At 72.1% G+C, this 54128-nt stretch carries 58 protein-coding genes (1 of these 58 running past the window's edge); 32 read left to right on the top strand and 26 right to left on the bottom strand.

Translation table 11 applies throughout. The features are described 5' to 3' along the window. Both ACLBYG_RS19830 and ACLBYG_RS19825 read left to right on the top strand, forming a co-directional pair. On the top strand, nucleotides 1–437 hold the final stretch of the coding sequence (locus ACLBYG_RS19830) for a molybdopterin cofactor-binding domain-containing protein (RefSeq protein ID WP_447682552.1). It extends 1894 nt beyond the left edge of the window; only the last 437 of its 2331 coding nucleotides appear in the window; the start codon falls outside the window, past its left edge; the stop codon is at nucleotides 435–437. 74 nt (nucleotides 438–511) lie between these two features. After that, nucleotides 512–895 (top strand): hypothetical protein, encoded by a 384-nt coding sequence (locus ACLBYG_RS19825; RefSeq protein ID WP_020093846.1) that lies wholly within the window; start codon nucleotides 512–514, stop codon nucleotides 893–895. 239 nt (nucleotides 896–1134) lie between these two features. Here the strand turns inward: ACLBYG_RS19825 and ACLBYG_RS19820 are convergent, their stop codons facing one another. The 3 genes from ACLBYG_RS19820 to ACLBYG_RS19810 form a co-directional block, all read right to left on the bottom strand. Beyond that, entirely contained in the window at nucleotides 1135–1929 is a 795-nt protein-coding gene (locus tag ACLBYG_RS19820) for a DUF1194 domain-containing protein (RefSeq protein ID WP_447682600.1), read from the bottom strand. A gap of 313 nt (nucleotides 1930–2242) precedes the next feature. Next, entirely contained in the window at nucleotides 2243–2467 is a 225-nt protein-coding gene (locus ACLBYG_RS19815) for a hypothetical protein (RefSeq protein WP_012320868.1), read from the bottom strand. A 282-nt stretch (nucleotides 2468–2749) separates the two neighbouring features. Next, complete coding sequence (locus tag ACLBYG_RS19810; protein ID WP_447682551.1) at nucleotides 2750–3463, bottom strand: SIR2 family NAD-dependent protein deacylase; 714 nt, start codon at nucleotides 3461–3463, stop codon at nucleotides 2750–2752. A gap of 120 nt (nucleotides 3464–3583) precedes the next feature. Here ACLBYG_RS19810 and ACLBYG_RS19805 point away from each other — a divergent pair, with 120 nt between their 5' ends. The 8 genes from ACLBYG_RS19805 (at nucleotide 3584) to ACLBYG_RS19770 (ending at nucleotide 12153) form a co-directional block, all read left to right on the top strand. Next, nucleotides 3584–4144 carry an isochorismatase family protein gene (locus tag ACLBYG_RS19805; protein ID WP_447682550.1) on the top strand — a complete coding sequence of 187 codons (561 nt, stop codon included), beginning with the start codon at nucleotides 3584–3586 and terminating at the stop codon, nucleotides 4142–4144. Then, nucleotides 4141–5211: a GlxA family transcriptional regulator gene (locus tag ACLBYG_RS19800; RefSeq protein ID WP_447682549.1), complete on the top strand. Its 1071-nt coding sequence runs from the start codon at nucleotides 4141–4143 to the stop codon at nucleotides 5209–5211. The genes ACLBYG_RS19805 and ACLBYG_RS19800 overlap by 4 nt, the downstream gene beginning before the upstream one ends. 235 nt (nucleotides 5212–5446) lie before the next feature. Then, nucleotides 5447–6874 carry a dihydropyrimidinase gene (hydA, locus tag ACLBYG_RS19795; protein ID WP_447682548.1) on the top strand — a complete coding sequence of 476 codons (1428 nt, stop codon included), beginning with the start codon at nucleotides 5447–5449 and terminating at the stop codon, nucleotides 6872–6874. Nucleotides 6875–6922: 48 nt separating this feature from the next. After that, the gene (locus tag ACLBYG_RS19790) at nucleotides 6923–7918 is read left to right on the top strand and encodes an ABC transporter ATP-binding protein (RefSeq protein ID WP_447682547.1); all 996 of its coding nucleotides are present in this window, start codon (nucleotides 6923–6925) and stop codon (nucleotides 7916–7918) included. A 17-nt stretch (nucleotides 7919–7935) separates the two neighbouring features. Further along, nucleotides 7936–9198, top strand: a complete 1263-nt coding sequence (locus ACLBYG_RS19785) for an ABC transporter substrate-binding protein (RefSeq protein ID WP_447682546.1) — start codon at nucleotides 7936–7938, stop codon at nucleotides 9196–9198. A 259-nt stretch (nucleotides 9199–9457) separates the two neighbouring features. Continuing rightward, complete coding sequence (locus ACLBYG_RS19780; RefSeq protein ID WP_447682545.1) at nucleotides 9458–10390, top strand: ABC transporter permease; 933 nt, start codon at nucleotides 9458–9460, stop codon at nucleotides 10388–10390. 2 nt (nucleotides 10391–10392) lie between these two features. After that, complete coding sequence (locus ACLBYG_RS19775) at nucleotides 10393–11280, top strand: ABC transporter permease (RefSeq protein ID WP_447682544.1); 888 nt, start codon at nucleotides 10393–10395, stop codon at nucleotides 11278–11280. A 189-nt stretch (nucleotides 11281–11469) separates the two neighbouring features. After that, nucleotides 11470–12153, top strand: coding sequence for a 50S ribosomal protein L25/general stress protein Ctc (locus ACLBYG_RS19770; RefSeq protein ID WP_020093856.1), 684 nt, complete (start codon nucleotides 11470–11472; stop codon nucleotides 12151–12153). A gap of 71 nt (nucleotides 12154–12224) precedes the next feature. On the opposite strand, the gene pdxH is transcribed toward ACLBYG_RS19770, so the two are convergent. Next, nucleotides 12225–12848, bottom strand: coding sequence for a pyridoxamine 5'-phosphate oxidase (pdxH, locus tag ACLBYG_RS19765; RefSeq protein WP_020093857.1), 624 nt, complete (start codon nucleotides 12846–12848; stop codon nucleotides 12225–12227). 92 nt (nucleotides 12849–12940) lie between these two features. Between pdxH and ACLBYG_RS19760 the strand changes: the two genes are divergently transcribed. Next, entirely contained in the window at nucleotides 12941–13441 is a 501-nt protein-coding gene (locus ACLBYG_RS19760; protein WP_447682543.1) for an RT0821/Lpp0805 family surface protein, read from the top strand. A 52-nt stretch (nucleotides 13442–13493) separates the two neighbouring features. Here ACLBYG_RS19760 and ACLBYG_RS19755 read toward each other — a convergent pair whose 3' ends face one another. Next, nucleotides 13494–13793, bottom strand: coding sequence for a hypothetical protein (locus ACLBYG_RS19755; protein ID WP_020093859.1), 300 nt, complete (start codon nucleotides 13791–13793; stop codon nucleotides 13494–13496). A 343-nt stretch (nucleotides 13794–14136) separates the two neighbouring features. Here ACLBYG_RS19755 and ACLBYG_RS19750 point away from each other — a divergent pair, with 343 nt between their 5' ends. The 5 genes from ACLBYG_RS19750 (at nucleotide 14137) to ACLBYG_RS19730 (ending at nucleotide 20624) form a co-directional block, all read left to right on the top strand. Further along, complete coding sequence (locus ACLBYG_RS19750) at nucleotides 14137–15753, top strand: glucosamine inositolphosphorylceramide transferase family protein (protein WP_447682542.1); 1617 nt, start codon at nucleotides 14137–14139, stop codon at nucleotides 15751–15753. A 151-nt stretch (nucleotides 15754–15904) separates the two neighbouring features. After that, complete coding sequence (locus tag ACLBYG_RS19745) at nucleotides 15905–17878, top strand: monovalent cation:proton antiporter-2 (CPA2) family protein (protein WP_091681850.1); 1974 nt, start codon at nucleotides 15905–15907, stop codon at nucleotides 17876–17878. 17 nt (nucleotides 17879–17895) lie between these two features. Then, on the top strand, nucleotides 17896–19332 hold the full coding sequence (locus ACLBYG_RS19740; RefSeq protein WP_447682599.1) for an MATE family efflux transporter: 1437 nt from the start codon (nucleotides 17896–17898) through the stop codon (nucleotides 19330–19332). A gap of 110 nt (nucleotides 19333–19442) precedes the next feature. Next, nucleotides 19443–20234, top strand: a complete 792-nt coding sequence (locus ACLBYG_RS19735; protein WP_447682541.1) for a DUF937 domain-containing protein — start codon at nucleotides 19443–19445, stop codon at nucleotides 20232–20234. A 72-nt stretch (nucleotides 20235–20306) separates the two neighbouring features. Next, nucleotides 20307–20624 (top strand): cupin domain-containing protein, encoded by a 318-nt coding sequence (locus ACLBYG_RS19730; protein ID WP_100252789.1) that lies wholly within the window; start codon nucleotides 20307–20309, stop codon nucleotides 20622–20624. A 33-nt stretch (nucleotides 20625–20657) separates the two neighbouring features. On the opposite strand, the gene ACLBYG_RS19725 is transcribed toward ACLBYG_RS19730, so the two are convergent. Then, nucleotides 20658–21107, bottom strand: coding sequence for a hypothetical protein (locus ACLBYG_RS19725; RefSeq protein ID WP_447682540.1), 450 nt, complete (start codon nucleotides 21105–21107; stop codon nucleotides 20658–20660). Nucleotides 21108–21647: 540 nt separating this feature from the next. Here ACLBYG_RS19725 and glyA point away from each other — a divergent pair. From glyA to ACLBYG_RS19705, 4 genes are all read left to right on the top strand, one after another. Continuing rightward, nucleotides 21648–22952, top strand: coding sequence for a serine hydroxymethyltransferase (glyA, locus tag ACLBYG_RS19720; protein WP_012320887.1), 1305 nt, complete (start codon nucleotides 21648–21650; stop codon nucleotides 22950–22952). A gap of 115 nt (nucleotides 22953–23067) precedes the next feature. Then, complete coding sequence (gene nrdR, locus ACLBYG_RS19715) at nucleotides 23068–23601, top strand: transcriptional regulator NrdR (protein WP_447682539.1); 534 nt, start codon at nucleotides 23068–23070, stop codon at nucleotides 23599–23601. Continuing rightward, nucleotides 23598–24707 carry a bifunctional diaminohydroxyphosphoribosylaminopyrimidine deaminase/5-amino-6-(5-phosphoribosylamino)uracil reductase RibD gene (ribD, locus tag ACLBYG_RS19710; protein ID WP_447682538.1) on the top strand — a complete coding sequence of 370 codons (1110 nt, stop codon included), beginning with the start codon at nucleotides 23598–23600 and terminating at the stop codon, nucleotides 24705–24707. The genes nrdR and ribD overlap by 4 nt, the downstream gene beginning before the upstream one ends. A gap of 3 nt (nucleotides 24708–24710) precedes the next feature. Further along, nucleotides 24711–25334 carry a riboflavin synthase gene (locus ACLBYG_RS19705; protein ID WP_447682537.1) on the top strand — a complete coding sequence of 208 codons (624 nt, stop codon included), beginning with the start codon at nucleotides 24711–24713 and terminating at the stop codon, nucleotides 25332–25334. Between the two features lie 106 nt (nucleotides 25335–25440). On the opposite strand, the gene ACLBYG_RS19700 is transcribed toward ACLBYG_RS19705, so the two are convergent. From ACLBYG_RS19700 to ACLBYG_RS19645, 12 genes are all read right to left on the bottom strand, one after another. Then, complete coding sequence (locus tag ACLBYG_RS19700) at nucleotides 25441–25869, bottom strand: PaaI family thioesterase (RefSeq protein WP_447682536.1); 429 nt, start codon at nucleotides 25867–25869, stop codon at nucleotides 25441–25443. Nucleotides 25870–26135: 266 nt separating this feature from the next. Then, a complete protein-coding gene (locus ACLBYG_RS19695; protein ID WP_447682535.1) occupies nucleotides 26136–27707 on the bottom strand; it encodes a SpoVR family protein in 1572 nt (523 codons plus the stop codon). Between the two features lie 34 nt (nucleotides 27708–27741). After that, nucleotides 27742–29043 carry a YeaH/YhbH family protein gene (locus tag ACLBYG_RS19690; RefSeq protein ID WP_447682534.1) on the bottom strand — a complete coding sequence of 434 codons (1302 nt, stop codon included), beginning with the start codon at nucleotides 29041–29043 and terminating at the stop codon, nucleotides 27742–27744. Nucleotides 29044–29236: 193 nt separating this feature from the next. Beyond that, entirely contained in the window at nucleotides 29237–31189 is a 1953-nt protein-coding gene (locus ACLBYG_RS19685; protein WP_447682533.1) for a PrkA family serine protein kinase, read from the bottom strand. A gap of 218 nt (nucleotides 31190–31407) precedes the next feature. After that, complete coding sequence (locus ACLBYG_RS19680) at nucleotides 31408–31851, bottom strand: Ig-like domain-containing protein (protein ID WP_026605036.1); 444 nt, start codon at nucleotides 31849–31851, stop codon at nucleotides 31408–31410. 120 nt (nucleotides 31852–31971) lie between these two features. Next, entirely contained in the window at nucleotides 31972–32391 is a 420-nt protein-coding gene (locus ACLBYG_RS19675) for a hypothetical protein (protein ID WP_447682532.1), read from the bottom strand. Between the two features lie 90 nt (nucleotides 32392–32481). Further along, nucleotides 32482–32985: a MerR family transcriptional regulator gene (locus ACLBYG_RS19670; RefSeq protein ID WP_100252799.1), complete on the bottom strand. Its 504-nt coding sequence runs from the start codon at nucleotides 32983–32985 to the stop codon at nucleotides 32482–32484. Between the two features lie 114 nt (nucleotides 32986–33099). Then, complete coding sequence (locus tag ACLBYG_RS19665; protein WP_091979909.1) at nucleotides 33100–33420, bottom strand: integration host factor subunit alpha; 321 nt, start codon at nucleotides 33418–33420, stop codon at nucleotides 33100–33102. A 167-nt stretch (nucleotides 33421–33587) separates the two neighbouring features. Beyond that, nucleotides 33588–34595 carry a beta-ketoacyl-ACP synthase III gene (locus tag ACLBYG_RS19660; RefSeq protein WP_051123757.1) on the bottom strand — a complete coding sequence of 336 codons (1008 nt, stop codon included), beginning with the start codon at nucleotides 34593–34595 and terminating at the stop codon, nucleotides 33588–33590. Nucleotides 34596–34694: 99 nt separating this feature from the next. Further along, the gene (gene plsX / locus ACLBYG_RS19655; protein WP_091927318.1) at nucleotides 34695–35729 is read right to left on the bottom strand and encodes a phosphate acyltransferase PlsX; all 1035 of its coding nucleotides are present in this window, start codon (nucleotides 35727–35729) and stop codon (nucleotides 34695–34697) included. Nucleotides 35730–35873: 144 nt separating this feature from the next. Next, complete coding sequence (locus tag ACLBYG_RS19650; protein WP_020093879.1) at nucleotides 35874–36404, bottom strand: YceD family protein; 531 nt, start codon at nucleotides 36402–36404, stop codon at nucleotides 35874–35876. Then, complete coding sequence (locus ACLBYG_RS19645; protein ID WP_020093880.1) at nucleotides 36401–36970, bottom strand: ubiquinol-cytochrome C chaperone family protein; 570 nt, start codon at nucleotides 36968–36970, stop codon at nucleotides 36401–36403. Before ACLBYG_RS19645 ends, ACLBYG_RS19650 begins: the two co-directional genes overlap by 4 nt. Before the next feature lie 155 nt (nucleotides 36971–37125). On the opposite strand from ACLBYG_RS19645, the gene ACLBYG_RS19640 reads away from it, so the two are divergent. Then, nucleotides 37126–37623: an outer membrane protein assembly factor BamE gene (locus ACLBYG_RS19640; RefSeq protein WP_020093881.1), complete on the top strand. Its 498-nt coding sequence runs from the start codon at nucleotides 37126–37128 to the stop codon at nucleotides 37621–37623. On the opposite strand, the gene ACLBYG_RS19635 is transcribed toward ACLBYG_RS19640, so the two are convergent. The 4 genes from ACLBYG_RS19635 to ACLBYG_RS19620 form a co-directional block, all read right to left on the bottom strand. Next, nucleotides 37560–38270 (bottom strand): HAD hydrolase-like protein, encoded by a 711-nt coding sequence (locus ACLBYG_RS19635; protein ID WP_447682531.1) that lies wholly within the window; start codon nucleotides 38268–38270, stop codon nucleotides 37560–37562. The genes ACLBYG_RS19640 and ACLBYG_RS19635 overlap by 64 nt on opposite strands. A 22-nt stretch (nucleotides 38271–38292) precedes the next feature. Beyond that, complete coding sequence (locus tag ACLBYG_RS19630; protein ID WP_447682530.1) at nucleotides 38293–40206, bottom strand: PAS domain S-box protein; 1914 nt, start codon at nucleotides 40204–40206, stop codon at nucleotides 38293–38295. A 103-nt stretch (nucleotides 40207–40309) separates the two neighbouring features. After that, the gene (locus ACLBYG_RS19625) at nucleotides 40310–41401 is read right to left on the bottom strand and encodes an alkene reductase (protein WP_447682529.1); all 1092 of its coding nucleotides are present in this window, start codon (nucleotides 41399–41401) and stop codon (nucleotides 40310–40312) included. A gap of 194 nt (nucleotides 41402–41595) precedes the next feature. Continuing rightward, nucleotides 41596–43740 carry a sodium-translocating pyrophosphatase gene (locus ACLBYG_RS19620; RefSeq protein ID WP_091927315.1) on the bottom strand — a complete coding sequence of 715 codons (2145 nt, stop codon included), beginning with the start codon at nucleotides 43738–43740 and terminating at the stop codon, nucleotides 41596–41598. 448 nt (nucleotides 43741–44188) lie between these two features. On the opposite strand from ACLBYG_RS19620, the gene ACLBYG_RS19615 reads away from it, so the two are divergent. After that, entirely contained in the window at nucleotides 44189–44560 is a 372-nt protein-coding gene (locus ACLBYG_RS19615) for a hypothetical protein (RefSeq protein ID WP_026605043.1), read from the top strand. Here ACLBYG_RS19615 and thiL read toward each other — a convergent pair. The 4 genes from thiL to ACLBYG_RS19595 all read right to left on the bottom strand — a co-directional run bounded on the left by thiL (nucleotide 44480) and on the right by ACLBYG_RS19595 (nucleotide 47321). Beyond that, on the bottom strand, nucleotides 44480–45475 hold the full coding sequence (gene thiL, locus ACLBYG_RS19610) for a thiamine-phosphate kinase (protein WP_447682528.1): 996 nt from the start codon (nucleotides 45473–45475) through the stop codon (nucleotides 44480–44482). The genes ACLBYG_RS19615 and thiL overlap by 81 nt on opposite strands. A 3-nt stretch (nucleotides 45476–45478) precedes the next feature. Next, complete coding sequence (gene nusB / locus ACLBYG_RS19605; protein ID WP_170863012.1) at nucleotides 45479–46084, bottom strand: transcription antitermination factor NusB; 606 nt, start codon at nucleotides 46082–46084, stop codon at nucleotides 45479–45481. Between the two features lie 11 nt (nucleotides 46085–46095). Next, nucleotides 46096–46590: a 6,7-dimethyl-8-ribityllumazine synthase gene (ribH, locus tag ACLBYG_RS19600; protein ID WP_020093929.1), complete on the bottom strand. Its 495-nt coding sequence runs from the start codon at nucleotides 46588–46590 to the stop codon at nucleotides 46096–46098. A 143-nt stretch (nucleotides 46591–46733) separates the two neighbouring features. Continuing rightward, on the bottom strand, nucleotides 46734–47321 hold the full coding sequence (locus ACLBYG_RS19595) for a carboxymuconolactone decarboxylase family protein (RefSeq protein ID WP_447682527.1): 588 nt from the start codon (nucleotides 47319–47321) through the stop codon (nucleotides 46734–46736). 174 nt (nucleotides 47322–47495) lie between these two features. On the opposite strand from ACLBYG_RS19595, the gene ACLBYG_RS19590 reads away from it, so the two are divergent. From ACLBYG_RS19590 to ACLBYG_RS19545, 10 genes are all read left to right on the top strand, one after another. Continuing rightward, complete coding sequence (locus ACLBYG_RS19590; protein ID WP_041372745.1) at nucleotides 47496–48218, top strand: SDR family NAD(P)-dependent oxidoreductase; 723 nt, start codon at nucleotides 47496–47498, stop codon at nucleotides 48216–48218. A 38-nt stretch (nucleotides 48219–48256) separates the two neighbouring features. Further along, the gene (locus ACLBYG_RS19585) at nucleotides 48257–49414 is read left to right on the top strand and encodes a hypothetical protein (protein WP_447682526.1); all 1158 of its coding nucleotides are present in this window, start codon (nucleotides 48257–48259) and stop codon (nucleotides 49412–49414) included. Beyond that, the gene (locus ACLBYG_RS19580) at nucleotides 49411–49935 is read left to right on the top strand and encodes an NUDIX hydrolase (protein WP_447682525.1); all 525 of its coding nucleotides are present in this window, start codon (nucleotides 49411–49413) and stop codon (nucleotides 49933–49935) included. The genes ACLBYG_RS19585 and ACLBYG_RS19580 overlap by 4 nt, the downstream gene beginning before the upstream one ends. Further along, nucleotides 49932–50390 (top strand): TIGR02301 family protein, encoded by a 459-nt coding sequence (locus ACLBYG_RS19575; RefSeq protein ID WP_447682524.1) that lies wholly within the window; start codon nucleotides 49932–49934, stop codon nucleotides 50388–50390. The genes ACLBYG_RS19580 and ACLBYG_RS19575 overlap by 4 nt, the downstream gene beginning before the upstream one ends. 159 nt (nucleotides 50391–50549) lie before the next feature. Further along, nucleotides 50550–50804, top strand: coding sequence for a hypothetical protein (locus ACLBYG_RS19570; protein ID WP_012320917.1), 255 nt, complete (start codon nucleotides 50550–50552; stop codon nucleotides 50802–50804). 101 nt (nucleotides 50805–50905) lie between these two features. Next, entirely contained in the window at nucleotides 50906–51757 is an 852-nt protein-coding gene (gene ygfZ / locus ACLBYG_RS19565; RefSeq protein WP_447682523.1) for a CAF17-like 4Fe-4S cluster assembly/insertion protein YgfZ, read from the top strand. A gap of 130 nt (nucleotides 51758–51887) precedes the next feature. Then, a complete protein-coding gene (locus ACLBYG_RS19560; protein WP_447682522.1) occupies nucleotides 51888–52502 on the top strand; it encodes a DNA-3-methyladenine glycosylase I in 615 nt (204 codons plus the stop codon). Nucleotides 52503–52528: 26 nt separating this feature from the next. Then, nucleotides 52529–53089: a hydrolase gene (locus ACLBYG_RS19555; RefSeq protein WP_091979887.1), complete on the top strand. Its 561-nt coding sequence runs from the start codon at nucleotides 52529–52531 to the stop codon at nucleotides 53087–53089. Nucleotides 53090–53139: 50 nt separating this feature from the next. Then, on the top strand, nucleotides 53140–53652 hold the full coding sequence (locus ACLBYG_RS19550) for a tyrosine phosphatase family protein (protein WP_447682521.1): 513 nt from the start codon (nucleotides 53140–53142) through the stop codon (nucleotides 53650–53652). Nucleotides 53653–53791: 139 nt separating this feature from the next. Next, complete coding sequence (locus ACLBYG_RS19545) at nucleotides 53792–54052, top strand: exodeoxyribonuclease VII small subunit (RefSeq protein WP_447682520.1); 261 nt, start codon at nucleotides 53792–53794, stop codon at nucleotides 54050–54052. Nucleotides 54053–54128 lie beyond the last annotated feature (76 nt).

The raw sequence follows: 54128 nt of genomic DNA, 5'->3' as shown, positions 1-54128 counted from the left end.
GCATCGCCGGCCACTACAGCTTCGTCACCTACACGGCGGTGGCGGCCGAGGTGGAGGTCGACGACAAGGGCCAGGTCCAGGTGAAGGCGATCGACATCGCGGTCGATTGCGGCCCGCAGGTGAACCCGGAGCGCATCCGCTCGCAGATGGAGGGCGCTGTGGTCATGGGGATGGGGCTCGCCCTCACCTCCGAGATCACCTTCAAGCAGGGCCGGGCGGTCCAGAACAACTTCGACGGCTACGAGGTCCTCCGGATCGACGCCGCCCCGAAGGCGGTCCGCGTGCACTTGGTGCCGACCGGCCGCTGGGACGGTCCGCTCGGCGGCGTCGGCGAGCCCGGCGTGCCGCCGGTGGCGCCGGCCATCGCCAACGCGATCTTCGCGGCCACCGGCCGGCGGGTCCGGCAATTGCCGATCCGCGATCAGCTGAGCGCCTGAACCGTCACCCGTCGCGAGGCGTTGGGGCCGTGGGGAAACCCGCGGCCCCATTCTCTTGGAAAGTACTCGACCCGATGATGCGTCCCGCCCTGACGGCCTGCCTGACCCTGATCCTGACGGCGGCCCCCGCCCTCGCCTCGCCCTGCGGCGACCGGATCGAGGGCGTCTCCAAGCGGGTCCAGTCCGAGCTGACCCAGTCGATCTCCGCCTCGACCAGCGGCCAGGGTAACGCCGCCAAGCGCGGCGGCGAGGGTGTCACCGGGACGGAGGGCCAGCGGGCGAACGAGTCGCCGCAGGCGCCGCCGGAGAAGTCGGCCCAGGCCGGCCAGGGCGCAGACGCCGCCCAGCAGGCGAAGGTCGCCCTGGAAGAGGCGCGCACGGCGGATCAGAAGGGCGACGCGCAGGCGTGCGAGGCGGCGCTCACCCGCGCCGAGCAGCAGCTGAAGAAGGCACCCTGAGGGGCTGATACGCTTTCCGGTTATCCGCTTCTGCCCCACCGTCTTTCCGAGCGGCGCGAAGCAACCCAGGGTCACGCCAAGCCTTCCGAGGTCGCGCCGCCCTGGGTCGCTTCGCTCATGATGACGGAGCGCGTAATACCCCAGCCTCCGTCAGGTCCGAGCCGGTCCGTCACGGTTGGCTCAGGACCGGCCGCGAGGGCGATTCGATCCGCGTGATCGTACGTCCGGGGAGAGCCCCGTCACCGCCCCAGCGCGCTGATCTCGATCACGAATTTCCGCCGCAGCGCCCGCGAGAAGTCGCCGTAGCCGGCGGCCGCCAGCAGGAACGCCCCCGGGCCGCCGATGACGTGCGCGCGGTACCATTGCTCCAGGCCCGTGCGCGCCTGCGGCAGCGGCGTCGGGAGCAGGCCGTAGCCGGGCGCCCGGTAGGCCCCGGCCCCGACCACGTCGTTCTCGCCCGGTACCAGGATCGGCAGGCCGTTGACCGTCGCGCCGGTGTCGAGCAGCGACCGGTGCGCCTCCGCGAGGCTATCGGCGTCGGTGCAGTTGTCGATCCCGTCGCCGGAGACGTCGACCACCACGCGCTCGGCCGGGACCGGGAGCGCCGGGAGCACGGCGGCGGTCACGGTGCGAAACATCTGGCCGAGGCAGGTGAATTCGCCCGCCTGGCGCGGCGTCGCCCGCACCAGGGCCGCGGCCGCCGTCGCGTCGGCCCGGCCGGCGATCCGCCGCCAGCCGACCGCGAGGGTCGCCCGGTCCGCCCAGGTGACCATCGCGAACAGGATCCCGCCCGGATTGCCGGTGATCGCGCCGAGGACCGACGGATCCTCCAGGGCCTCGGCGATGCCCTCCATCTGCAGCCGGAAGCGCGCGTCGTCGACGGATTGCGAGACGTCTACGGAGACGATGAGCGCGGTGGCGACGCTCTCGGGCGCGGCCTGAACGGGCTCGGGTGTGGCGGGCGCGAGCCCGAGGAGCAGGAGGCCGGCGCCCCGCAGCACGCCGCGGCGGATCCGTCGCGAACCCGTCCGCATCATCGGCCTCGGCGCTCCCGGAAGGCGCGGCCCTGCGGCCGTCGCGCATCCGTTAGGCCACGTTTCGGCGTCGCGCGAAACCGGCCTTTCGGGGGGCCCGCCGCGCGGACCCACCCGTCGGACCGACGCGCCGCGGGGCAGGCCCGGATGCGCGTCGGCAGGGTGTGGTTCGGGCGCGAAGCCCGGCCCCGGTGAGGAAGGTTCGCTCCGGCGGCGGTGGCCCGCTCATCTCGGAGGTTGCCCGTCCTCCGGCCCCGTCCCTGGGCCGGCTGCGGGGTCGTCGAGGGCGGCCTCGGCCGCCCCGGAAGCTGCCTCAGGCCGCCGCGGCGGCGAGGGCGTGCGGGTTGCCGTTCAGGCCGGCGCAGAGATCGTCGATCTCGGCGAGGTCCAGCGCCTCGCCGGCCCGGCCGGCGATGGTGTCGATCAGGTGATCCTGACGGGGGTCGAACGGATGACCCTGCATCCGGTAGAACTGGTAATAGCGCAGTGCCGCCAGGACGGTGTCACGCTCGCGGTCGGTTACGGTGAAGTGCTGCATGGGTAGTTGCTTCCCCTTGTGGCTTCAACGAACGCTCGGGTAGGCCGCGACGCCGATCCCGAGCTTGACTGTTGTAACCCGTGGGCAACTGCCCGACCAGTTCTTGACAGCTCGCGCCGATGTGATTCGCGTCATTTAAGATTTTGATCCTGACCCGGTCCGGCGGATCACGGGCTGAGAAACCCCGTTCGCACAACAGGTTGGCGAGCCCGACGGCGAACGCTGCGTGGTCGGCCCCGTCTGCGGCCGGTCCCGAATCCCCGCCGTCGGCCGGTCGCCCCGCTAGAGGCCGAGCTCGTCGAGGTAGCGCGGCAGCGCGACGCTCGCCGGCCCGTAGCGGGTCGCGTCGAAGGCGTCGGCGTTGTCGGACGGCTCCAGGTTGACCTCGCAGGTCGGGATGCCGAGGGCCTGGGCCTGCCGCACGTAGCCGGCCGCCGGGTAGACCGCCCCCGACGTGCCCACGGCCACGAACAGGTCGGCCTCGGAGAGCGCCGCCTCGATCGCGTCGCGGTGCATCGGCATCTCGCCGAACCAGACCACGTCCGGCCGCATCCGGCCCGGAGTGCTGCAGGTGGGGCAGCTGTCCGCCCGGCTCAGATCGGCGCGCCACGGGGTGACCGCGCCGCAGGCGCAGCAGCGCGCCTTGAGCAGCTCGCCGTGCATGTGGGTGACCGCCCGCGAGCCGGCCCGCTCGTGCAGGTCGTCGACGTTCTGGGTGCACAGGAACAGCCGCCCGCCCCGGTCGGCGATCCGCGCCTCGGACCGCGCCAGAGCGAAGTGCGCGGCGTTCGGCTCGGCCGCGACCACGCCGCGGCGGCGATGGTCGTAGAAGTCGAGCACCGTGTCGGGATCGGCCGCGTAGGCCTCCGGTGTGGCGAGCTTCATCGGGTCGAACCGCGCCCAGATCCCGCCGCGGTCGCGGAACGTGCCGAGCCCGCTCTCGGCCGAGACGCCGGCCCCGGTGAGCACGAAGATCGTCTTGGGATGGTCGCTCACGCGCGGCTCCTGTTCGCCCGAGAATGGCCGGATATGTCCGCTCGTTGGCGGTGCGGTTTCTTTCCCGCCGGGTCCCGCCGGTGAATGCTGCGGCTCGCTTCACCGAGCGGGAGACACGAAATGTCCGATGTTGCGCTGCTGGTCATCGATGTCCAGGAATCCTTCCGGCACAGGCCCTTCTGGAACGACGCCGATGTCCCGCCCTTCACCGCGCGCCTGCAGGCGCTCATCGACGGCGCCGCCGCGCGGCGGATCCCGGTCCTGCAGGTGTTCCACGTGGCCGAGAGCGGCCCGTTCGCCATTGCCTCCGGCCACGTCCGTACCCTCGCGCCGGTCGTGATCGCGCCGACGGCCACCTTCCACAAGCGCCGGCACAGCGCCCTGGTCGATAGCGGCCTGTCGGGCTGGCTGACGCAGCACGGCATCCGCCGGCTGATCGTGTCGGGCATCCGGACCGAGCAGTGCTGCGAGACCACGGCCCGCCACGCCTCCGACAGCGGCTGGCAGGTCGACTACGTGACGGAGGCCACCCTGACCTTCGCCATGACCCACCCGGACGGCCGCCGCTTCGGCGCGGACGAGATCAAGGCCCGCACCGAGGTGGTGTTGACCGACCGGTTCGCCCGGATCGCCACCGTGGACCAGGCGCTGGCCGGCCCGGACCTGCCGGTCGCCGCGTGAGCGGGGCGGCGCGGCACATCCCGGTCCTCGTGGTCCTGCCACCGCGCGCGCTGCTGCTCGACCTCGCCGGCCCGCTGGAGGTGCTGCGGATCGCCGGCACCGTCCAGGACCGGGTCGGCTTCGCGGTGGCGTACGCGGCACCGCGGGCGCTCACCCGCTGCTCGATCGGGCTCGACCTGGGCGGTGCCGGACCGTTGCCGGAGACGGTGGCGGACGGGACGGTCGTGCTCCTGCCGGGCTCCGCCACGCAGGTGCTCGGCGACGGGCCGGCCGGAGCGCCCGACGCCAACGCGGAGGCCGAGATCGTCGCGTGGCTGCGCGGCGCGGTCCGGCCGGGCCACATCGTGGCGACCGTCTGCGAGGGCGCGCTGCTCGCGGCTCGGGCCGGGCTCCTCGACGGCTACGTCTGCACCACCCACCATGCCAGCTGCGACCGGCTGAGGGCGGCGGCCCCCGAGGCCCGAGTCCTGGACAACCGCCTGTTCGTGCAGGACCGCGACCGGTTCAGCAGCGCCGGCGTCACGGCCGGCATCGACCTGATGCTGCACCTCGTGGCGGAGTGGGCGGGCCCGGCGACGGCGGTCGCCGTCGCGCGGACGCTCGTCGTGTACATGCGGCGCGGGCCCGACGATCCCCAGCTCTCGCCCTGGCTCGAGGGGCGCAACCACCTGCACCCGGCGGTCCACCGGGCCCAGGACGCGATCGCCGCCGACCCGGCCCGGGACTGGTCGCCGGCGCTGCTCGGCCGGGTCGCGGGCGCGAGCCCGCGCAACCTCGCGCGGCTGTTCCGGCTCCACGCCGGCATGACCGTGACGGACGCGGTCAACCGGTCCCGCGTCGCGCTGGCCCGGGATCTGATCGCGCAGAGCGACCTCGGCCTGGAGCGGGTCGCCGAGCGCGCAGGCTTCGGCTCCGCCCGGCACATGCGCCGCGTCTGGCGGCAGTTCCACGCGGCGGCGCCGTCGCGCCTGCGTGCCGGACCCGCGGACGGGGCGTCCGCGCCGGTCCGCCCGAGGCACCCCGCGAGACACCCGTCCTTGCGAGCGGAGCGAAGCAATCCAGGGTAGCGCTCCGCTTTCCGGCGTCGCGCGCCCCTGGGTCACTTCGCTGCGCTCGTGATGACGGGAGAGCGACGACGGCCGAAGGCTTCGGCTGGAACCGCGTGCGTCAGGCCGTGCCGCTCGCGGCCCGCTGGACCCGAACAGCGGCCTGTGACCTCCTGCGGTGCCGACCGCGTCCGCCCGAATCGGCGCGGACCGTGCATCGGCCCGGCGCGCCCGCTGGCGCGGAGGAGTGAGCGGCATGCCTGAATTCGACCTTGCCATCCGGGGCGGCACGGTGGTCACGGCGAGCGACACGGTCCGGGCCGATATCGGCGTGCGCGGCGGGCGGATCGTCGCGGTGGCCGAGGGTATCGCCGACGCCGCCCGGGTGATCGACGCCTCCGGCCTGCTGGTCCTGCCGGGCGGCATCGACAGCCACGTCCACATCGCCCAGGATTCCGGCCCCGGCATCGTCATGGCCGACGATTTCGCCAGCGCCACCCGGGCGGCGGCGGCCGGCGGCACCACCTGCGTGATGCCCTTCGCGCTCCAGCCCCGGGGCGCCTCGCTGCGCGGCGCCGTCGACGCCTACCGGGCCAGCGCCGAGGGCCAGTGCCACGTCGACGTGGCGATCCACATGATCATCTCGGACCCGACCGAGGCGGTGCTCGGCCAGGAGCTGCCGGCTCTGGTGGCCGACGGCTACACCTCGTTCAAGGTCTTCATGACCTACGACGACCTCGTGCTGAACGACCGCCAGCTCCTCGACGTGTTCCACGTCGCGCGGCGGCAGGGCGCCCGGGTCATGGTCCACGCCGAGGGCTACGACGCGATCCGCTACCTCAGCGAGCGACTGGAGCGGGCGGGCGAGACCCGGCCCTACGGCCACGCCCTGTCGCGTCCCGAGATCGTCGAGCGGGAGGCGGCCCACCGGGCGATCAGCCACGCGGAGCTGATCGACCTGCCGATCGTCATCGTCCACGTCTCGGGCCGCGAGGCCACCGAGCAGATCGCCTGGGCGCAGGCGCGGGGCCTGAAGATCCGGGCCGAGACCTGCCCGCAATACCTCACCCTCACGGCCGAGGACATGAAGGGGCTCGGCCAGGAGGATCTCATGGCGGGGGCGAAGTACGTTTGCTCGCCGCCGACGCGGGACGTCGAGAGCCAGGAGGCGGTGTGGTCGGGCATCCGGCGCGGGATCTTCGACGTGGTCTCGTCCGACCATTGCCCGTTCCGCTACGACGACCCGCAGGGCAAGCTGAACCCGCGGGGTAAGACCTCCTTCCGCTGGATCCCGAACGGCATCCCCGGCATCGAGACGCGCCTGCCGGTGTTCTTCTCGGAGGGCGTCTCGAAGGGGCGCATCAGCCTCAATCAGTTCGTCGCGCTCACCGCCACGAACCACGCCAGGCTGTACGGGCTCTACCCGCGCAAAGGCTCGATCGCCCCGGGCTTCGACGCCGACCTGACCCTGTGGGATCCGAACCGGCGCGAGACCATCCGCCAGGCGAACCTGCACCACGGCTCCGACTACACGCCCTGGGAGGGGTTCGACGTCACCGGCTGGCCGGTGGTGACCATCGCGGGCGGCCAGGTGATCGCCGAGGATGGCCGGGTCCTGTCCGAGCCGGGCCGCGGGCGGGTGCTCGACCGGGCCGTCGATCCGGCCGAGCGGCGGGACGCCTGACGGCCGCGCTGGCCCGCCGCTTGCCTGCAGCTCCCGGGGGAGAACCGCATGGACGTCGAGCTGATCGGCCTGACCAAGCGCTACGGCGCGGCCATTGCGGTCGACCGCATCGACCTGAAGGTGCCGTCCGGCGCCTATTGCTGCCTGCTCGGCCCCTCCGGCTGCGGCAAGACCACGACGCTCCGGATGATCGGCGGGCACGAGCGCGCCAGCGCGGGCGACGTGGTGATCGGCCCGAAGGCGGTGGGCGACGCCGCCCCGGCCGAGCGCGGCACCGCCATGATGTTCCAGAGCTACGCGCTGTTCCCGCATCTCGACGCGCGCGACAACGTCGCCTTCAGCCTCAAGATGCGCGGGATCGGCAAGGCGGAGCGCCGGACCAAGGCGATGGCCATGCTCGACCTCGTGCAGATGGGCCACCTCGCCGGGCGCCTGCCGGCCCAGCTCTCGGGCGGCCAGCAGCAGCGCGTGGCCCTCGCCCGCGCCCTCGTCACCGGCCCGAAGGTGCTGCTGCTCGACGAGCCGCTCTCGGCCCTCGACCCGTTCCTGCGGGTGCGGATGCGGGTGGAGCTGAAGCGGATCCAGACCGAGCTGGGGCTCACCTTCATCCACGTCACCCACAGCCAGGAGGAGGCGATGGCGCTCTCCGACCTCGTGGTCGTGATGAATGCCGGCCGGATCGAGCAGGCCGCCGACCCGCGCACCGTGTTCGAGCGTCCGGCCACCGCCTTCGTGGCCCGGTTCATCGGCGGCCACAACGTGATCCGGCTGCCGGAGGGTCTCGTCGCCGTGCGGGCCGACCGGATGCGGCTCGGCGCCGAGGCCGGCCCCGGCGCGCTGCCGGCCCGGGTGGTAGCGGTCGAGTACCAGGGCACCAGCGTCCATGTCGGCCTCGACGCCGACGGGCTGGAGCGCGCGCCCGAGAGCCCCGCCGCCCTCACGGCGATCCTCAGCGACGCGGCGTTCGCGGCCCGCCCGCTCCGCCTCGGCGACACGATCCCGGTCGGCTGGGACGTTTCCGCCGCCCACCGCCTCGACGCCTGACAGCCCCGGAGACGACCATGGACCTGCCACAGAAGCCGAGCCGGCGCACGCTCCTGAAGGGGGCCGCCGCGCTCGCCGCGACGCCGGTGACCGGCTTCCCGGCGGTCCACGCCGCCGAGCCCGTCACCCTGCGCTACCTCGGCACCGCGGTGAATCAGTCCGCCGACATCGCCCGGAAGGTGAAGGAGGATCTCGGCCTCACCATCGAGTACATCCCCGTGGTCACCGACGAGGTGACCAAGCGCGCGGTCACCCAGCCGAACTCCTTCGACCTGATCGACACCGAGTATTTCAGCCTCAAGAAGATCCTGCCCGCCGGCAACCTGCAGGGCATGGACGCCAAGCGGATCAAGCTTGCCGACAAGATCTCTTCCGTTTTCACGAAGGGGGAAGTGGCGGGCAAGAAGATCGGCGACCAGGGCACGGCGCCCAAGAAGGTCTTCTACCTGGAGGGCATCGACTCCAAAAAATTTGCCGGCGAACAGACCCAGTGGATCTCGCTGATCCCCACCGTCTACAACGCCGACACGCTGGGCATCCGGCCGGACCTGATCAAGGTGCCCGTCACGAGCTGGAAGGAACTCCTGAACCCGGCCTTCAAGGGCAAGGCCTCGATCCTCAACATCCCGTCGATCGGCATCATGGACGCCGCCATGGTGGTGGAGGCGACCGGCGACTACACCTACGGCGACAAGGGCAACATGACGAAGCCCGAGATCGACCGCACCATCAAGGTGCTGATCGAGGCCAAGCGCGCCGGCCAGTTCCGCGCCTTCTGGCAGGACTTCAACGAATCCGTGAACCTGATGGCCTCGGGCGAGACGGTGATCCAGTCGATGTGGTCGCCCGCCGTCACCAAGGTGCGGGCGCAGGGCGTGGCCTGCACCTACCAGCCGCTGAAGGAGGGCTACCGGGCCTGGGCCTCGGGCTTCGGCATCCCCAAGACCCTGAGCGGCCGGAAGCTCGACGCGGCCTACGACTTCATCAACTGGTTCCTGTCCGGCTGGGCCGGGGCTTACCTCAACCGGCAGGGCTACTACTCGGCGGTGCTGGAGACCGCCCAGGCGAGCATGCAGCCCTACGAGTGGGCCTTCTGGATGGAGGGGAAGCCCGCCGAGAAGGACATCCTCGGCCCCGACGGCACCCTGATCGAGAAGGCCGGCGCCACCCGCGACGGCGGCTCCTTCGACGCGCGGATGGGCGCGGTCGCCTGCTGGAACGCCGTGATGGACGAGAACACCTACATGGTGCGCAAGTGGAACGAGTTCATCGCCGCGTGAGCGCGGCGGGCGCCCGCTGCAAGCGACCGAAGAGTCCCATCCTGCGCGGCCACGCGGCGGCTGGATGGAACGCGGGTCCCCTCTCCCGTGCGGGAGAGGGACAGAGTGAGGGATGCGACCTCTCCGGAAAGCCCCTGTCCCTCACCCCAACCCTCTCCCGCACGGGAGAGGGGGCGCGTCGCGCCTTGCGGGAACCGATACGTGCGCATCGCACCCCACTGAGGAGATGGGACGCATCAGCACGCGTGGGGCGGACCCGATGACCGATCTCGCCCTGCCCGCCGCGGCCGCTGCGAACACCGCAGCGCCCGCCGTCGCGGCGCGCCCGCGCGGCCGCGCCCTCGCCTACCTCCAGGCCGCGCCGCTGGCCCTCGTCTTCCTGATCTTCCTGGTGGTGCCGCTGGTGCTCACCGGGATCGTCTCGCTCTGGGAATACAACGAGTACGAGATCATCCCGGCGCTCACCCTGCAGAACTACGCCGACGTGTTCGACGGCTGCCTGTCGGCCGACCTCTGCACGACCGTGCGCACCTACCTGTCGACGGTGAAGTTCGTCGTGCTGACGCTGGCGATCACGCTGCCGCTGGGCTTCGCCATCGCGTACTTCCTGGCCTTCCACATCCGCTCCGGCACGGTGCGGATGGGCCTGTTCCTGCTCTGCACGATCCCGTTCTGGACCTCGAACGTGATCCGCATGATCTCGTGGATCCCGCTGCTCGGCCGCAACGGCCTCGTCAACGACACGCTCCGCACCCTCGGGCTGATCCGGCAGCCGATCGACGGCCTGCTCTATTCCGACTTCGCGGTGGTTCTGGCCTTCGTGCACCTCGACACGGTGTTCATGATCGTGCCGATTTTCAACAGCCTCGCGCGCATCGACCGGCGGCTGATCGAGGCGGCGCGCGACGGCGGCGCGTCGGGCGCGCAGATCCTCTGGAACGTGATCCTGCCGCTCGCCAAGCCCGGCATCGCCATCGGCACCATCTTCGTGACGACCCTGGTGATGGGCGACTTCGTCACCGTGGGCGTGATGGGCGGCCAGCAGATCGCCAGCGTCGGCAAGGTGATCCAGGTGCAGATGTCCTACCTGCAATTCCCGGCCGCCGCTGCCAACGCCGTGGTGCTGCTCGCCGCCGTGCTGCTGATGATCCTGGGGCTCACCCGGATGATCGACCTCCGGCGGGAATTGTAGCGATGGACCAGCCCCGTGGCCGCGCCTTCTACCTGCTGGCGGCGGTCTTCGCCCTCTACGTCCTGTTCCTCTACGGCCCGACTCTGACGATCCTGGCGCTGAGCTTCCAGGGGCCATCCGGTGGCCTGACCTTCCCGATGAACGGCGTCTCGACCCATTGGTTCGCCAAGCTGTGGGAAGGCGTCGGCGTGGTCGACATCTGGGCGGCGCTCCGGCGCTCCCTGGCCCTCGGCCTCGTGGTGATGGCGCTCACCGTGGGAATCGCGTTCTACGCGGGCCTCGCCTTCCGGAAGGGGTTTCGCGGGGCCGGCCTCGTCTTCGCCCTGGCGGTCTCGAGCCTGATCGTGCCCTCGATCGTGGTCTCGCTGGGCATCGGCCTGGAGTTCCGGCTCCTCGACGACGCCGTGAAGGCGCTCGCCGCCGCCACCGGCTGGGGGTTCCTGCAAGATCACGGCACGCTCATGGGCCTCTACACCTCGGCGCTGGGCGCGCATCTCACCTGGACCCTGCCCTTCGGCCTGCTGATCATGTTCGCGGTGTTCAACCGGTTCGACCCGGCCTACGAGGAGGCCGCCCGCGACCTGGGCGCCAGCGGCCCGCAGACGCTCCGGCACGTGGTGGTGCCGATCCTCGCGCCCGCGCTCGTCGGCGTCGCGCTGTTCGGCTTCACCCTGTCGTTCGACGAGCTCGCCCGCACCAGCCAGGCGATCGGCGGCCGCAACACCCTGCCGCTGGAGTTGCAGGGCCTGACCACCACGGTGACGACGCCGGAGATCTACGCCCTCGGCACGGTCACCACGGCCGTCTCGGCGCTGGTGATCGGGACCGCGCTCGGCCTAACCCTGTGGCTGCAGAAGCGCCGGGCGCGGCGGGCGCTGGCGGGCCTGTGATCGATGCCGGACGGTCGGGCCGCCCCGGGTCGGCGGCGCCGCCGCATTGCCAATCCACCCCCGCCCGTGTATGCGCACGGCGCGCCCCCGAGACACCCTTGGAGGCAGGGGCGCGCCGGGAAGGATGTGGCCGTCCGCCAGGGGCGGCCTTTTCGTTTTCCGGCTCCAGCAATCGTAAAGGATCACGCCATGAGCGCTGTGAAGACGCTTGAGGCCGTGGCACGCGACCGGGTCGGCAAGGGGGCCGCCCGGGCCGTTCGTCGCCAGGGCCAAGTTCCCGCCGTCATCTACGGGGGTGGCCAGCCGCCGCAATCCATCGCGGTCGACCTCATCCGCACCCGCACCCTGATCTACGCCGGCGGCTTCAAGACCACGCTGTTCGAGATCAACGCCGGCGGCAAGAAGGTCCGCGCGATCCCGCGCGACTTCCAGCTCGACCCGGTGACCGGCGTGCCGCTGCACGTCGACTTCCTGCGCGTCGTCTCGGGCCAGACCGTCACGGTCGAGGTGCCGGTGCACTTCGTCAACGAGGACGCGGCCCCCGGCATCAAGAAGCTCGGCGGCACCCTCAACATCGTGGCCCACACGCTGAGCCTCGACGTCGCCCCCGACCAGATCCCGGACGCGATCGAGGTCGATCTGACCGGCCGCGCGATCGGCGACGTCATCCACGTCTCCGACATCAAGATCCCGGCCGGCACCTACACCGGCGAGCAGACCGACCCGGTGGCCAACATCGTGCCGCCGACCGTGCTGGGTGCCGAGGTGGAGGCCGAGGAGGCCGCCATCGCCGAGGCGCAGTCGGCCGAGGCCGCCGAGGAGAAGGCCGAGGAGTCCGCCGAGGACGAGAAGAAGGACGGCGAGGAGGCCTGAGCCTCAGCGCCACCCGTCACGCGACGCGAGAGCCCCGGCCCTGCCGGGGCTCTCTGCGTTTCGGCTTGATGTCAGGGATAGAGCCGCGCCCGGCTCCAGCCCGCGCCCGTCCGGGTGAAGCGGACCCGGTCGTGCAGGCGGAAATCGCCGTTCTGCCAGAACTCGACGCTCACCGGCGCGATCCGGAATCCGGTCCAGTGCTCCGGCCGGGGGATCGGCCCGTCGCCGTACCGCTCGGACAGCTCCGCCACCGCGTTCATCAGCGTGGCGCGGTCGGCCAGCGGGCGGGATTGCTGGCTGGCGATCGCCCCGAGCCGGCTCTCGCGGCGGCGGCTCTGGAAATACGCGTCGGCCTCCGCGGCCGTGACCGGCGTGATCGGCCCGCGGGCCCGCACCTGCCGGCGCAGGCTCTTCCAGTGCAGCACCAGGGCCGCCTGGGGGTTCTGCGCCAGCTCCTCCCCCTTGGTGGACTGCGTGTTGGTGTAGAAGACGAAGCCTCGGGCGTCGAAGTCCTTCAGCAGGACCATTCGCACATCCGGCAGCCCGTCCGATCCGGCGGTGGCGAGCGCCATCGCGTTCGCGTCCTCGGGTTCGGAGGCCTCGGCCTCCTTCATCCAGGCCGCGAACAGCCCGACGGGGTCCTCGCTCAGCGTGAAGTCCGCGCTCTTCGGGTCATCGGTCCTTAACTGATCCACGCCAAGACTCCTGCCAGCCGCGTCCAGGGCCTGAGGGGGCACCGACATCGGCATGTTCGGTCGAGCGAATAGCCCGTCGTGAGTCAGGTGTAATGCGGGGATGCGCGTGTAAAGGGCCAAGCCGGCGGTCGCGCATCTGCGCGTCCGTGTCGGTGGTGTCGATGGCGATGGCGATGGCCCTGTGCGGCTGCAGCCAGCCCCTGCTGGTCTTCCGGGGCGATCCGCCGGCGGCGCCGCCGCGCGTCGTCGAGGAGCCGACCGTCACCGGCAGCATCGAGAAGCGGCCTGTGAGCTTCGGGGACGACCTCGCCGAGGAGGATTGGCGCCGGGCGCGGGCCGCCCTCGGCGTCGCCCTGGATCCGCAGGGCAACGGGCGGCCGGTCAAGTGGGACAACCCGGAGACCGGGCTTCACGGGTCGGTCAACCCGACCGGGCTCCCGTACGTGTCGGACGAGCTGATCTGCCGCAACTTCCTGGCATCGGTGATCGCGCCGACCCGCAGCCGCTTCGTCCGCGGCACCGGCTGCAAGCTCTCGGGCGGTCCGTGGACGCTCAAGCGCGTCCGGGCCGCGAGCGGCGTCGGACGCTCCTGAACGACGAGGCCGTCGCGCGACGGCCTCCGCGGATCGCCTCAGGCAGATCGCCTCAGTAGGGGTACCCGTAATACGGCCGCACGCGCAGGCGCGGCTGCGCGGCCGGCGGCGCCGCGTAGCGGGCCGCGGCCTCCGGATCGTAGGTCCGGATGTAGGGGTCGAGGGCCGGGTCGCGGTAATTGCCGTTGTTGACCCCGGCCGAGCGGTCGTTGCCGCTCAGCGCCGCGTAGGGCGAGAGGCCGCTCCCGCTGTCGCCGCCGCCACCGCCGCCACCGCCCCAGGCGAAGGCCGTTCCCGGAATGGCGGCGAGGAGCATCGCCGCGAGGGGCATCGTCAGCGTCTTGCGCGTCATGTCCTGTCTCCGCACCACGTCCTTGACTGGCGAACGGTCCAGCTGAAGGTGGGGTTCCCCTCGGCGAACCGCTACCGCCTCGCGACACTGTATCACGACCCGCCAACACGCGTTTATTTGATGGACGGCGTTTCGATTTTTTCGGTTCATCGTCCAGAAATCGTCCCGCACGTTAAGCTTGAACCTGTAGACAGCCACGCGGCCGTGCTTGATCGTGGCGCGGCGTAACAGCATTCGAGCCTGGCTCGACCGTATCGAGGGTCGAGGCCGGGCGCATCTTGGGTCTGGCCGCCGTGAGCGTCGATACGAGATCCGGCACGCGGGGCGCGGGGCTGACCGGCTGATGGAGCGGGTGATCGGAGGCACGGACCGGCCGTCGGCGACCGGTGGCCGGGCTCCCGCCCGGACGGAGCCGTCGCCCTCCGGGACGCGCGCCCGCACCCGGACCATCGTCGTGCGGCTCGACCGCCGGTCCCTGCGCGGCTGGCACATCCGGCTCCTCGACCAGCTCGGGCAGCGGCCCGACCATCGGATCCGCGTCGCCTGGGTCGAGCACGCGGAGGGCCTGCCGCCGAACGCGGAGCTCCTGTTCCGCCTGGAGGCCGCCATCCACGGCCTGCCGCGGCCGGGTCTGGCGACCGCGGCGGAGCCGGTGGCCCTCGCCCCCTACGAGGCGAGCCCCGACGGCGCGGAGCCCGTCGGGAGCGCCGCCGACCTCGTCCTCGACCTCTCGGACAGCCCCGCGGATCCGGGCCCGGCGCCGGCCTGGCGGCTCGATTACGACGGGATGCCGGGCGAGGCCGGCCTCCTCGCCGCCCTGTTCGCCCACGGGGCGCCGGTGGCGGCCCTGCGCGGGCCGGACGGCGCGCCGGTGGCGGTCGGCCGCCTCGGCACGGAATCGCACACGGTGATGCTCACGGCCTTCGAGGGCTACCTCGCGCGGACCATCACGCTGATCCTCGCCGCCCTGGACGGCGCCGCCTCGACGGCGCTCCCCGACGGCGCCGGAGCACCCCTGCGGCCCGCGGCCGCCTACGACCTCGGCGGCCTGGGCGCACGCCGCCGGGCCGCCGGGGGGCTGGCCCGCCAGATCGCCCGCCGGCTCTACGCCCTCTGCTTCCACGGCCCGCACTGGCGGGTGGGCTGGCGGCGGATCTTTGGCCCCGACCTGATCGACCTGCGCCGGCATCCCGAGGGCGGCTGGCAGGTCCTTCCCGACGACGGGCGCCGCTTCTACGCCGACCCCTTCGCGATCGCCCGGGACGGCGCCGTGACCCTGTTCGTGGAGGAATTCGACTACCGCCGCGGCAAGGGCGTGATCGCCGCGGTGGATTTCGGGGAGAACGGGCCCCGCGGCCGCCCGGAGCCGGTGCTCGAGCTCGAGACCCACCTCTCCTACCCGTTCGTGTTCGAGGCGGACGGGCAGGTCTGGATGATCCCGGAATCCCACGCCTCCGGGACGATCGACCTCTACCGGGCCACCGACTTCCCGCGCGGCTGGGTCCACGAGGCGGTGCTCCTCGACGGGGTCGTGGCCGGGGACGCGACCCTGCTGCAGCACGGGGGTCGCTGGTGGATGTTCGCCACGGTGCGGGCCGGCGGCGGCAGCTACTCCGACACGCTCCATCTCTGGCACGCGCCGCATTTCCGCGGGCCCTGGACGCCGCACCGGCACAACCCGGTGCTGATCGATATCGGCTCAGCCCGGGCCGCGGGCCCGATCGTGGCGCGCGACGGCGGCCTGATCCGGCCCGTCCAGGATTGCCGCCAGGGTTACGGCGCGGCGCTCGGCCTCGCCCGGATCCTCCGCCTCGACGAGGAGGCCTACGCGCAGCGGGTCGAGACGCGCCTTTGCCCGGGCGCGGCCTGGCCGGGCACGCGCCTGCACATGCTGAGCGCCGCCGGCGGCTTCGAGTTCATCGACGGATCGCACCGGGCGCGCCCCCGCCTGCTGGGCTGAGCGCGGCTCCTGGGCCGAGCCGGGGCCGAACGGCTCCGCGCGGGCCCGTCGGTGCCGAACGGCACCCGCTTACGGCTCGCATCCCGGCCCCGTGCGCGCTAAGCGGGGGCTCCAGCCGCGCCGATCCAGCAGAACCGCCGGGACGATCACCATGGCGAGCCCCGTCGAACATGCGAGCTTCCTGCCGCCGGTCCTGACCTTCCTCACGGCGGCCGTGATCGGCGTGCCGATCTTCCGGCTGATCGGGCAGAGCGCCGTGCTCGGCTACCTCGTGGCCGGCGTGCTGATCGGGCCCTCCGGCCTGTCGCTGATCGCCGAGCCCGACACGGCCGCGAGCGTCGCCGAGATTGGCGTGGTGCTCCTGCTCTTCATCGTCGGGCTGGAGCTGCACCTGTCGCAGCTCGTCTCGATGCGCCGCGACATCTTCGGCCTCGGCGCCGCGCAGCTCGTCGTCTGCGCGCTCGTGCTCGGCGGCGCCGGCCTCGTGGCTGGCCTCAGCTTCGGCGCCGCCGCGGTGATCGGCCTCGCGCTCGCCCTCTCGGCCACCGCGGTGGCCCTGCAGCTCCTGGAGGAGCGGGGCGATCTCGGCAGTGCTTACGGCGCGCGCGCCTTCGCGGTCCTGCTGTTCCAGGACCTGTCGGTGGTCGGCATCCTGGCGCTGATGCCGCTGCTGGCCTCGGCCGGGGAGGCGACCGACGTGTCCTGGCTCGGGGAGGCCGCGGTCTCCACCGGCAAGGCGCTCGCGGCGATCCTCGCGGTGGTGCTGGTCGGCCGCTACGGCCTGAACCCGTTCTTCCGGCTGCTCGCGGCGAGCGGCGCCCGGGAGGTGATGACCGCCGCGGCGCTCCTGGTGGTGCTCGGCACCGCGCTGCTCATGGAGCAGGTCGGCCTGTCGATGGCGATGGGCGCGTTCCTCGCCGGCATCCTGCTCGCCGAGTCGAACTTCCGCCACCAGCTGGAGGCCGACATCGAGCCGTTCCGCGGCATGCTGCTCGGCCTGTTCTTCATGAGCGTCGGCATGTCGATCGACGGCGCGCTCGTGCGCGAGGTCTGGCCGGCCCTGTTCGGCGCGACCCTGGCGGCGATCCTGGTCAAGGTCGCCATCGTGGCCGGCCTGTTCCGGCTGTTCGGCTCGGACACCCTCGGGGCCCTGCGGGGGGCCGCGGTCCTGGCGCCCGCGGGCGAGTTCGCCTTCGTGCTGCTGCCGCAGGCCCAGGATCTCGGCCTCACCGGCGTCACGGCGACGCGCTTCGCGGTGGCGCTCGCCGCGCTGACCATGCTGATCGGCCCCATCGCCGCCAAGGGTCTCGACAAGCTGATCGAGCGGCGCAACGCGCGCAGTACCTTCGCGCTGGAGGAACCCTCCACCGAGCTGTCCGAGAGCGGCGACGCGCGGGTGCTGGTGATCGGCTTCGGCCGGTTCGGGCAGGTGCTGACGCACGTGCTGATGGCCGAGGGCATCCCGGTCACGGTGATCGACAAGGACGTGGAGCAGTTGCGCGCCGCCTCGCGCTTCGGCTTCCGCATCTACTACGGCGACGGCACGCGCCTCGACGTGCTCCGCGCCGCCGGGATCGGGCGGGTCGAGCTGGTCTGCATCTGCGTCGACGACCGGGAGGGCGCCCTCAAGATCGTCGACATCGTCCACGAGGAATTCTCGAGCGTGCGGACCTTCGTGCGGGCCTACGACCGCCTGCACGCGGTGGAGCTGATGAACCGGGACGTCGACTACCAGATCCGCGAGACCGCAGAATCCGCCCTCGCCTTCGGGCGGGCCGCCCTGGAGGGGCTCGGCCTGTCGCCGGAGGCCGCCACGGCCCGGACCGACGACGTGCGCAAGCGCGACATCGCGCGGCTGGTCCTGCAGCAGGCGGGCGCCCTGCCGGACGGGTCCAGCTGGATGCGCGGCGCCGCGGCCGGGCTGAAGCCCGAGCCGCTGACCGCCCCGGTCCGGCCGGCCCGGGCGCTCAGCACCGAGACCCGCGACCTCGTGGGTAGCGACCGGCGCGAGGCCGCCGAGCGGCTCCTGGAGAAGCCCGCCCTGGCCCCGCAGGAGACGGAGGCCGCCGAGGAGTCCGATCCGGAGGCCGAGCTCGAGGCGGAAGGCAGTGCCCGGGATGCGTGACGGGCGGGATGTCTGACATGTCCGACGGGCCGCCCCCGGCGGAGGCGGGCCGCTTCGTCACCGGCTCGATCCTCCGCCACGTCGTGGTGATGGCGGCCACCGGCTCGGTGGGGCTGATGGCGATCTTCGTCGTCGATCTCCTGTCGCTGCTCTACGTCTCGACGCTGGGCGACCCGAACCTCACGGCGGCGGTCGGCTTCGCCGGCATCGTCCAGTTCTTCGCCACGGCGGTGAATATTGGCCTGATGATCGCGGCCGGCGCCCTGGTCGGGAAGGCCGTCGGCGCGCGCGACCGCGCGGCGGCGCGGCGCCTCGCGACCTCGGCGCTGGTCCTCGGCAGCCTCGTGGCCGCCCTCATCGCGGGGCTGATCGCGCTGCTGGCCGGCCCGCTCCTGACCCTGATCGGCGCGCAGGGCGAGGCGCTGCGGGTGGCCGTCCTGTTCCTCTACATCACCCTGCCGTCGAACCTTCTGCTCGCCGCCGGCATGCTGTTCACCGGGCTGCTGCGCGCAGTCGGCGAGGCGCGGCAGGCGATGTCGGTCACCCTGGCCGGTGCCGTGATCACCGCGCTCCTCGATCCGCTGCTGATCTTCGGGGCCGGCCTCGGCGTCACGGGCGCGGCGATCACGGTCTGCGCGGCGCGCGCGACCTTCGTGGCGGTGGGCGTCCGCGGCGTCGCCCGGCACGGCCTCCTGGGCCGGCCGCGCCTGTCCGATCTGCCGGCCGACGCGGCCGCCCTGGCGGGTATCGCGGGCCCGGCCGTGCTCACGAACCTCGCCCCCTCGGTGGCGAGCGCCTTCCTGGCGCGTCTGTTCGCCGGCTACGGAGCGGACGCGGTCGCGGCCGCGTCGGTGATCGACCGGCTGACGCCGGTGGCCTTCGGCGGCCTGTTCGCGCTGTCGGGGGCGATCGGCCCGATCCTGGCGCAGAACTGGGGCGCGGGCCTGTTCGACCGGATGCGCGGCGTGCTCGGCGCGGCGATCCGGGTGACTCTGGCCTACTGCGCCGCGGTCTGGCTCCTCCTGGCGCTGGCTCGGGGATGGCTCGCCGGCCTGTTCGGCCTGCAGGGGGTCGCGGCCGAGCTGTTCGGCTTCTTCTGCCTCGTCGGCGGCGCGATCTGGTTCTTCAACGGGCTCCTGTTCCTCGGCAACGCCGCCTTCAACAATCTCGGCTTCCCGCTGCGCTCGACGCTGCTGAACTGGGGCCGGGCGACGCTCGGGACGATCCCGCCGGCCATGCTCGGCGCGGCACTCTACGGCCCCCGCGGGGTGGTGGCCGGGATGGGGGTCGGCTCCCTGGTCTTCGGCGCGCTCGGCATCCTGCTCGCCCGCCGCACGGTCGACCGGCTGGAGGGGGTCGGCCCGCGCCGGCCGGAGCCGGACGTCGCCGCCGAGGCGCCCCACCGGGCGGCGCCGCTGCCGCCGGGCCACGCCCATCCCGAGCCGTTGAGCTGAGACGGCGGCGCGGAGGCACAAGTTCCGCGGGTGGGAACTGGTATTTCCCCGCGCAAAGGGTCACGATGCCCTGTCCCGGGCGGTCCCGGCCGGGACAGGATCGAGGCGTCATGTTCAACCCGCTCGAGATGTTCCAGGCCCAGGGCGAGGCCGGGCTTCAGGCCATGGGCCAGCCGTTCGGCCTGACGACCGAGCAGACGGCCCGTGCCTTCGAGGCGCTGATGCCGGCCCTGACGCTCGGGCTCCAGCGCAGCGTCGGCCTGGACCCGACCGGCTTCGCCCGGATGTTCGGTCTTGAGGCCGCCAAGCCGGCGCCGGCGCAGGGGTTCGAGGCCCTCGGCCAGATGTTCGGCTCGGCGCAGCTGATGCAGGCGGTGCTGCGGCAGGCCTCGGCGACGAGCGGCGTCGGCGCGCAGGTCCTGCGCCAGATGCTGCCGATGATGGCGGGCGCCGTGGTGGCGAGCATCGTCCACGTCATGCTGAACCAGCCGCAGGCCGAGCCGGCGCGACCGAGCGCGCCGCCGCCGCCCGTGCCGTTCCCCTTCGGCCCGGCCTGGGCCGAGATGGCCAGGGCGATGATGCCCGCCGTCGAGCCGCCGGCCCCGCCGCCGAAGCCTACTGCCAAGCCCGCCGCCAAGCCCACCGCCGATCCGCAGGCGAGCGCGGGCGAGGCCGGCTCCGACATGTTCCAGCAGATGCTGCGCACCGGGGCCGAGGTTCAGGGCAACAACATCCGGGCGATGCAGGAGCTGTTCGAGACCTTCTGGCCCACCTCCGGCACGCCGTCCGCGAGCGCCGTGCCTCCGGCGCCGTCGGGCAGCCCGGCCCGGCCGGATCCGGCGCCGGCCGACCCCGCGGCCGGCAAGGGCCGGCGCGGCCGCCAGCCCGGCGGGACCGGTTGACGCGGGGGCGGGGTCCGGGCGGGCGTTGACCCGACCGATCGGAGCGGCACCCTGCCGGCGAGGAGACCCGTGATGAGCGATTACCTGACCGCCTGGGACGACCGCGCCGAGAGCCTCGGCGGGAACGGTGTCGCCAAGCGCACGATCCCGGGCTCGGGCGCCAGCCTCGTGCGCGTGGTCGTCCCGGCCGGCGTCTCGGCGCCGGCGCACAGCCACGATCACGAGCAGTTCGTGCAGGTGCTCTCGGGCTCGGGGATCCTGGAGACCGAGCGGGGCCGCGAGCCGTTCTCGGCCGGCAGCGTGTTCCACTTCCCTGCCGGGGCGTGGCACGCGGCCGCGTTCGAGACCGAGACGGTCCTGATCGAGACGAACCTCGCCCCGCGAGCCTGACGGCGCCGCCGCGGCGCGGCACGCCGTCCGGCCTCAGCCGCCCGCCGAGGCGTCGAACTGCGCCTCCAGACTGACGATGCGCGCCACCATGTCGCGCGCGTAGCGGATCGCGCCCTCGGCGGTGAGCAGCTGCCCCTCTTGCGGATCGAAGACGATACCGTCCGACTGGGCCGCGCAGGCCGCGACAGCCATCCACGCCCCGACGCAAGCCGGGAGCGTGGCGAAGTAGAAGGCATAGACGCACGTCCACGGCCCGCCGAAGTCGATGTCGGTATAGGTGTCCGTCAGATCCGACAGCGGAATGATCTGGCATTCGAAGCCGGCCTCGCGGCGCCGCCAGGTCGCGGGCAGAGGCCCTTGCGTGGCCGGCGGTATGCGCGCGGCGTCGAGTTTCAGATCGAACCCGTTTTCGTGGATGGCCGCCTGCCACTCCGCCACGCCAGGCATCGCGCCCGCGCAGAGCGCGTAGGCTTCCATGCTCATGCCAACCCCTGTCCGAGCAGGATCGCGGATATTGACAGTCCCTTGACCGAGTTTCCTCGTCTCAAGTGAACCTCTATGACGGGAAAACTGTCATCCACGCCGACATCTCTGCGCAGTTCGCGCGCGCGAGCCGGCGTCTACTGCGCCTTGCCGGTCTTGATATCCCAGATCGCTCGAACCGGGGCAGCGCTGGCCCTGCCGTCGCGCGATGAAGGCCAGGCCGAGCCGAAGCTCAGTGATGGAATAATCCAGGACATCCGGCAGATCGCAGTACCGCATCGCGTCTCTGATCCTCGAAACGTTCATGATTTATTCCATGACTTTTTTCCTTTTATGAGCCGCTGGTCGCAGAGAAGGAAAGTATGCCGGCAGCACTCTCGAGGTCGCCGCGGCAGGCTGCGACAAATTATTCTTGGCGCGCGAGCAAAATGCCTGTGCTTGGCCTGAGCCCTCGGCGCGTGTAGGAATCCCACCTTCAACGCCCGCCCGTGCACGCCGACGAAAGGCCGGGCATCGCCCCTACCAGAACAGAGGCAGACCATGAGCGCCGGTACCGCCGCCGACAAGCACTTCTCCAACAGCTTCTTCGCCGCCCCGCTGACGGAAGCCGACCCCGAGATCGCCGAGGCGGTGGCCAAGGAGCTCGGCCGCCAGCAGCACGAGATCGAGCTGATCGCCTCGGAGAACATCGTCTCCCGCGCCGTGCTGGAGGCTCAGGGCTCGGTGCTCACCAACAAGTACGCGGAGGGCTATCCGGGCCGGCGCTACTACGGCGGCTGCCAGTTCGTGGACATCGCCGAGGATCTCGCCATCGAGCGCGCCAAGCGCCTGTTCGACTGCGGCTTCGCCAACGTGCAGCCGAATTCTGGCTCCCAGGCCAACCAGGGTGTGTTCCTGGCGCTCATGCAGCCCGGCGATACCTTCCTGGGCCTCGACCTCGCCGCCGGCGGCCACCTGACGCACGGCGCGCCGCCGAACGTCTCGGGCAAGTGGTTCAAGCCGGTCTCCTACACGGTGCGCCGCGAGGACCAGCGGATCGACATGGAGCAGGTCGCCCAGCTCGCCCAGGAGCACAAGCCGAAGGTGATCATCGCCGGCGGCTCGGGCTACCCGCGCCACTGGGACTTCGCCAAGTTCCGCGAGATCGCCGACTCGGTCGGCGCCTACTTCATGGTCGACATGGCCCACTTCGCGGGCCTCGTGGCGGCCGGCGTCCACCCGTCGCCGTTCCCGCACGCCCACGTCGCCACCACGACGACCCACAAGACCCTCCGCGGCCCGCGCGGCGGCATGATCCTGACGAACGACGAGGCGCTCGCCAAGAAGTTCAACTCGGCGATCTTCCCCGGCCTCCAGGGCGGCCCGCTGATGCACGTCATCGCCGGCAAGGCGGTGGCCTTCGGCGAGGCGCTGAAGCCCGAGTTCAAGATCTACGCCCGCCAGGTGGTGGAGAACGCCCGGGCGCTCGCCGACACGCTGATCTCGGGCGGCTACGACATCACCTCGGGCGGCACCGACAACCACCTGATGCTGGTCGACCTCCAGCGGAAGGGCCTCACCGGCAAGGCCGCCGAGGCGGCCCTGTCGCGGGCGCACATCACTTGCAACAAGAACGGCGTCCCCTTCGACACGCAGAAGCCGACCATCACCTCGGGCATCCGGCTCGGCACCCCGGCCGGCACCTCGCGCGGCTTCGGCGTCGCCGAGTTCAAGCAGATCGGCGGCTTCATCGTCGAGGTGCTGGACGGGCTCGCCGCCAAGGGTGAGGCCGGCGACAGCGCGGTCGAGGCCGACGTCAAGACCCGCGTCCACGCGCTGACGGACCGGTTCCCGATCTACGGCTGAGGCAAGAGGGCCGCTTGAGGCAAGGCCGGTCTTCCGGGCCGGCCCGCGGTGGATTAGGAAACGGCCGCGGATCCGACCGGTCCGCGGCCGTTTTCATGCCCGAGTAGCGAGATCCATGCGCTGTCCCTACTGCGGCGGCTCCGAGACCCAGGTGAAGGACTCGCGGCCCTCCGAGGACGGCGCCGCGATCCGGCGCCGCCGGGTCTGCCCGGACTGCGCCGGCCGCTTCACCACCTTCGAGCGCGTGCAGCTCCGCGAGGTCGTGGTGCTCAAGCGCTCGGGCAAGCGCGTGCCGTTCGACCGCGACAAGCTCCAGCGCTCCATCGACGTGGCGCTGCGCAAGCGCGCCGTCGATCCGGAGCGGATCGAGCGGCTGGTCAGCGGCATCACTCGGCAGCTCGAGAGCGCCGGCGAGCCCGAGGTGACCTCCGAGGCGATCGGCGAGCTGGTGATGGCGGGGCTGAAGGGCCTCGACGACGTCGCCTACGTGCGCTTCGCCTCCGTCTACAAGAACTTCCGCGAGGCCCGGGACTTCGAGGAGCTGCTCGGCACGCTGAGCGACGGCACGCCGGTACCGGCGGACGCGCCGGGTCCGGAGGGCGACCCGGAGCCCGAGGCGTCGGGGCGGCGCCGCGCCGGGCGTCCATGAGCGGCGACCCGAACTTCATGCGCCTCGCCCTGGCGCTGGGCCGACGCGGGCTCGGCACCACCTGGCCGAACCCGTCGGTCGGCGCTGTCGTGGTCGAGCCCGAAACCGGCCGCATCCTCGGGACGGCGGCCACGGCGCCGGGCGGGCGCCCGCACGGGGAGCCCGTGGCGCTCGCCGCCGCCGGCGAGGCCGCCCGCGGCGCGACCCTCTACGTCACCCTGGAGCCCTGCTCCCATCACGGCCGCACGCCGCCCTGCACCGACGCGATCCTGGCCGCCGGGATAGCCCGGGTGGTCAGCGCCCTGGAGGATCCCGACCCGCGGGTGGCCGGGCGCGGCCACGACCTCCTGCGGCGGGGCGGCGTCGCGGTCGAGACCGGGCTGATGCGGGAGGAGGCGGCGCGCGACCATGTCGGCCACGTCACCCGGGTGACCCGCGGCCGCCCGGCCCTGCACCTCAAGCTCGCCCGCACCCGCGACGGCTTCTGCGCTTCCGCCGGGCCGGAGCGCCTGCGGATCACCGGGCCGGTGGCGGACGGGGCGGTCCACCTGTGGCGGGCCCACGCCGACGCGATCCTGATCGGCATCGGCACCGCCCGGGCCGACGACCCGTCGCTGACCGTGCGGCTGCCGGGCCTCGGCGCGCGCTCGCCCCTGCGGGTCGTGCTCGACACGCATCTGCGGCTCTCCCCGGCGAGCGTCCTCGCCCGCACCGCCCGCGACACGCCGACTTTGGTGCTCACGACCCGCTCGGCCCCGGCCCACGCGCGGCGGGCCCTGGAGGCCCTCGGCGTCGAGGTCGCCACCGTAGCGGCAGACGCGGCCGGCGGGATCGACCTCCCGGCGGCCCTGGCGCGTCTCGGCGAGCGCGGCCTGACCCGCCTGTGCAGCGAGGGCGGCCCCCGCCTTGCGGAGGCGCTGGCCCGGGCCGATCTGATCGATGCCTGCACGCTGGTCACGGGGCCGGCGGAGCTGGGCGCAGCGGGCGGCCTGCCGGCCCTGGGCCCGGCCCTGGCGGAGGCCCTGGCGGGCGACCGGTTCCGGGAGGCCGAGCGGCTGCAGCTCGGGCCCGACACGGCCGTGACCTACGAACGCAACAGGACGTAAGCGATGTTCACGGGCTTGGTCAGCGCCATCGGCACGGTCGTCTCGGTCTCGGGCGACGGTGACCTGCGCCGGATCGCGATCCGCGCCGCCTACGATCCGGCGACGATCGCGCTCGGCGCCTCGATCGCCTGCGCCGGACCGTGCCTCACCGCCGTGTCGGTGGAGCCGGCCCCGGGCGGCTGCGTCTTCGCGGTCGACGCCGCCGCGGAGACGCTGGCGCGCACCACCGTCGGCAGCTGGGTGGCGGGCACGCGGATCAACCTCGAACGCTCCCTGAAGATCGGCGACGAGCTCGGTGGCCATCTCGTCACCGGCCACGTCGACGGCCTCGCCGAGATCGTGGAGCGCGTGAGCGTGACGGCCGATGCCTGGGGCGCCAGCGAGCGCTTCACCCTGCGGGCGCCGGCCGCCGTGAAGAGATTCATCGCCGAGAAGGGCTCGGTCTGCCTCGACGGCACCTCGCTCACCGTGAATGCGGTCGCGGACGACCTGTTCTCGGTGCTGCTAATCCCGCACACGCTCCAGGTCACCACCTGGGGCGAGCGGCGGCAGGGGGACCGGCTCAACCTCGAGGTCGACCTGATCGCCCGCTACGCCGCCCGGCTCGCCGAGGCGCGTGCCGGCTGAGCCGGCCCCCGTCCTTGCGAGCGCAGCGAAGCAACCCAGCGACACGCCCCGTCTGGCAATCGCGCGCTGCCCTAGGTTGCTTCGCTGCGCTCGCGAAGACGGCGCGTCAGCGCGGCGGGATCGAGTAGGTGCCGGTGGCGTGGCAGACGAGGTCGGGGTTGCCCGCGGCGGTGATCGACACCTCGCCGACGGCGAGGCGCCGGCCGAGCTTGAGCAGCCGGCATTCGGCCACGAGATCCCCGGTGGCCGGCCTGCGCAGGAAGTTGAAGGTGAGGCTCGTCGTCACCGCGAGCGCCACCGGACCGATATTGGCCAGGATCGCCGCGTAGAGGGCGTAGTCGGCCAGCGCCATCATGGCCGGCCCCGACACGGTCGCGCCGGGACGCAGGAAGCGCTCGTGGGCTTCGAGCCGCATCCGCGCCGAGAGCGGTCCCACGGCCTCGAGGTGGTAGGCGCGCCCGCCCGCCTGCATCTGCGGGAATTCGCGGTCGAGGAAGTCGCCGGTCTCGGCGAGGGTGAGGATCGTGGCGGTCATTGCCCCATGCAGCACGGCGGTACCGCCGAGGCAATCACGAGGCCTTCGGAACTGCCGTCCTCATCGGAAGGTCCCGGTCGATCGGCCGGTGCCGTCTTGGCGAGCGGCGCGAAGCGATCCAGTCGGCGCTACATTCACCGATGTCGCGCGACCCTGGGTCACTTCGCTGCGCTCGTGATGACGGAGGGCTGCCGCCATCGAGGGTTTCGGCCGGACGCCACATCAGGACGGGGAACCGGGCGGGAGGCGCCCTCCCGCCGTCCCGCTCAGAAGAAGATCGGCCGCGCGCTGGCGGTGATCTCGCCGAGCACCGCGCCGTTGGCCGGCTCGACCTCCTTGAGCACCACGTCGTAGCCCCAGAGGTCGGCGAGGTGCTGCAGCACGCGCTTGGCGTCGTCCTTCTGCAGGGTAATCTTGTTGATCGCCTTGTGGTGCAGGATCAGGCGCCGGTCGCCCTCCAGATCCACGTCCACCACCTCGATGTCGGGGTCGAGCCACGCCACGTCGTACTGGCGCGCGAAGGCCCGGCGCAGCTTGCGATAGCCGCGCTCGTCGTGGATCGCCTCCACCCGCAGCTCCGGCTCGTCGGGATCGTCGACCACGTGGAACAGGCGCAGGTCACGCATCAGCTTGGGCGACAGGAACTGCTGGATGAAGCTCTCGTCCCGGTAATTCTCCCAGCAGTCGCGCAGGACCGCCATGGCGTCGCCGACCCCGGCGATATCGGGGAACCACGCCCGATCCTCCTCGGTCGGCTGCTCGGCGATGCGGGCGATGTCCTGCATCATCGCGAAACCGATCGCGTAGGGATTGTGGCCGCCGTAGGAGCGGTCGTCGTAGTTCGGCTGCCGGATGACGTTGGTGTGCGACTGCAGGAACTCGAGATAGGCCGCCTCGGTGATCTGCCCGGATTCCGAGAGGGCATTCATGATCCGGTAATGGCAGTAGGTGGCGCAGCCCTCGTTCATCACCTTGGTCTGGCGCTGCGGATAGAAGTACTGGGCCACCAGGCGGACGATGCGCAGGATCTCGCGCTGCCAGGGGCGCAGGCGGGGCGCGGCCTTCTCTAGGAAATATAGGATGTTCTCCTGCGGCAGTTCGAGCAGCGCCTTGCGCCGCTCGGCGGCCGCGTCCGGACGCGCCGTGCCGATCTTCTGCGGCAGGGTGCGCCAGAGATCGTTGTAGATCTGCTCGCCGTGCTCGATCCGCTCGCGCTCGCGCCGCTGCTCGGAGGCGAGGTCCGGCCGCTTCTTGCGCGGGTAGCGGTGGACGCCCTGGCTCATCAGCGCGTGGGCGGCGTCGAGCACCTGCTCCACGGCCTGGTGGCCGTAGCGCTCCTCGCAGCGGGCGATGAAGCCCTTGGCGAAGTCGAGGTAGTCGAGGATGCCCTCGGCGTCGGTCCACTGCCGGAACAGGTAATTGTTCTTGAAGAAGTGGTTGTGGCCGAAGGCGGCGTGCGCGATGACCAGCGTCTGCATCGTCGCCGTGTTCTCCTCCATGACGTAGGAGATGCACGGGTCCGAGTTGATGACGATCTCGTAGGCGAGCCCCATCAGGCCGCGGCGGTAGCCGGCCTCGTGCTGGGCGAAGTGCTTGCCGAACGACCAGTGCTTGTAGAACAGCGGCATGCCGATCGACGCGTAGGCGTCGAGCATCTGCTCGGCCGTGATGATCTCGATCTGGTTCGGGTACCACGACAGCCCGAGCTGCGGCCCGGCCACCGCCTCGCAGGCGTCGTGGATCCGCCGGATCGTGTCGAAATCCCAGTCGTTGCCGGTGAACAGCGGCTTCTGGTTGCCCGCGATGATCTGGGGCGTGCGTGCCTTGACGAGCGTCATGCGGCCTCCCGATCGGTCGATGCGTGCGACGGCATCACGCCTCCGCCTCGGCGCGGCCTTCCTTGCGCCCGAACAGCTCGCGGAAGACCGGGTAGATCTCCCGGCGGTGGTTGACCTTGCGCATGGCGATCGGGCCGCCGGCCTTGGCGATCGCCTCGTAGGTCCGCCACAGGGTGGTGCGGTGCTCGACGAAGCCGGCGCGGGGACCGTTCTCGTCGCCCACCTCCAGATAGGCGAAGTGCTGGCAGGCGGGCAGGATGTGCGACCGCAGCAGCTCCGTGGAGGTCGGCGCGTCGGAGGAGACGTTGTCGCCGTCCGAGGCCTGGGCCGCGTAGATGTTCCAGTCGTTCGGGTCGTAGCGCTCGGCGATGACGCGCTTCATCTCCACGAGCGCCGACGACACTAGCGTGCCGCCGGTCTCGCGAGAGCCGAAGAAGGTCTCCTCGTCCACCTCGGTCGCCCGGTCGGTGTGGCGGATGAACACGATCTCGACGTGCCGGTAGCGGCGCGTCAGGAAGATGTGCAGCAGGATGTAGAATCGCTTGGCGAGGTCCTTCATGTGCTCGGTCATCGAGCCGGACACGTCCATCAGGCAGAACATCACAGCCTGCGCGATCGGCCGCGGATAGGGCTCGAACCGGCGGAAGCGCAGGTCGATCGGGTCGACGTAGGGGATGCGCTTCGCGCGCTCGCGCAGCCGGAACAGGGCCTGCTCCAGGTCCGGCCGCTCCGGGTGCCCCTCGGCGAGGGCGTCGAGCCGGGCCTCCAGGGCCGCGACCTCGTCGGGTTTCGGACGCTTGAGGGCGATCCGCCGCGACATCGAGTTGCGCAGGGTTCGGGTGAGCGCGAGGTTCGCGGGCGAGCCGGTGACCGTGTAGCCCGCCCGGCGCAACCCTTCCGTCTCGACGATGGCGAGGCGACGCTTGGCGAGGTCCGGCAATTCCAGATCCTCGAGGAAGAGTTCCAGGAACTCCTCGCGGGTGAGCACGAAGCGGAACGCGTCCTCGCTGTTCTCGCCGCCCTCCCCGCCCTCGCCGGAGCCGCGACCGCCGCCGCTGCCCGGCGGGCGCTCGATCGTGTCGCCCTCCACGTAGGTCTTGTTGCCGGGCAGGATGTGGTCCTGCAGGCCGGTGCCGGGCTGGCGCGAGAAGCGGGGCTCCCGGACGCCGTCCGCCGGCACGGTGACGCGGCCGTCCTTGCCGAGGTCCTTGATGTCCTTCTCGCGGGCGGATTCCCGCACCGCGCGCTGGGCCACGTCCTTCACGCGCCGCAGGAAGCGCTGGCGGTTCGGGAGGCTCTTGCCGCCCGGGTTCAAACGTCGGTCGACGATGTGCATCCGCTGCGAAAACCCTCGTCCGCGTGCTCCGGCCGGGTCCGGACCCTTGTCGTACCATGCTGTCACCGGAGGGAAGGATCCCTCTTTGGCAGCAGGGCCGCGATCTTCGCCGGCCGGTCGTCCGAAACTGTGGCGGCGGAGGGTCGGTACGGGGCCCGGCCGACCGAGCGGGCCGGTCGAGCCCCGTCGTCCCTCAGCCGGCCTGCTTCACCCGCATGTACCACTCCACCAGGCGGCGGACCTGCCGCTCGGTGTAGCCGCGCGCGACCATGCGCTCGACGAACTCGCCGTGCTTCTTCTCGGTCTCGCCGTCCTTCTTCGAGCCGAAGGAGATCACCGGCAGCAGCTCCTCCACCTGGGAGAACATCCGCCGCTCGATCACCTCGCGCAGCTTCTCGTAGCTGGTCCAGCTGGGATTCCGGCCGCCGTGCTGCGCCCGGGAGCGCAGGGCGAACTTCACCACCTCGTTGCGGAAGTCCTTCGGGTTGGCGATCCCGGCGGGCTTCTCGATCTTGGTCAGCTCCTGGTTGAGGAGCTCCCGGTTCATGAGCTGGCCGGTCTCGGCGTCCTTGAAGTCCTGGTCCTCGATCCAGGCGTCGGCGTAGTCGATGTACCGGTCGAACAGGTTCTGCCCGTAATCGTGGTACGATTCGAGGTAGGCCTTCTGGATCTCGTGGCCGATGAACTCCGCGTAGCGCGGGGCCAGTTCGGTCTTGATGAATTCCAGGTACTTCTTCTCGGTCTCGGGCGGGAGCTGCTCGCGGCGCAGCGACTGCTCCAGCACGTACATCAGGTGCACCGGGTCGGCCGAGACCTCGGTGGTGTCGTGGTTGAAGGTCGCGGCCAGCACCTTGAAGGCGAAGCGGGTCGAGATCCCGTCCATACCCTCGTCGACGCCGGCCGTGTCCTTGTACTCCTGCATCGAGCGGGCGCGGGGATCGACCTCGCGCAGGGACTCGCCGTCGTAGACCCGCATCTTGGAGAAGACGTTGGAGTTGGCGTGCTCGCGGAGCCGCGACAGCACCGAGAACCGCGCCAGCATCTCCAGCGTGCCGGGGGCGCAGGCCGCGTCCGACAGCTCCGAGCCGGAGATCAGCTTCTCGTAGATCCGCTGCTCCTCGGTGACGCGCAGGCAGTACGGGACCTTGATCACGTAGATCCGGTCGATGAAGGCCTCGTTGTTCTTGTTGGTCTTGAAGGTCTGCCACTCGGCCTCGTTCGAGTGGGCGAGGATCACGCCGGTGAACGGGATCGCGCCGATATTCTCGGTGCCGACGTAGTTGCCCTCCTGCGTCGCCGTGAGCAGCGGATGCAGCATCTTGATCGGCGCCTTGAACATCTCGACGAATTCGAGGATGCCCTGGTTCGCCCGGTTCAGGCCGCCCGAGTACGAATAGGCGTCGGGATCGGCCTGCGACAGCGTCTCCAGCCGGCGGATGTCGACCTTGCCGACCAGCGAGGAGATATCCTGGTTGTTCTCGTCCCCCGGCTCGGTCTTGGCGATGGCGATCTGGCGCAGGCGCGAGGGCCGGACCTTGATCACCTTGAAGCGCGAGATGTCGCCGTTGAACTCGTCGAGGCGCTTGAGCGCCCAGGGGCTCATCAGGCCGGTCAGCCGCCGGCGCGGGATGCCGTAGCGCTTCTGGATCTCCTCGCCCATCGTCTCCGGGTCGAACAGGCCCAGCGGGCTCTCGAAGACCGGCGAAATCTCGTCCCCGGCTTTAAGTACGTAGACGGGGTGAACCTCCATCAGGAGCTTCAGCCGCTCGGCCAGTGACGACTTGCCGCCGCCGACGGGCCCGAGCAGGTAGAGGATCTGCTTACGCTCCTCCAATCCCTGCGCGGCGTGGCGGAAGAACGAGACGATCCGCTCGATCGTCTCCTCCATCCCGTAGAACTCGCGGAAGGCCGGGTAGGTCCGGATCGTCCGGTTCATGAAGATCCGGCCGAGGCGCGAATCCTTGGATGTATCCACAAATTCGGGCTCGCCGATCGCCGCCAGGATGCGCTCGGCGGCCGAGGCATACATCAGGGGCTCGTCGCGACAGGCCTCGAGGTACTCGGAGAGCGTCATCTCCGTGTCGCGGCGGGCCTCGTACCCTCGGGCGAAGCTCTGGAAAAGGTCGTTCGTCGCATGCATCGGCATTCGATAACCCTCTCAGACCGTGACAGCTTCATCCTGTCTCGGCTCGGATGCAACCGACAGGCCCGCTTTTGTCGCAGTGCGGCGAGCATGGCGCCCGGCATGTCGATTGCATGCAACACTCCGGAGCGCTGAAGGCGTCACGGACGAGACTCCGTGACGCCCCCGGACGGCTGACCGAGCGGCAGGACTGGCGAGATACCGTTTCGGCCGGAGCCTGCTCACAAATCCGTGCCCTCTTTCTTGCCGTCGTCTCCTGATTTGGTCCCCGCGCCCCCGACCGTGATCTTGACGGTCTGAGTCTGGACTTGGCCGTCGGAGCTCTTGACCTCGAACGTCACTTCGTCGGTGCCGGTGAATCCGTTGTTGGGCTGGTAGAACAGCGCCTGGACGGCCGCTTCCTTGTTGGGACAGCGGTAGCTCGCCGGCGTCTTCAGCTTGCCAACCTTGGTGATCACCGACCCGTTCTTCGGCGGGCCCGAGACCTTGAACTCCGGCATCGGCCCAGGAGAACAATCCTTCTTGAGGTTGGGCGCGATCTCGATGCGGACCGTCTTGCCGGGCGCCACCGTCTTGGTTCGGCTGGACGGCGTCTGGGCCAGGGCGGGCCCGGCCAGTGCCATGCTCCCTGCGAGCAGCGCGGCGAGCGGACGTAGGGCAATCATGGCAGCGTCTCTCCAGTGCCGACCCGGGACCTCTCCCTGGACACGCGTCCGGATGTCCCGTTCATCGGTGGAGACCATGTGGGGACGCCGCGCACGGGCGTCGAGGGCTCGGGCGGCGGGTTAATTCTGGAGGGCCGCCGCGACGATCCCGGTGATGCGGGCGATCTGCGCCGCGTCGAGCTCGCCGGCCAGGGCGGCGGCGAGCCGCCCCTCGACCCGCGCCCGCTCCCCGGCATCGGCCACCGGCACGGGGGGAATCTCGTCCTCGGCCAGCCGGCAGACCCGGCGAATCGTCTCGGCGGCCGCCAGGAGTTTCTCCCGGTCGGTGGGACCCATCTCCCAGAGCGGGTTGCGCAGGCGGCTGATCACCCGCTTGGCGTCGCGATAGTCCCGGTCGACTCCGGTGGCCGCCTCGATCTGGCTGACGAGGAACATCAGCTCCAGGACTTCGGACGCCGCCTCCGGGCAGGAGCGTACGATCCGCATGATGCGGGCCATCAGTTCCTGGCTGGGCGTCAACTTGGGTTTGGGCGCGGCCATGCGGGCGACAACGCGACGTGTTGCCGGAAAGTTCGCCCGCCGCGCGCCGGGGCCGGGGTCGTCGAGCCCGGCAAGCCCGCTCAGGCCCGCTCAGGCCTCCATGTCGGGCAGGTCGCGCAGCCCGTCGAGCAGGGCGCGGCAGGCGCGCAACTCGTCCAGGGCCTCGGCCAGGGCCGCCCGGTCCGACGCGCCGAACGTTGCGCCCCCGGTTCCGCTCCGGCTTCCCGCCTCGGTCTCGACCTCCTGAAGCAGCGGCTCGGCCGCCACGGCCTCGCCGCGGCCGACGGCCTGCACGAAGCGGACGCCGTTCTCCTTGAGGACCCGCTGCGCCCCCGCGATGGTGTAGCGCTGCACGTGCAGGAGGTGGCGGATGCCGGCGACGAGCTCGATGTCCTGGGGCCGGTAGTAGCGGCGCCCCCCCGCCCGCTTCACGGGGCGGATCTGGCCGAAGCGGGTTTCCCAGAACCGCAGGACGTGCTGGGGCACGTCGAGTTCCTCGGCCACCTCGCTGATCGTCCGGAACGCGTGGGCGCTCTTCTCGCCGATCCCGGTCGGCGGTTCGTCGGTCGAGGCGGCGGCGAGGGCTGGCGGCATGGGCGTCTTACGGAGCGGGGCGAAGCGGCCCGATCTTGCCGGCTCGCGGGGCCGCACTCAAGCCTGAAGAGCCCGCCCGAAGCGCTCGCCGACGCGGCCGCATTCGCGGCGCGCTCAGTCGTCGTCGTGGTCGCCCGCGCCGTTCAGGCCGTTGATCTTGGCCTTGAGCACGTTGGAGGGCTTGAACACCATCACCTGCCGCGGCTCGATCGCGACCTCGACCCCGGTCTTGGGATTGCGGCCGACGCGCTTGCCCTTGCTGCGGACCACGAAGGAGCCGAACGAGGACAGCTTCACCGTCTCGCCGCTCGCGAGGCAGCTGCAGATCTCGGACAGCACGGTCTCGACGAGGGCGGCCGACTCGGTCCGCGACAGGCCCACCTGGTGGTAGACGGCCTCGCTCAAGTCGGCGCGCGTCACCGTCTTGCCTGCCATGCCGTGTCCCCTCGCCCGCGTCGCTCGCCCCATGACGCACGGCGCGGCATCCTTGGCCGCGCCGAACGCTGAAGGCGTATCCCTATGATCCGGCACGCTAATCGGCGCTCCGCCCCCGGTCAACCGCGCCGGGACAGCGAATCGTTTCGGGCGCGCCGCCCGAAACGCTACCAGCGGATCAGCGCGGCGCCCCAGCTGAACCCGCCGCCGATCGCCTCGATCATCACGAGGTCGCCCGCCCGGATGCGGCCGTCCCGCCGCGCCACGTCGAGGGCCAGGGGTATCGAGGCCGCCGAGGTGTTGCCGTGGCGGTCCACCGTCAGGACGATCTTGTCCCGGGCGACACCGAGCTTGTCGGCCGAGGCCTCGATGATCCGGCGGTTGGCCTGATGCGGCACGAACCAATCGAGTTCCTCCGCGGTGATGCCCGCCTGCGCGAAGGCTTCCACGATCACGTCGGTGACCTGCCCGACGGCGAATCGGAACACGTCGCGGCCCTCCATGCGCAGGTGGCCGGTGGTGCCGGTGGAGCCGGGGCCGCCGTCGACGTAGAGCTTCTCCCGGTGGCGGCCGTCCGACCGCAGGCTCGCGCTGAGGACGCCGCGGTCCCCGGCCCCCTCCTGCGCCTCCAGCACGACGGCGCCGGCCCCGTCGCCGAACAGCACGCAGGTGGTGCGGTCCTCCCAGTCGACGATCCGCGAGAAGGTCTCGGCGCCGATCACGAGGGCCCGGCGGGCGGCCCCCGTGGTCAGGAACTTGTCGGCGGTCGAGACCGCGAAGACGAAGCCGGCGCACACCGCCTGCAGGTCGAAGGCCGCGCCCTGATGGATGCCCAGTGCCGCCTGGATCTGGGTCGCGGTCGCCGGGAAGGTGTGATCCGGCGTCGAGGTGGCGCAGATGACGAGGTCGATGTCGTCCGCGCTCAGCCCGGCATCGTCGAGGGCCGCCCTGGCGGCTCGCGTACCGAGGACCGAGGTGGTCTCGTCGGGTCCCGCGAGGTGGCGCTGGCGGATCCCGGTCCGCTGGACGATCCACTCGTCGGACGTGTCCACCCGCTCGGCGAGGTCGGCGTTCGTCACCACCCGCGCGGGCAGGCTCGAGCCGGTCCCGACCACCACCGAGCGCAGAGGGGGGACGCGCCGGTGCTGCTCGGGGTCAGTGCGGAGGGTTGCCATCATTGTCCTTCCCGGACGATCCAGCTTCACAATCGCTGGTTGTGAAGCCGCGGGCGTCCGATTTCCATCCCGTCCGTCGACGGAGGCCCGGGGCCGGCGTCAGGCCGGCGCCAGCGCCGCCGTCTGGTCGAGCATCTCGCGGATCGTGCGGATCATGTCGTGGCGCGCCATGTCGTGCGCCAGATCGATCGCCGCGGCGAAGCCCTGCGCGTTCTCCGAGCCGTGGCTCTTGATGACGATGCCCTCGAGGCCGAGGAACACCCCGCCGTTGGCCCGGCTCGGGTTCATCTTGTCCTTGAGGGCCTTGAAGGCCTGCCGCGCGAACAGGGCGCCGATCTTGGCGGCCAGCGTCCGGGTCATGGCGGCGCGGAGATAGGTGCCGATCTGCTTGGCGGTGCCCTCGGCGGTCTTGAGGGCGATGTTGCCGGTGAACCCCTCGGTCACCACCACGTCGACCGTGCCGCGCCCGAGATCCGTGCCCTCGACGAAGCCGTGATAGGTCAGGCCGGGACTCTCCATCTCGCGCAGGATCCGGGCAGCCTCTTTGACCGCCTCGTTGCCCTTCATCTCCTCGGTGCCGACGTTGAGCAGGCCGACGGTGGGGCGCTCGAGGTCGAACACGATGCGCGCCATGGCCGAGCCCATCACGGCCATCTCGACGAGGTGCTCGGCATCCGTGCCGATGGTGGCGCCGACGTCGAGCACGACGCTCTCGCCGCGCACGGTCGGCCACAGGCAGGCGATGGCCGGGCGCTCGATGCCCGACATGGTCTTCAGGCAGATCTTCGACATCGCCATCAGCGCGCCGGTGTTGCCGGCCGACACGCAGGCATCGGCCTGCCCGTCGCGGACCGCCTGGATCGCCTGCCACATCGACGACTTGCCCCGGCCCTGGCGCACCGCCTGGCTCGGCTTGTCGTCCATGGCCACGGCCACGCTGGTGTGGCGGATCTCGACGCAGTCCTTGAGCCGGGGCTCCTTGGCGACCAGCGGCGCGATCACCGCCTCGTCGCCGAACATCAGGAAGGTGGTGCCGGGATGGCGCTCCCGGGCCAGCGCCGCGCCGGGCACGACCGTGGTGGGCCCGTGGTCGCCACCCATGGCGTCGAGCGAGATGCACACGCGTTGGGACATGTCGGTAGCGGGTCGCGGGTCTCGGCGGGAAAGGGGTCGGACGGCGGCGGGACGGGGCCCGCCGGGCGCGGCGGACCATAGCGATACCGGCCCGGCGGGCAAATGAAATCGGGCGGCCGGCGGTTCCGGCCGGACGCGGCGGCCTCAGCCGTCGCGGTCGCGGAGCTTGCGCAGGCCGTCGAGGGGTCCGGCCTCGTCGCCCGCCACGACCGGCTCGAAGGCGATGCCGGGCTTGCGCGGGTACGGGTCGAGGCCCAGCGCCAGGAACTCGGCGGTGAGCGCGCCGAAATCGATGCGGCCGCCGACCAGGGGGTCGGGGATGTCGGCGTCCTCGGCATCGGTGCCGGCGAGCCGGTCGGTGTCGGTGAACACCACCTCGACCGGCTCCCGGACCGGCGCCTCGAAGGGTTCGAGGCTGACGGTGCAGACCTGGGTCACCAGGGCCTCCACGGTGCCGGTCACGGTGAGGCGGCTGGTCGCCCCCTCGATGGCGAAGCGCCCGACGAGGTCGCGGATCCCCGGGATGCCGAAATCGGCGGCCAGCGCCGCGCACTCGGCCGGGCTCGCCTCCACGGTGACGGCGCCGCGCCCCTGGGGCAGGCGCTCGACATTGACCCAGCGCGCGAGCGGGAAAGCGTCCTGGCCGGCATCGCGGCTGCTGGCATCGCGGCTCATGCGCGTCCTCCGTGGTCAGGGCCGGCCGGTACCGGCGCGAAGCCGTCGGGCTCCGGGAAGGGCGGCCCGGCCGCGAGCAGCCCGTCGAGATCGGCCCCGGCGAGGGCGGCGTCGGCCGCCCGCACGTAGGCGGCGAGACCGCGCCCGTCCCCCTCGCCGCCGAGCACGTTGCGGACGAGGGCGGCCGCCAAGGCCGCGGCGTCGCCGGCCTCCAGGGCCGCGTCGTAGCCCTCGGCCCGGCCGTAGAAGGCGGCGCCGAGCTTCTTCATCCGCTTGGACACGCCCATGTCGCCGACGCCGAGTTCGCGCAGGGAGGCGTCGAGCTGAGTGAAGACCGAGTTCACCAGATCCTGCGCCACCTCGGCGGCCGGCGGCGGCAGCCGGTTCAGCCGGCGCAGGACCAGGATCGCGTGCAGGCACAGGGATTCGAACCGGCCCTCCACGGTGTCGGGCACGCCGAGATCCGTGTAGAGGCCCGGCCGCCGCGCGGCCTCGCTCAGGGCGACGTGCAGCCCCTCGACGGCGCGGCGGCGCGCGCCCGCGCGGCGGAACAGCCCGGCGATCATCGGTGTCGAACCCCGGCCCTCTGTGGCCAAGCTTGCCTTGTCAAAGCCATAACCCCGCGGTACGGCAACCCACGCCCAGGGCGCAAGCGCCGTCGGAGCCCCGTGCCGGCGGCGACGGTCGCGCCCCGTCCGTCAACACGCTCTCTGGGGGCCCGATGCGGCGCCGTTTCGTCCAGTCCTTCGCGCGCCTCGCCCTGCTCGGCCTCGCGGCAACCGGTCTGTCGGGCTGCATCGGCGAGGAGCTGCGCCACGGCTACCAGGTCGATCAGGCGGCGCTCGCCACGATCAAGCCCGGCATGGGCCCCGAGCAGGTGCTGCAGATCCTGGGCACGCCCTCGACCGTGTCCACGGTCGGCAACAAGTCCTGGTACTACATCTCGCAGAACACCCGCCGGACGATCATGTTCCTGGGCGAGCAGGTTGAGGACCAGAAGGTCACGGCCGTGTACTTCACCCCCGCCTTCAAGGTCGAGCGCGTGGCGCTCTACGGCCTGCAGGACGGCCGGATCTTCGATTTCATCGAGCGCACCACGCCGACGAGCGGCGCCGACCGCGCCTTCCTCAGCCAGCTGTTCCGCGGCCTGACCCGCTACGAGCCGTTCGGCAGCGGCAGCGGCACCAGCGTCGTGCCGGGCGCGAATCGCGGCATGTGACCGGCCTCGCCCGCCACGAGGCGGGCGATCGCCCCGGGCTCCGGGAACAGGTGCTCGGGGCCGTGGGACGCGAGGGCCCGCGGGTCAGTGTAGCCCCAGGCCACGGCGCCGAACGGGCAGCCCAGCGCCCGCGCCGCCTCGAGGTCCCGGATCTCGTCGCCGACGCAGAGGGCCCGGTGCGGCGGCACCCCGGTCCGCGCGAGCAACGCCCGCAGCCGGCGCGCCTTCCCGAAGATCGACGCCTCGCAGGCGTAGCTGCCGATGCGGGCGGCATTGTCCGGTCCGAGCACCCGCCGCACCGTGTCGGCGCGATTCGACGACAGGATCGCCAGCGGCACGCCCGCCGCCGCGATCGCGGCCAGCATCGCCGGGACGCCGGGAAACAGGGCGATCTGCGCGGCGTCGCGGGCGGCCAGCGCGTGCATGTGGCGGGCGATGAGCGGCAGCTTCCAGCGTGGGATGCCGAGATGGGCGACAATCGCCCGGGCGCCCTGGAGCCGGAGCTCCTCCACCTCGTGGGCCTCGACCCGGCGGAAGCGGTAGCGGTCGGCGACGCCGTTCAGCACCGAGCAGAACCACCCGAAACTGTCGGCCAGCGTGCCGTCGAAGTCGAGGACGACGAGACCCGGCCCAGGCGCGGCCGGCATCCGGGCCGGCATCCGAGCCACGTCAGGTCCGCAGGTTCTCGAGCGGGACGCTGAGCCGCATCAGGAGACCGCCCGGCGCCCAGTCGTGCTCCAGCACCCCGTCGAGCTGGCCGGCGACGCTGCGCTCGGCCAGCACCGTGCCGAATCCCTTCCGGGACGGCGCGCCGGCTATCTGCGGGCCGCCCTCCTCGCGCCAGGTCAGCGTGTAGCGGCCCGCCTCGCGGGTCCCGCTCAGCGAGACGCCGCCCTCCCGCGTCGACAGGCCGCCGTACTTGACCGCGTTCGTCGCCTGCTCGTGCATGATCAGCGCGAGGGCCGTGGCGGTGCGCTCGCCGATCTCGGCATCGTCCCCGGAGATCACCACGCGCGCGCGCCCGTTCTCCTCGTAGGCGGCCATGACCAGGCGCATCAGCCCGAGCACCGTCTGACCGGCGACCGGCGGGGCGCTGTCGGGAGAGTGCGGGCGGACGTATTCGTGGGCCCGGGCCAGGGCGCCGAGCCGCTCGCGGAACGCGGCCACGAAGGGCTTGGCCGCGGGGTCGGTCCGGGCGGTCAGGGCGGCGAGGCCGCCGACGACCGCGAAGATGTTCTTGATGCGGTGGGACAGCTCGCGGATCAGCAGATCGCGGGCCTCCTCGGCGCGCTTCGCCTCGCGCAGGTCGCGGGTGACCGTGGCGTAGCCGATCTCGGCCCCGGTCGGGTCGCGCACCGGGAAGATGTTGTAGAGCACGGCCAGGGGCTCGCCGGTGACGAAGTGCCGGAAGGCGAGTTCGCCCTCCCAGAACCCGTCCCGGCGCACCGCCGGCATCACGGTCTCGGCCAGGATCCGGCGGCTGTCGTCGGTGAAGAAGTCGGGCACCTTCTTGGCGCGGGCGGCGGCGAGATCGGGCAGGCCGACCAGGGCCATGGCCGCCTCGTTGAGGTGGGTGATCGCGCCCTCGAGGGTGGAGAGCCCGATGAAGTCCTTGGAGGTCTCGACGATCGCCGCGAGCTTGCGGGCCTCGGCCTCGGCGCGCTTCAAATCGTCGATGTCGGTGCAGGTCCCGAACCACCGCTCGATCCGCCCCTCAGCGTCCCGGATCGGCATGGCCCGCCCCAGGGTCCAGCGGTAGTCGCCGCTGTGGTGGCGCAGGCGATACTCGATCTCGTAGGGCTCGCCGGTCGCGAGGCAGTGGCGCCACCGCGCCCAGGCCCTGTCCTGGTCCTCGGCATGGAACACACCGTTCCAGCCCTCGCCGTCGGTGGAGCCGTAGGGGACGCCGGTGAACTCGTACCAGCGGTCGTTGTAGTAGTCGTGGAACCCGTCCGGCCGCGTGGTCCAGACCATCTGGGGCATCGCCGAGGTCATCACGCGGAAGCGGCGCTCGCTCGCGGCGATCTCGGCCTCGCGGGCGGCGACCTGCGCCAGCGTCCTGCGGTGCTCCAGCAGGCTGGAGATCTGGCGCGCCAGCGCCAGCAGGGTCGCGGTCTGCTCCGAATCGAGCCCCTCCGGCCGCGAGACGCGGTCCAGCACGCACAGCGCGCCGAGCGGGATGCCGTGGCTGCCGCGGATCACCGCACCCGCGTAGAAGCGGAAGGCCGGTGCCCCGGTCACGAGGGGATTCTCGGTGGTCCGGGGGTCCGTGGTCAGGTCCGGGATGACGAGAAGGTCGCCGGCCTCGATCGTGTGGGCACAGACCGAGCAATTGATCGGCAGCTCGCGCTTGCCGAGGCCCACCTCCGATTTGAACCACTGCCGCTCGGCATCGACGAGGCTGACGAGTGCGACCGGCGCCCGGCAGACATAGGCGGCGACCCGCACGAGGTCGTCGTAGAGCGGCTCGGGCTCGGAATCGAGGATCGCGAGATCGCGCAGTTCGGCGATCCGGTCGGCGGCGCGCCAGCGCCCGTCGGTCGGTCCGGCTTCCGCGAGCGCGTGAGGTGCAGGCACATCCATGGTCCTGCCCTCACATAGGCGCGCGACGGCCCGCTGCCAAGGAATTGCCGCGGTTTCCTGCCGCAGCCCTCCGGGCCGCGGCAGGGCGCGCGACCGCGGCGCGTCAGGCGGCGCGGGACTCGGTCAGGGTCGGGTAGTCGACGTAGCCCTCGGGGCCCTGGCTGTACCACGTCGCAGCGTCGTCCTTGGCGAGCGGCGCCTTCCTGGCGATCCGCTCGGCGAGGTCCGGGTTGGCGATGAAGGTCCGGCCGAACGCGATGGCGTCGGCCTCGCCGGCATCCAGCGCCTTCTGGCCGCTGACCCCGTCGTAGTCGGCGTTCAGGATCATCGGGTTGCGGAACACGCGCCGCATCGCCGGGGCGATCGGCGGGTGGTCGGCCTTGCCGAAGGTGCCGTTCGGCCCCGGCTCGCGCATCTCCAGGAAGGCGATCCCGGCATCGGCGAGCGCCTGGGCGGCGGCGACGAACAGCGGCTCCGGGTTCGAGTCGTTGCAGCCCTGGATCGCGCCGTTCGGCGAGAGGCGGACGCCCGTGCGCTCGGGTCCGGCGACCTTCGCCACCGCCTCGGTCACCTCGCGCAGGAGCCGCACCCGGTTCTCGATGGAGCCGCCGTACTGGTCGGTGCGATGGTTGGTGCCGTCGCGGAGGAACTCGTCGATCAGGTAGCCGTTCGCGGCGTGGATCTGCACCCCGTCGAACCCGGCCGCCAGGGCGTTGGCGGTGGCCCGCTCGTAATCGGCGAGCAGGCGCGGGATCTCGGACACCTCCAGGGCGCGGGCCTCGCTGTAGGGCTTCTTGCCGGAATAGGTGTGGGCCTGGTCGGGGGCCGTGGTGGGCGAGGACGAGACCGGCTTGGCGCCGCCGAGGAAGTCCGAATGGACCATCCGGCCCATGTGCCAGATCTGGCAGACGATCTTGCCGCCCCGGTCGTGAACGGCCTTCACGATCGGCCGCCACGCGTCAACCTGGGCGTCGGACCAGATGCCCGGCGCGTAGGGCCAACCGAGGCCCTCCTGGCTGATTCCGGTGGCCTCGGTGAGGATCAGGCCGGCGCCGGCGCGCTGCGCGTAGTACTCGGCCATGATCGGGGTCGGAACGTGCTCGCGGGTGCCGCGGCCGCGGGTCAGCGGCGCCATGAAGATCCGGTTCTTCGCCTCGATGGCGCCGATGCGGATCGGGTCGAGCAGGGACGGCATGGGTTACCTCGTGCTGGTGCGGCGGGGGCCGCGTCCGGGTTTTAATCCGGCGCCGAGGTGGCGCTGCGGCGCCGCGATGCCAAGGTGCTGCGCCGCGGGACTGACCGTCGCGTGCGGGGGCGCACACGGTGAAACGGGCAGGGCCGGGCTCGCGGAGAGCCCGGCCCCGTCGGCCGATCCGGTCTTCGCGGAACTCAGCTGTGCGCCAGCACGGCGAGCAGCAGCAGGGCGATGATGTTGGTGATCTTGATCGCCGGGTTCACCGCCGGACCGGCGGTGTCCTTGTAGGGGTCGCCGACCGTGTCACCGGTCACCGCCGCCTTGTGGGCGTCGGAGCCCTTGCCGCCGTGGTGGCCGTCCTCGATGTACTTCTTGGCGTTGTCCCAGGCACCGCCGCCCGAGGTCATCGAGATCGCCACGTAGAGGCCGGTGAGGATCACGCCGAGCAGGCTCGCGCCCACGGTGGCGAAGGCCTGGCTCTTCCCGGCGATGAACTGGATCACGAAGAACAGCACTATCGGCGACAGGACCGGCAGCAGCGACGGGATGATCATCTCCTTGATCGCCGCGCGAGTGAGCATGTCCACCGCCCGCCCGTAATCCGGCCGGTCCGTGCCCTGCATGATGCCGGGCTTGGCCCGGAACTGGCGCCGGACCTCCTCGACCACCGCGCCCGCCGCGCGCCCGACCGCCGTCATGGCGATGCCGGCGAACAGGAACGGGATCAGGCCGCCGAGCAGCAGCCCGACCACGACGTAGGGGTTGGAGAGCGAGAAATCGACGCTGACGCCCTGGAAGAAGCGGTACTGCGTCGGGCTCGCATGGGCGATGAAGTAGTTCAGGTCCGACGTGTAGGCGGCAAACAGCACCAGCGCGCCGAGACCCGCCGAGCCGATCGCATAGCCCTTCGTCACCGCCTTGGTGGTGTTGCCGACCGCGTCGAGGGCGTCGGTCGACTTGCGCACCTCCGAGGGCAGGCCCGCCATCTCGGCGATGCCGCCGGCATTGTCGGTGACCGGCCCGAAGGCGTCCAGCGCCACGATAAAGCCCGCGAGCGCCAGCATGGCGGTGACCGCGATGGCGATGCCGAACAGGCCGGCGAGCGCGTAGGTGCTGATGATGCCTGCCACGATCACGATGGCTGGCAGCGCGGTCGATTCGAGCGAGATCGCCAGCCCCTGGATCACGTTGGTGCCGTGGCCGGTCACCGACGCGTCGGCGATCGACTTCACCGGGCGGAAGTTGGTGCCCGTGTAGTACTCGGTGATCACGACGATCAGCGCCGTGATGGCGAGCCCGATCACCGCGCAGCCGAACAGAGCGGCCGACGTGAAGGTCAGGCCGGTCGAGGTGGTGAAGCTCGTCGAGAAGCCGCCGAGCAGGGTCATGTTGACCGCCGCGATCGCCGCGATGGAGAGCACGCCGGCGGCGATCAGCCCCTTGTAGAGCGCCCCCATGATCGACTGGTTCGCGCCGAGCCGCACCGCGTAGGTGCCGGCGATGGAGGTGAGGATGCAGGCCGACCCGATGGCGAGCGGGTAGAGCATCATCGGCTCGAGGACGTCGCGGTTGCTCCCGCCCGCGCCGGAGAAGAAGATCGCGGCCAGCACCATCGTGGCGACGACCGTGACCGCGTAGGTCTCGAACAGGTCGGCCGCCATGCCGGCGCAGTCGCCGACATTGTCGCCGACGTTGTCGGCGATGGTGGCGGGGTTGCGCGGATCGTCCTCCGGGATGCCGGCCTCGACCTTGCCGACGAGGTCGCCGCCGACATCGGCGCCCTTGGTGAAGATGCCGCCGCCGAGGCGGGCGAAGATCGAGATCAGCGAGGCGCCGAAGCCCAGCGCCACGAGGGCGTCGATCACCTCGCGGCTCGACGGCTCGAGATGGGCGGCGCGGGTGAGGAACAGGTAGTAGAGGGCGACGCCCAGCAGCGCGAGGCCCGCCACCAGCATGCCGGTCACCGCCCCCGACTTGAAGGCGACGTCGAGGCCGCCGCCCAGCGAGGTCGAGGCGGCCTGGGCCGTGCGGACGTTGGCCCGCACCGAGACGTTCATGCCGATGAAGCCGGCCGCGCCCGACAGCACGGCGCCGATCAGGAAGCCGACCGCGACCTTGATCCCGAGGAAGACGGCGAGGAGGACGAACAGGACGACGCCGACGAGGCCGATCGTCGTGTATTGCCGCCGGAGATAGGCCTGCGCGCCCTCGGCGATGGCGGCGGCGATCTCCTGCATGCGCTGCGTGCCGGCGTCGCGCCGCATCACGTCGAGGATCGTGACGATGCCGTAGGCGACGGCGCAGAGCCCGCCCGCGATGATCAGGACCAAGGGAATCATTCGACCGTCCTTGTTATTATCGTGCCTGGCGTTGGCTTGTGATTGTCGAGCTTGGCCGCCGGACGACGGCCATGGGACGTGGCGCTCGGATTCGGGGCTTTCCTTCCCAGAACAATGCCTTGATTGCCAAACTTCGCCGGGGAGCGCAAACGCCGCGTCGGTGGGCGACGCCGGGAATCGGGTCTCACGACCCGGGGGCTAATAAGCCCTCGAACCCGCAATGCTGCATTATGTTGCAGATCTGGATTCCCGCCGGCCGCTGCACCCGGTTCCATGGGCGCGAGCCCCCTCTTGCGTGCGGGAGAGGGGGCTGGGCGCGGCTCCCGCGAGCGGAGATGCCCGTCCCCCGAACTGGAACATCACGAACGCGAGCGGCTCGAGCGGCCGTTAACGTCGCCTTAACCAACCGATATTCTATTTTTGGTTGTATTCGGACGAGGGACTCGCCATGAGCAGCGACCAGGCCGCCAGGTTGGCAGCGACCATCGAGGTGTTGAGCGGCGCGGTCGGCTTCCTGATCGCAGAGCGGGTCGCGGCGCAGCCGGTCACGATCCAGGACGACCTGCTCTGCGTGCTGCAGCGCGCCCTGTCCCGGGCGCCGGGCGCGGGCGGGGACCCGGCCGGCCGCTGGATCCCGGTGGTCGCCGCCGCGATGATCGGCGAGGTCCGGCGCCAGATCGGCCACCCGGCCGGGGATTCCGCCGGCCCGATGATCTCGGGACCGGACGCGATCTGGGCGTCAGAAGTGGCTGAAGGCTCCGGCCGCGAACACGCGCTCGGCGCCATCGCGCATTTCGAAGCGCGGCGGGCCGTCGCCTGAGGTAACGGTGCCGATGGCGGCGACGGCGATCCCGGCCGCCGCGGCCTCGGCCCGGAAATCCGCCAGGCGCTCCGGCGCGACGGTGCAGAGGATCTCGTAATCGTCGCCGCCGGTCAGGACCGCCTCGATCAGGGCGGGATCCGCCGCGCAGGCGCACCGGGCCGCCTCCGAGAGCGGCACGTCCGCCGTCGCCACCCGGGCGGTGCGGCCCGCGCCCAGCATCTTGGCGAGATCGCCCGCGAGGCCGTCCGACACGTCCATGGCCGCCGAGGCGTGGCGGCGGATGGCCGGCGCGGCGGCGAGCCGCGGGCGCGGGTGCAGGTAGCGGTCGGCGAGTTCGGCCCGCAGCGCCGGATCGAGGCCGGCCGCCCAGGGGGCGCCGGGCTCCAGGCGCATCCGCAGGCCGAGGGCGGCGTCGCCGATCGTGCCGGTAACGCAGATCCGGTCGCCGACCGGCGCGGTGGTGCGCCGCACGATGGTGCCGGTCGGCAGCTCGCCGAACACGCTCACCGAGATCAGCGCGGGGCCGCGGGAGCGCACCGTGTCGCCACCGAGGAGCGGACAGCCGGCCGCCTCGGCCGCCGCGCCGAGCCCCTGCGCGAATCCGGCGAGCCAAGCCTCCGTCCAATCGTCGGGCAGCGCCAGGGTCAGCAGGAAGCCGCGCGGGACCGCGCCCTTGGCGGCGATGTCGGAGAGGTTCACGCCGAGCGCCTTGCGGGCGATCGAGGCCGGCGGATCCTCCGCGAAGCAGTGAACGCCCGCCACCACGGCGTCGGCGGTGAGGACGAGGTCGTGGCCCGGCGCCGGTGTCAGCGTGGCGGCGTCGTCCCGGAGCCCGTCGGCGCCCGGCCCCGCGAGCGGGGCGAAGTAGCGGGCGATCAGCCCCTCCTCGGAGGCGCGGGCCGGCCCGGCCAAGACTCAGGCCTTCCCGGCCGACGGTTTCCCAGCCGCAGCTTTGCCGGGGAGCGGCTTGGACGAGCCCGGCTTGCCCGAGGCCTTCGGGGCCCCGACCTCGCCCGGCCGGACCTCCCGGGCGACCCGGTCGAGGACGGCGTTGACGAGGCCCGGCTCGTCGGCCGTGTAGAAGCTGTGGGCGACGTCGACGTATTCCGAGATCGCCGCGGCCGCCGGCACGTCGCGGCGGAACATCAGCTCGTAGGCGCCCGCCCGCAGGATCGCCCGGAGCACGATCTCGATGCGCCGCAGCGGCCAGCCCTGCGCGAGGGCCTGGTCGAGCTTGGGGTCGATGGCGCGCTGCTCCTCGACCGTGCCGCGCAGCAGGTCGCGGAAGAACGCGGTCTCGGCCGGGGGATGGGCGATCCCGTCGACCTCCTGGCCGATCCAGAAGGCCTCGAACTCGGCGAGGGCGTCGAGCACGCCCTTGCCGGAGACGTCCATCTCGTAGAGCGCCTGCACCACCGCGAGGCGGGCGCCGCTGCGCAGGCTGATCTTGGCGGGGGCGCCGGCGGTGCCGGTGCCATTCTCCGCGCCGGTCTCCGGCTGGGTCTCGGGGGTCCCGGTCATGGGTGTATCCGTCATCGCGGGCGCGCGCCTTCGGCCGCACGCTTCAGGGCGAGCACGCCGAGCGCCGCCTCGGCGGCGCCGCCGCCCTTGTTCATCTCGGCGACCCGGGCGCGGGCGAGCGCCTGCGCCTCGGTCTCGACCGTGAGGATGCCGTTGCCCAGCGGCACGCGGCGCTGCACCGACAGGTCCATGAGCGCCCGGGCGCTCTCGCCGGCGACGATGTCGTAGTGGCCGGTCTCGCCGCGGATCACGCAGCCGAGCGCCACCACGGCGTCGTAGGCGCCCGTGTCGAGCAGGATCGCCACGGCGGCGGGGATCTCCAGGGCCCCCGGCACGGTGACCACGGTGGCCTGCGCGTCGGCGGCCGCGATCGCCGCCAGGGCGCCAGCCAGGAGTTCGTCGGCGATCGCGTCGTAGTAGCGCGCCTCGACCACGAGGATCCGGGCGCCGGCGAGCGCCGGGTCGGTGGGCTTGGGCGCCGAATCGGCGCGGGTATGGGCGACCATGGCTCTCGTCCGGCCGGGTTTTCGGGAACGGGCGGGCGGCACATCGGGCACCCGCACGGGGGAGGACGGTTAGACCGAAGCGGCCGGCGCCACAAGCCGCGCGGGATCGCCCCCGGCCCGCGCCGCGGCCGCGGCGGCGCGCCCTACCCGACCAGCGGCGGCAGCGGCGGGGCCGCGGGGCCGCCCTCCGGCAGGGCCGTGCGGGCGACGTTCATCGTCATGGCGAGCAGCGCGTAGTAGCCGTTGATGCCGGTCAGATCGATCGCCCCCTGCTCGCCGAAGCGCGCGACCAGGGCCGCGTAGGTCGCGTCGCTCACCGCGCGGTTGCGCATCAGCTCGGTCGAGAAAGCGTAGGCGAAGGCCTCGTCGGCGCTCATCGTGTCGGGGCGGCGCCCCTCGGCCAGCGCCCGCGCGGTCTCGGGGGCGACCCCGGCCTCGAGGGCGATCGGGTGGTGGATCGCCCACTCGACCGGCTGGCTCCACTCCCGCGCGACCACCAGGATCGCGAACTCGCTGATCCGCAGCGGCAGGACGCTGCCGTAGCGCAGGTACTGGCCCATCCGGCTCGCGCACAGCATCAGCTCGGGGCTGCGCAGGAGCGGCACGAACGGCCCGAAGACCGGGACGCCGCGCTCGGCCCGGAACGCGGCCGCCGCCTCTTCCTGCGCCGGAGAGAGGCCGCCGGCCGGGATCTCCGGCATGCGCTCCGCGCTGGTCTGCCCGCTGGCCATGCGTTTCCCCTCCGTGCTCCGGCGCCGCCGCGCGGCCCGCTCTGGATTTCCGGTGCCCGTGCGCCTAGACCATTGAGGCTCACCGGCACGCACCGCGCCCGACCGGGCGGCGATCCCTGAACGCCAGCGAGGCTTACGGCTTTGGCCCTCCCCGTCAACGAACGCCGGCGCATCATGCTGCTCACGGGCGCGAGCCGGGGCATCGGCCACGCCACCGTCAAGCGCTTCTCGGCCGCGGGCTGGCGCGTGATCACCTGCTCGCGCCACGCCTTCCCGGAGAACTGCCCCTGGGAGATGGGCCCCGAGGACCACCTGCAGGTCGACCTCGCCGACGCGCAGGACACGGTCCGCGCCGTCGAGGAGGTGCGGGGCCGGCTCGCCGCCGAGGGCGGGGTGCTGCACGCGCTGGTCAACAATGCCGGGATCTCGCCGAAGGGGCCGGAGGGCGAGCGCCTCGGCGCGCTGGCCACCGAGTTCGACACGTGGCAGCGGGTCTTCCAGGTCAACCTCTTCGCCACGATCCTGCTGGCCCGGGGCCTGCGCGAGGAACTGGCCCGGGCCAAGGGCTCGGTCGTCAACGTGACGTCGATCGCCGGCTCGCGCGTCCACCCCTTCGCGGGGGCGGCGTACGGCACCTCCAAGGCGGCGCTGGCTGGCCTGACCCGCGAGATGGCCGCCGATTTCGGGCCGCTCGGCGTGCGGGTGAACGCGATCTCGCCGGGCGAGATCGACACGTCGATCCTGTCGCCCGGCACCGAGAAGCTCGTCGAGCAGATCCCGCAGCGCCGGCTCGGCACGCCGGACGAGGTCGCCAAGGCGATCTACTTCCTGTGCACCGAGGCCTCCTCCTACGTGAACGGCGCCGAGCTCCACATCAACGGCGGCCAGCACGTTTGACCAGATCGGTCGCTTCCTGGGGCGCTTCCGCGCGCACGGTGTTACCGCGCCGGCACACGGCGGCGCGCCGCGGGCGGGTCGCGCTCGTCCTGGGCCTCCTCGCGTGCGTCGCGCCCGTCGCGGGGGCGCGGGCCGAGCCCGGGATCCGGATCCTCGACCTGCCCTTCAAGGTGCGGGCGCTGCGCGGCTCGCGCAGCGAGGCCGCGGTCTCGGTGGCGACCTCCGGGCTCCTGCCGATCACCGGCAACACGGCAGGGACAAAAGCCGGCGCGCAGGGCGGTGGCCAGCAGACCGGCGACGAGGAGAGCGCGCCGATCGCCGTGGTCTGGGGCGACGACGGCGGCGCCGTGCTCGCCCTCGCGGAGGGCGGCGTCACCGTGCGGCCGATCGGCCGGGACGCGGTCGAGGGGCTGACCGCCGCCGAGACGCCGCGCGGGGCCCTGCCGGGCTCGCGCCGGGCCCTCTCGGGCCCCCTGAGCGCCTATCTCACCGGGCGCACCCGCGCCCCCGACGGCGGCGCGGCCGCCGCGGTGCTGACGATCCGCGAGCGCCAGCCAATGGCGGTGAGCACCGATCCGAAGCCCGTCCCCGTGGCCACCGTGACGGTGCCGGCGGGGGGCGAGGCCGTGTTCGCGCCCCTGCGGCCGCGCCTGCTGCGCCTCGGGGACCGCCCGGCGCTGCTGGCGGCGACGCTGTCCGGCGCGGATGCCGGCGGCCTCGTGCTGATCGGCCGGCCCGCCGGCGATCCGGGCGCGGCCTGGGCCGTCGCCGCCCGCACGCCCGCCCAGCCGGGCCCACCCCTCAAGATCGCCGGCATCGCGGATTTCTCCGGATCGGGCGCCACTCAGGCCGCGACGGTCAGCGCCAAGGGCCGGCTCCAGCTCTGGACGCTGCGTCCCGACGCGATCGAGCCCGTCGGCGAGGCCGCGGGCTACGCGGCCGGCGACGGCGATTCGGATCTCGCCGTGACCGTTCCGGCCGGCGGCAGCCCCGAGCTCGTCCTGCCGGTGGCGGGCCGGCCGGAGATCGCCTTCGTGGCGGCCAAGGGCGGCCTGCGCGAGCGGGCGCGCGTGCCGCTGCCGGCCCCCGCGGAGACCGGCATCGTCGTCCTCGGCGAGGGAGCGGCGGCGCGGCTGCTCGTCGGCCTCGCCGACGGCCGAGTGGCCGTCGTGGCACCGGACGGGGGCAAGCCGTGACCGCGGGCGCACCGGATCCCGACAGCCGGCTGTTCCCGGCCCGGCCCTTCGTGGGCGCGTCGATCGCGGTGATCCGCGGCGAGCGGGTCCTGCTGGCGGCGCGGGCCAACGAGCCGATGCGCGGCGTCTGGACCCTGCCGGGCGGCCTCGTGGAGGCGGGCGAGTCCCTGGCCGAGGCGGCCCTGCGCGAACTGTCCGAGGAGGTCGGACTGCCCGCCGAGGTGGTCGGCGTGCTCTCGCCCACGGAGATCATCGTCCGGGACGAGGCCGGCCGGGCCCGCCACCACTACGTCGTCCACCCGCACGCCGCCCTGTGGTGCGGCGGCGAGCCCGTGGCCGGGCCCGAAGCCCTGGGCACCCGGTGGGCGACGCTCGCGGAGGTCGCGACCCTTCCGACCACCCCCGGCCTGGTCGACACCCTGCGCGAGGCCTTCGCGCGGGTGGCGGCCCGGGGCACGGATGGGAGCGCGGATCGGCGCGTAAATCGCGCGGGAATGCCGGGCGGGGAGCCGACGGCGTGAGGCGCCCCGCGACCCTCCTGTGCCTGCTGGCACTCCTGGCAGGCCCGGTCTCCGCGCAGGCGCTGGCGCAGCAGCGCTCCGGCCGGAGCGGCGCGCCCGCCAAGGAAGCCGCGAAGGAGCCGTCCAAGGAGGCGCCCGCCCCCGCGGACGTGCCCGCGCCCTACGACCGCGACCTGCTGCGCATGTCCGAGATCATCGGGGCCCTGGCGTTCCTGCGGAACCTCTGCGCGGCCCCGGACGCGGCCGACTGGCCGGCCCGCATGAAGGCGCTGATCGACTCCGAGGGCGTGACCCCGGCCCGCCGCGACCGGCTGGCCGGCGCCTACAACCGCGGCTATCGCGGCTACGCGCTGACCTACCGGGTCTGCACGCCCGCGGCCCACGAGGCGGCCGCACGGTACGTCGCGGAGGGCGACCGGCTGTCGCACGCTCTGGCCGGGCGTTTCGGGGGGTGATGCAGGTACAGCACACATACCGGCGATGCCGGCGAAACATCGGATTTGAGCGCTCGCGTTAACCGATCCGAAATTCTCGGCTGGCCGAGCCGCCGGGACCTGCTTATCATCCATTGCGTCCGCCGGGCCCCGTGTCCGGCGCAATGGAAGTATCCGGCCATGCAGCACAGCTCTCACACCGCCCCCATCGAGGTCGATGTCGAGGAGAAACGCGTCGCGCTGAGTTACGTCTCGGAAGCGTTCGCGGAAGGCTGCCTCGATGGTCTCGACGGTGACTGCATGGCCCAGGCCGCCCTGTTCGCGGCTTTTCAGGAACTCGTGACGACGTACGGCGAAGAAGCCACGGCCCGCTACGCGGAGGGATTCCCGGAGCGCATCCGCGGGGGCGCGTTCACCACGACGCTCCAGCATTGAGCGCGTGAGCGCGGACGGTTGAGGCGCGGGCGGTCAGCGACTACGTCCCGGGTCCGCGGTCCGGCCAGCCGGACCGTCCGCGCCCCGAGGAATCGCCGCCCATGCCCGTCGCCCTGCTGCCGGACCGCGCCCTGGTCACCGTCACCGGACCGGACGCCACGACGCTGCTCCAGGGCGTCCTGACCTGCAACGTCGAGATGCTCCAGCCCGGTGAGGCGCGCCTCGGCGCCCTGCTCACGCCGCAGGGCAAGATCCTCTTCGATTTCCTGGTCTCGCGGATCCCCGACGGCTTCCGGTTCGACGTGCTGGCCGACAGGGCCGCGGACCTCGCCAAGCGCCTGACGCTCTATCGCCTGCGCGCGCAAGCGACCATCGCGGCCGACCCGACCGTCGCGGTCGCGGCGGCCTGGGCCGGCGCGGCCCCGCCCGCCGCGGAGGCGCTGGCCGATTCCCGCGCGGCCGATCTCGGCGCCCGTCTCTACGCCGAAGCGGGCGCCTTCTCGGCGGACGCCGCCGAGGCCGAGTACCACGCGCACCGGATCGCCCTCGGCGTGCCCGAGGGCGGACGCGACTTCGCCTTCGGCGACGCCTTTCCGCACGAGGCGCTGATGGATCAGCTCGGCGGCGTCGACTTCCGCAAGGGCTGCTACGTCGGCCAGGAAGTGGTCTCGCGGATGCAGCACCGCGGCACGGCCCGAACCCGCATCCTGGCGGCCGCCTACGCGGACGCCGCGCCCGCGCCCGGCATCGAGATCACCGCGGGCGGCAAGGTGCTCGGCACCACGGGCAGCACCGCGGGGAACCGCGGCCTCGCCACGGTCCGCCTCGACCGACTGGGCGACGCGCTCGCCTCCGGCGAGACCCCGCGCGCGGGCGACCAGCCCGTGACGCTGACGCGCCCCGCCTGCGCGACCTTCGCCATGCCGGACACGGCGGCGAGCGCGGCCGGGTAGGATCGCGACGCGCGGGAACGGGCCGCGTGACCGCGGCTCGTCTTGCACCGGCGGAAGGGACCGTCGGGGCGGCCGTGCGGCCGCCGCCGCGACGGTGGCGTTCCGCTCCTGTTCTCGTTACCATCGCCGTATGTCCGAGACCGGCCTCATCGACCATCCCGACGGCTGCCCACGCTGCTGGTGGGCCGGGCTCGACCCGCTCTACGTCGCCTATCACGACGCCGAGTGGGGCGTGCCCGAGCATGACGGCCGCGCCCTCTACGAGAAGCTGATCCTCGACGGCTTCCAGGCCGGGCTGTCGTGGATCACCATCCTGCGCCGCCGGGACGGGTTCCGCGACGCCTTCGCGGATTTCGATCCCGAGCGGATCGCCCGCTTCACCGAGTCGGACGTCGCGCGGCTGATGGCCGACACCCGCATCATTCGCAACCGCGCCAAGATCCAGGGCACCGTCGCGGGCGCCCGGGCGTGGCTGCGGATCGAGGAGCGCGGCCCCGGCTTCGCGCACTTCCTGTGGGACTTCGTCGACGGCCGGCCGGTCCAGGGCACGGCCCGGACCCGCGCGGAGATCGCCACCGAGACGCCGGTCTCCCGGGCGATCGGCAAGGCCCTGAAGGCCGAGGGCTTCTCCTTCTGCGGGCCGACCATCGTGCACGCGTTCATGCAGGCGGTGGGCATGGTCAACGATCACCTCGTCGGCTGCCACCGGCACGGGCCCTGCGCCGCGCTGGGCGGGTCCCGGTGAGCGCGCCGCCGCGCGCGTGGCAGCGCATGCTCTCTGGCCGCCGCCTCGACCTCCTCGACCCGGCGCCCGGGGACATCGAGATCGCCGACATCGCCCACGGCCTCGCCCGGGTCGCGCGCTGGAACGGCCAGACCCGCGGGCCGCACGTCTTCTCGGTGGCCCAGCACAGCCTGCTGGTCGAGGCGGTGGGCCGCCACCTCGCCCCCGGCTGCACCGACCGGGACGGGCTCGAGCTGCTCCTGCACGACGCGCCGGAATACGTGGTCGGGGACATCATCTCGCCGCTCAAGGCCGCCATCGGCGACGCCTATCGCGGCGTCGAGCTGCGCCTGCTCGCGGCGGTGCGCCGCCGCTTCGAGCTGGCCGCCCCCTCGCCCGCCCTCGCCCGGCTCGTGAAGCGGGCCGACCGGATCGCCGCCCACGCCGAGGCGGTGCGCCTCGCCGGCTTCGCGCCGGAGGAGGCCGAGCGCTATTTCGGCCCCTCGGTCGACCTGCCCGAGCCGGTGTCGGCCCTGGCCGGGCCGTGGCCGACCGCCGAGGCCGAGGCGCGATTCCTCGCGCGCTTCACCGCCCTGTCCCCGCCCTGACGGATCTTCGCCCTCGATCCGTCACGATCGCAGGTCACTGGCGCCCCACCATGCCGACCCTCCACGTCTGTCCGCTCTCGCGCCTGCCCGAGACCGTCGCCGCCACGGGCGCGAGCCACGTGCTCACGCTGATCAATGTCGGCACGCCGCTGGAGCGGCCGGCCGTGATCGACGCCGCGAACCACGCCATCATCTGGGTCAGCGACATCGCGGCAGCCCGGGACGGACATGTTTTGCCGGCTGAAGAACACGTGGCCCGGCTTCTCGACTTCGTCCGGACCTGGCCGCGGGAGAAGCCGCTGGTGATCCACTGCTACGCCGGGATCAGCCGCTCGACGGCCGCCGCCTACATCGCGGCCTGCGCGCTGGCGCCCGAGCGCGACGAGGCGGCGATCGCCGACGCCCTGCGGTCCGCCTCGCCCTCGGCGACGCCCAACGCCCTGTTCGTGGCGATCGCCGACCGGATGCTCGACCGCGACGGCCGCATGATCGCGGCGATCGCCCGCATCGGGCGCGGCGCCGACGCCTTCGAGGGCACGCCGTTCACCCTCGCGCTGGCGTGAACCGAACGCAGGTGCGAAGTGTGGCGCAAACGCCGCCGCGTCCGTCCAAAACGGTGCGGACCCGGCCGGCGGACTGGCCCCCAGGGTTGTGGCGACCGGGGATCGCGCCGTACAAACACCCCCAAAGGAAGTATCTGGGATGAGTGCGAGCAGACCCGAGGTGGCCGCCGCCGCCGGCGACCTGCCCTTCGAGAAGGCGCTGGAACAGCTCGAGGAAATCGTCCGCCGGCTCGAGCGCGGCGACGTGCCGCTCGACGAGTCGGTGGCGATCTACGAGCGCGGCGAGGTGCTGAAGAAGCATTGCGAGGCGCTGCTGAAGCGGGCCGAGGCGCGGATCCAGCGGATCACGCTGGGCTCCGACGGGCGGCCCGAGGGCGTCGCCCCGCTCGACATGTCCTGAGGCTCGGCGGTCGAACCGATCCCATCCGTTAGAGGTTGATGCCGTGGCGATTACCCCCGAGCAGAGTGCACTTCTC

This window comes from Methylobacterium sp. D53M (genome assembly GCF_053345625.1).
This window is presented reverse-complemented; position numbering and strand designations above follow the sequence as displayed.

Excerpts from the sequence above, each read along its gene's own strand:
- ACLBYG_RS19825 (WP_020093846.1), top strand. The coding sequence starts at position 512 with ATGATGCGTCCCGCCCTGACGGCCTGCCTGACCCTGATCCTGACGGCG.
- ACLBYG_RS19820 (WP_447682600.1), bottom strand. The coding sequence starts at position 1,929 with ATGCGGACGGGTTCGCGACGGATCCGCCGCGGCGTGCTGCGGGGCGCC.
- ACLBYG_RS19815 (WP_012320868.1), bottom strand. The coding sequence starts at position 2,467 with ATGCAGCACTTCACCGTAACCGACCGCGAGCGTGACACCGTCCTGGCG.
- ACLBYG_RS19805 (WP_447682550.1), top strand. The coding sequence starts at position 3,584 with ATGTCCGATGTTGCGCTGCTGGTCATCGATGTCCAGGAATCCTTCCGG.
- hydA (WP_447682548.1), top strand. The coding sequence starts at position 5,447 with ATGCCTGAATTCGACCTTGCCATCCGGGGCGGCACGGTGGTCACGGCG.
- ACLBYG_RS19790 (WP_447682547.1), top strand. The coding sequence starts at position 6,923 with ATGGACGTCGAGCTGATCGGCCTGACCAAGCGCTACGGCGCGGCCATT.
- ACLBYG_RS19785 (WP_447682546.1), top strand. The coding sequence starts at position 7,936 with ATGGACCTGCCACAGAAGCCGAGCCGGCGCACGCTCCTGAAGGGGGCC.
- ACLBYG_RS19780 (WP_447682545.1), top strand. The coding sequence starts at position 9,458 with ATGACCGATCTCGCCCTGCCCGCCGCGGCCGCTGCGAACACCGCAGCG.
- ACLBYG_RS19775 (WP_447682544.1), top strand. The coding sequence starts at position 10,393 with ATGGACCAGCCCCGTGGCCGCGCCTTCTACCTGCTGGCGGCGGTCTTC.
- ACLBYG_RS19770 (WP_020093856.1), top strand. The coding sequence starts at position 11,470 with ATGAGCGCTGTGAAGACGCTTGAGGCCGTGGCACGCGACCGGGTCGGC.
- ACLBYG_RS19760 (WP_447682543.1), top strand. The coding sequence starts at position 12,941 with ATGCGGGGATGCGCGTGTAAAGGGCCAAGCCGGCGGTCGCGCATCTGC.
- ACLBYG_RS19755 (WP_020093859.1), bottom strand. The coding sequence starts at position 13,793 with ATGACGCGCAAGACGCTGACGATGCCCCTCGCGGCGATGCTCCTCGCC.
- ACLBYG_RS19750 (WP_447682542.1), top strand. The coding sequence starts at position 14,137 with ATGGAGCGGGTGATCGGAGGCACGGACCGGCCGTCGGCGACCGGTGGC.
- ACLBYG_RS19745 (WP_091681850.1), top strand. The coding sequence starts at position 15,905 with ATGGCGAGCCCCGTCGAACATGCGAGCTTCCTGCCGCCGGTCCTGACC.
- ACLBYG_RS19740 (WP_447682599.1), top strand. The coding sequence starts at position 17,896 with ATGTCCGACGGGCCGCCCCCGGCGGAGGCGGGCCGCTTCGTCACCGGC.
- ACLBYG_RS19735 (WP_447682541.1), top strand. The coding sequence starts at position 19,443 with ATGTTCAACCCGCTCGAGATGTTCCAGGCCCAGGGCGAGGCCGGGCTT.
- ACLBYG_RS19730 (WP_100252789.1), top strand. The coding sequence starts at position 20,307 with ATGAGCGATTACCTGACCGCCTGGGACGACCGCGCCGAGAGCCTCGGC.
- ACLBYG_RS19725 (WP_447682540.1), bottom strand. The coding sequence starts at position 21,107 with ATGAGCATGGAAGCCTACGCGCTCTGCGCGGGCGCGATGCCTGGCGTG.
- glyA (WP_012320887.1), top strand. The coding sequence starts at position 21,648 with ATGAGCGCCGGTACCGCCGCCGACAAGCACTTCTCCAACAGCTTCTTC.
- nrdR (WP_447682539.1), top strand. The coding sequence starts at position 23,068 with ATGCGCTGTCCCTACTGCGGCGGCTCCGAGACCCAGGTGAAGGACTCG.
- ribD (WP_447682538.1), top strand. The coding sequence starts at position 23,598 with ATGAGCGGCGACCCGAACTTCATGCGCCTCGCCCTGGCGCTGGGCCGA.
- ACLBYG_RS19705 (WP_447682537.1), top strand. The coding sequence starts at position 24,711 with ATGTTCACGGGCTTGGTCAGCGCCATCGGCACGGTCGTCTCGGTCTCG.
- ACLBYG_RS19700 (WP_447682536.1), bottom strand. The coding sequence starts at position 25,869 with ATGACCGCCACGATCCTCACCCTCGCCGAGACCGGCGACTTCCTCGAC.
- ACLBYG_RS19695 (WP_447682535.1), bottom strand. The coding sequence starts at position 27,707 with ATGACGCTCGTCAAGGCACGCACGCCCCAGATCATCGCGGGCAACCAG.
- ACLBYG_RS19690 (WP_447682534.1), bottom strand. The coding sequence starts at position 29,043 with ATGCACATCGTCGACCGACGTTTGAACCCGGGCGGCAAGAGCCTCCCG.
- ACLBYG_RS19685 (WP_447682533.1), bottom strand. The coding sequence starts at position 31,189 with ATGCCGATGCATGCGACGAACGACCTTTTCCAGAGCTTCGCCCGAGGG.
- ACLBYG_RS19680 (WP_026605036.1), bottom strand. The coding sequence starts at position 31,851 with ATGATTGCCCTACGTCCGCTCGCCGCGCTGCTCGCAGGGAGCATGGCA.
- ACLBYG_RS19675 (WP_447682532.1), bottom strand. The coding sequence starts at position 32,391 with ATGGCCGCGCCCAAACCCAAGTTGACGCCCAGCCAGGAACTGATGGCC.
- ACLBYG_RS19670 (WP_100252799.1), bottom strand. The coding sequence starts at position 32,985 with ATGCCGCCAGCCCTCGCCGCCGCCTCGACCGACGAACCGCCGACCGGG.
- ACLBYG_RS19665 (WP_091979909.1), bottom strand. The coding sequence starts at position 33,420 with ATGGCAGGCAAGACGGTGACGCGCGCCGACTTGAGCGAGGCCGTCTAC.
- ACLBYG_RS19660 (WP_051123757.1), bottom strand. The coding sequence starts at position 34,595 with ATGGCAACCCTCCGCACTGACCCCGAGCAGCACCGGCGCGTCCCCCCT.
- plsX (WP_091927318.1), bottom strand. The coding sequence starts at position 35,729 with ATGTCCCAACGCGTGTGCATCTCGCTCGACGCCATGGGTGGCGACCAC.
- ACLBYG_RS19650 (WP_020093879.1), bottom strand. The coding sequence starts at position 36,404 with ATGAGCCGCGATGCCAGCAGCCGCGATGCCGGCCAGGACGCTTTCCCG.
- ACLBYG_RS19645 (WP_020093880.1), bottom strand. The coding sequence starts at position 36,970 with ATGATCGCCGGGCTGTTCCGCCGCGCGGGCGCGCGCCGCCGCGCCGTC.
- ACLBYG_RS19640 (WP_020093881.1), top strand. The coding sequence starts at position 37,126 with ATGCGGCGCCGTTTCGTCCAGTCCTTCGCGCGCCTCGCCCTGCTCGGC.
- ACLBYG_RS19635 (WP_447682531.1), bottom strand. The coding sequence starts at position 38,270 with ATGCCGGCCGCGCCTGGGCCGGGTCTCGTCGTCCTCGACTTCGACGGC.
- ACLBYG_RS19630 (WP_447682530.1), bottom strand. The coding sequence starts at position 40,206 with ATGGATGTGCCTGCACCTCACGCGCTCGCGGAAGCCGGACCGACCGAC.
- ACLBYG_RS19625 (WP_447682529.1), bottom strand. The coding sequence starts at position 41,401 with ATGCCGTCCCTGCTCGACCCGATCCGCATCGGCGCCATCGAGGCGAAG.
- ACLBYG_RS19620 (WP_091927315.1), bottom strand. The coding sequence starts at position 43,740 with ATGATTCCCTTGGTCCTGATCATCGCGGGCGGGCTCTGCGCCGTCGCC.
- ACLBYG_RS19615 (WP_026605043.1), top strand. The coding sequence starts at position 44,189 with ATGAGCAGCGACCAGGCCGCCAGGTTGGCAGCGACCATCGAGGTGTTG.
- nusB (WP_170863012.1), bottom strand. The coding sequence starts at position 46,084 with ATGACCGGGACCCCCGAGACCCAGCCGGAGACCGGCGCGGAGAATGGC.
- ribH (WP_020093929.1), bottom strand. The coding sequence starts at position 46,590 with ATGGTCGCCCATACCCGCGCCGATTCGGCGCCCAAGCCCACCGACCCG.
- ACLBYG_RS19595 (WP_447682527.1), bottom strand. The coding sequence starts at position 47,321 with ATGGCCAGCGGGCAGACCAGCGCGGAGCGCATGCCGGAGATCCCGGCC.
- ACLBYG_RS19590 (WP_041372745.1), top strand. The coding sequence starts at position 47,496 with ATGCTGCTCACGGGCGCGAGCCGGGGCATCGGCCACGCCACCGTCAAG.
- ACLBYG_RS19570 (WP_012320917.1), top strand. The coding sequence starts at position 50,550 with ATGCAGCACAGCTCTCACACCGCCCCCATCGAGGTCGATGTCGAGGAG.
- ygfZ (WP_447682523.1), top strand. The coding sequence starts at position 50,906 with ATGCCCGTCGCCCTGCTGCCGGACCGCGCCCTGGTCACCGTCACCGGA.
- ACLBYG_RS19560 (WP_447682522.1), top strand. The coding sequence starts at position 51,888 with ATGTCCGAGACCGGCCTCATCGACCATCCCGACGGCTGCCCACGCTGC.
- ACLBYG_RS19555 (WP_091979887.1), top strand. The coding sequence starts at position 52,529 with ATGCTCTCTGGCCGCCGCCTCGACCTCCTCGACCCGGCGCCCGGGGAC.
- ACLBYG_RS19550 (WP_447682521.1), top strand. The coding sequence starts at position 53,140 with ATGCCGACCCTCCACGTCTGTCCGCTCTCGCGCCTGCCCGAGACCGTC.
- ACLBYG_RS19545 (WP_447682520.1), top strand. The coding sequence starts at position 53,792 with ATGAGTGCGAGCAGACCCGAGGTGGCCGCCGCCGCCGGCGACCTGCCC.